Annotated in this window: 79 protein-coding genes and 2 tRNA genes (2 of these 81 only partly in view); 51 read left to right on the top strand and 30 right to left on the bottom strand. The window is 60.2% G+C overall.

All coding sequences use genetic code 11. The features are described from left to right. Nucleotides 1-497, bottom strand: partial view of a class II aldolase/adducin family protein gene (locus LG047_RS15700; protein WP_227967676.1) — the 5' portion only. Its footprint begins 154 nt before the window's first position; the window shows 497 of its 651 coding nt (coding positions 1-497); it begins with the start codon at nt 495-497; its stop codon lies off the left edge, out of view. A gap of 133 nt (nt 498-630) precedes the next feature. Here LG047_RS15700 and LG047_RS15695 point away from each other — a divergent pair. Next, nucleotides 631-706 (top strand) — tRNA-Ile (locus LG047_RS15695). Between the two features lie 30 nt (nt 707-736). On the opposite strand, the gene LG047_RS15690 is transcribed toward LG047_RS15695, so the two are convergent. Both LG047_RS15690 and LG047_RS15685 read right to left on the bottom strand, forming a co-directional pair. Next, nucleotides 737-901, bottom strand: a complete 165-nt coding sequence (locus tag LG047_RS15690; protein ID WP_227967675.1) for a hypothetical protein — start codon at nt 899-901, stop codon at nt 737-739. A 232-nt stretch (nt 902-1133) separates the two neighbouring features. After that, nucleotides 1134-2018, bottom strand: a complete 885-nt coding sequence (locus LG047_RS15685; protein ID WP_227965711.1) for a helix-turn-helix domain-containing protein — start codon at nt 2016-2018, stop codon at nt 1134-1136. A gap of 109 nt (nt 2019-2127) precedes the next feature. Here LG047_RS15685 and LG047_RS15680 point away from each other — a divergent pair, with 109 nt between their 5' ends. Genes LG047_RS15680 through LG047_RS15670 form a run of 3 tightly spaced genes read left to right on the top strand, consistent with a single transcriptional unit; the run spans nt 2128 to nt 4093 of the window. After that, complete coding sequence (locus LG047_RS15680; RefSeq protein ID WP_227965712.1) at nt 2128-2424, top strand: type II toxin-antitoxin system RelE/ParE family toxin; 297 nt, start codon at nt 2128-2130, stop codon at nt 2422-2424. Then, nucleotides 2424-3569, top strand: coding sequence for a HigA family addiction module antitoxin (locus tag LG047_RS15675; RefSeq protein ID WP_227965713.1), 1146 nt, complete (start codon nt 2424-2426; stop codon nt 3567-3569). Before LG047_RS15680 ends, LG047_RS15675 begins: the two co-directional genes overlap by 1 nt. 8 nt (nt 3570-3577) lie before the next feature. Further along, nucleotides 3578-4093, top strand: a complete 516-nt coding sequence (locus tag LG047_RS15670) for a hypothetical protein (RefSeq protein WP_227965714.1) — start codon at nt 3578-3580, stop codon at nt 4091-4093. 277 nt (nt 4094-4370) lie between these two features. Here LG047_RS15670 and LG047_RS15665 read toward each other — a convergent pair whose 3' ends face one another. From LG047_RS15665 to LG047_RS15560, 23 genes are all read right to left on the bottom strand, one after another. Next, nucleotides 4371-4949, bottom strand: a complete 579-nt coding sequence (locus tag LG047_RS15665; protein ID WP_227967674.1) for a tyrosine-type recombinase/integrase — start codon at nt 4947-4949, stop codon at nt 4371-4373. Nucleotides 4950-5671: 722 nt separating this feature from the next. Then, entirely contained in the window at nt 5672-5956 is a 285-nt protein-coding gene (locus LG047_RS15660) for a hypothetical protein (RefSeq protein WP_227967673.1), read from the bottom strand. Next, nucleotides 5925-6137 carry a hypothetical protein gene (locus tag LG047_RS15655; RefSeq protein WP_227967672.1) on the bottom strand — a complete coding sequence of 71 codons (213 nt, stop codon included), beginning with the start codon at nt 6135-6137 and terminating at the stop codon, nt 5925-5927. The genes LG047_RS15660 and LG047_RS15655 overlap by 32 nt, the downstream gene beginning before the upstream one ends. Before the next feature lie 4 nt (nt 6138-6141). Further along, nucleotides 6142-6558, bottom strand: coding sequence for a hypothetical protein (locus tag LG047_RS15650; protein WP_227967671.1), 417 nt, complete (start codon nt 6556-6558; stop codon nt 6142-6144). Between the two features lie 102 nt (nt 6559-6660). After that, nucleotides 6661-6948: a hypothetical protein gene (locus LG047_RS15645; RefSeq protein WP_227967670.1), complete on the bottom strand. Its 288-nt coding sequence runs from the start codon at nt 6946-6948 to the stop codon at nt 6661-6663. A 4-nt stretch (nt 6949-6952) separates the two neighbouring features. Further along, nucleotides 6953-7237 (bottom strand): hypothetical protein, encoded by a 285-nt coding sequence (locus tag LG047_RS15640; protein ID WP_227967669.1) that lies wholly within the window; start codon nt 7235-7237, stop codon nt 6953-6955. Beyond that, the gene (locus tag LG047_RS15635; RefSeq protein WP_227967668.1) at nt 7234-7506 is read right to left on the bottom strand and encodes a hypothetical protein; all 273 of its coding nucleotides are present in this window, start codon (nt 7504-7506) and stop codon (nt 7234-7236) included. The genes LG047_RS15640 and LG047_RS15635 overlap by 4 nt, the downstream gene beginning before the upstream one ends. Then, nucleotides 7503-7826, bottom strand: coding sequence for a hypothetical protein (locus LG047_RS15630; RefSeq protein ID WP_227967667.1), 324 nt, complete (start codon nt 7824-7826; stop codon nt 7503-7505). The genes LG047_RS15635 and LG047_RS15630 overlap by 4 nt, the downstream gene beginning before the upstream one ends. Beyond that, nucleotides 7823-8302: a hypothetical protein gene (locus tag LG047_RS15625; RefSeq protein ID WP_227967666.1), complete on the bottom strand. Its 480-nt coding sequence runs from the start codon at nt 8300-8302 to the stop codon at nt 7823-7825. Before LG047_RS15625 ends, LG047_RS15630 begins: the two co-directional genes overlap by 4 nt. After that, on the bottom strand, nt 8299-8673 hold the full coding sequence (locus LG047_RS15620; RefSeq protein WP_227967665.1) for a hypothetical protein: 375 nt from the start codon (nt 8671-8673) through the stop codon (nt 8299-8301). The genes LG047_RS15625 and LG047_RS15620 overlap by 4 nt, the downstream gene beginning before the upstream one ends. A 43-nt stretch (nt 8674-8716) precedes the next feature. Beyond that, nucleotides 8717-9082, bottom strand: coding sequence for an HNH endonuclease (locus LG047_RS15615; protein ID WP_227967664.1), 366 nt, complete (start codon nt 9080-9082; stop codon nt 8717-8719). Nucleotides 9083-9086: 4 nt separating this feature from the next. After that, on the bottom strand, nt 9087-10022 hold the full coding sequence (locus tag LG047_RS15610) for a recombinase RecT (protein WP_227967663.1): 936 nt from the start codon (nt 10020-10022) through the stop codon (nt 9087-9089). Further along, complete coding sequence (locus LG047_RS15605; protein ID WP_227967662.1) at nt 10022-11023, bottom strand: PD-(D/E)XK nuclease-like domain-containing protein; 1002 nt, start codon at nt 11021-11023, stop codon at nt 10022-10024. Before LG047_RS15605 ends, LG047_RS15610 begins: the two co-directional genes overlap by 1 nt. A 61-nt stretch (nt 11024-11084) precedes the next feature. Beyond that, nucleotides 11085-11330 carry a hypothetical protein gene (locus LG047_RS15600; RefSeq protein WP_227967661.1) on the bottom strand — a complete coding sequence of 82 codons (246 nt, stop codon included), beginning with the start codon at nt 11328-11330 and terminating at the stop codon, nt 11085-11087. A gap of 92 nt (nt 11331-11422) precedes the next feature. Then, complete coding sequence (locus LG047_RS15595; RefSeq protein WP_227967660.1) at nt 11423-11773, bottom strand: hypothetical protein; 351 nt, start codon at nt 11771-11773, stop codon at nt 11423-11425. Nucleotides 11774-11786: 13 nt separating this feature from the next. Next, the gene (locus tag LG047_RS15590) at nt 11787-12119 is read right to left on the bottom strand and encodes a hypothetical protein (protein ID WP_227967659.1); all 333 of its coding nucleotides are present in this window, start codon (nt 12117-12119) and stop codon (nt 11787-11789) included. After that, on the bottom strand, nt 12116-12490 hold the full coding sequence (locus LG047_RS15585) for a hypothetical protein (RefSeq protein WP_227967658.1): 375 nt from the start codon (nt 12488-12490) through the stop codon (nt 12116-12118). Before LG047_RS15585 ends, LG047_RS15590 begins: the two co-directional genes overlap by 4 nt. A gap of 96 nt (nt 12491-12586) precedes the next feature. Further along, nucleotides 12587-13165, bottom strand: coding sequence for a hypothetical protein (locus LG047_RS15580; protein WP_227967657.1), 579 nt, complete (start codon nt 13163-13165; stop codon nt 12587-12589). Beyond that, the gene (locus tag LG047_RS15575; protein WP_227967656.1) at nt 13166-13513 is read right to left on the bottom strand and encodes a hypothetical protein; all 348 of its coding nucleotides are present in this window, start codon (nt 13511-13513) and stop codon (nt 13166-13168) included. Nucleotides 13514-13515: 2 nt separating this feature from the next. Further along, on the bottom strand, nt 13516-14805 hold the full coding sequence (locus tag LG047_RS15570) for a hypothetical protein (protein WP_227967655.1): 1290 nt from the start codon (nt 14803-14805) through the stop codon (nt 13516-13518). A gap of 18 nt (nt 14806-14823) precedes the next feature. After that, the gene (locus LG047_RS15565; protein ID WP_227967654.1) at nt 14824-15042 is read right to left on the bottom strand and encodes a hypothetical protein; all 219 of its coding nucleotides are present in this window, start codon (nt 15040-15042) and stop codon (nt 14824-14826) included. Next, nucleotides 15042-15164 carry a hypothetical protein gene (locus tag LG047_RS19625; protein WP_255679580.1) on the bottom strand — a complete coding sequence of 41 codons (123 nt, stop codon included), beginning with the start codon at nt 15162-15164 and terminating at the stop codon, nt 15042-15044. Before LG047_RS19625 ends, LG047_RS15565 begins: the two co-directional genes overlap by 1 nt. Before the next feature lie 1252 nt (nt 15165-16416). Beyond that, complete coding sequence (locus tag LG047_RS15560) at nt 16417-16752, bottom strand: helix-turn-helix transcriptional regulator (RefSeq protein WP_227967653.1); 336 nt, start codon at nt 16750-16752, stop codon at nt 16417-16419. Nucleotides 16753-16845: 93 nt separating this feature from the next. Between LG047_RS15560 and LG047_RS15555 the strand changes: the two genes are divergently transcribed. The 24 genes from LG047_RS15555 (at nt 16846) to LG047_RS19820 (ending at nt 30624) form a co-directional block, all read left to right on the top strand. Then, nucleotides 16846-17097: a helix-turn-helix transcriptional regulator gene (locus LG047_RS15555; protein WP_227967652.1), complete on the top strand. Its 252-nt coding sequence runs from the start codon at nt 16846-16848 to the stop codon at nt 17095-17097. Next, entirely contained in the window at nt 17094-17330 is a 237-nt protein-coding gene (locus tag LG047_RS15550; RefSeq protein ID WP_227967651.1) for a hypothetical protein, read from the top strand. The genes LG047_RS15555 and LG047_RS15550 overlap by 4 nt, the downstream gene beginning before the upstream one ends. Before the next feature lie 38 nt (nt 17331-17368). Then, entirely contained in the window at nt 17369-17536 is a 168-nt protein-coding gene (locus LG047_RS15545; RefSeq protein ID WP_227967650.1) for a hypothetical protein, read from the top strand. Continuing rightward, nucleotides 17533-17721 (top strand): hypothetical protein, encoded by a 189-nt coding sequence (locus LG047_RS15540; RefSeq protein WP_227967649.1) that lies wholly within the window; start codon nt 17533-17535, stop codon nt 17719-17721. The genes LG047_RS15545 and LG047_RS15540 overlap by 4 nt, the downstream gene beginning before the upstream one ends. A gap of 129 nt (nt 17722-17850) precedes the next feature. Next, entirely contained in the window at nt 17851-18090 is a 240-nt protein-coding gene (locus LG047_RS15535) for a hypothetical protein (protein WP_227967648.1), read from the top strand. Between the two features lie 342 nt (nt 18091-18432). Beyond that, on the top strand, nt 18433-18789 hold the full coding sequence (locus LG047_RS15530; RefSeq protein WP_227967647.1) for a hypothetical protein: 357 nt from the start codon (nt 18433-18435) through the stop codon (nt 18787-18789). Nucleotides 18790-18791: 2 nt separating this feature from the next. After that, the gene (locus LG047_RS15525; RefSeq protein WP_227967646.1) at nt 18792-19979 is read left to right on the top strand and encodes a transposase; all 1188 of its coding nucleotides are present in this window, start codon (nt 18792-18794) and stop codon (nt 19977-19979) included. A 73-nt stretch (nt 19980-20052) separates the two neighbouring features. Beyond that, nucleotides 20053-20502 (top strand): hypothetical protein, encoded by a 450-nt coding sequence (locus LG047_RS15520; protein ID WP_227967645.1) that lies wholly within the window; start codon nt 20053-20055, stop codon nt 20500-20502. Nucleotides 20503-20519: 17 nt separating this feature from the next. Next, nucleotides 20520-21056, top strand: a complete 537-nt coding sequence (locus LG047_RS15515) for a hypothetical protein (RefSeq protein ID WP_227967644.1) — start codon at nt 20520-20522, stop codon at nt 21054-21056. Then, the gene (locus LG047_RS15510) at nt 21053-21541 is read left to right on the top strand and encodes a hypothetical protein (protein ID WP_227967643.1); all 489 of its coding nucleotides are present in this window, start codon (nt 21053-21055) and stop codon (nt 21539-21541) included. The genes LG047_RS15515 and LG047_RS15510 overlap by 4 nt, the downstream gene beginning before the upstream one ends. Further along, nucleotides 21538-21735 (top strand): hypothetical protein, encoded by a 198-nt coding sequence (locus LG047_RS15505; protein ID WP_227967642.1) that lies wholly within the window; start codon nt 21538-21540, stop codon nt 21733-21735. Before LG047_RS15510 ends, LG047_RS15505 begins: the two co-directional genes overlap by 4 nt. A gap of 45 nt (nt 21736-21780) precedes the next feature. Further along, on the top strand, nt 21781-22128 hold the full coding sequence (locus LG047_RS15500; RefSeq protein WP_227967641.1) for a helix-turn-helix domain-containing protein: 348 nt from the start codon (nt 21781-21783) through the stop codon (nt 22126-22128). An 11-nt stretch (nt 22129-22139) separates the two neighbouring features. Beyond that, on the top strand, nt 22140-23531 hold the full coding sequence (locus tag LG047_RS15495; RefSeq protein WP_227967640.1) for a helicase: 1392 nt from the start codon (nt 22140-22142) through the stop codon (nt 23529-23531). After that, complete coding sequence (locus LG047_RS15490) at nt 23528-24553, top strand: site-specific DNA-methyltransferase (protein ID WP_227967639.1); 1026 nt, start codon at nt 23528-23530, stop codon at nt 24551-24553. Before LG047_RS15495 ends, LG047_RS15490 begins: the two co-directional genes overlap by 4 nt. Nucleotides 24554-24922: 369 nt before the next feature. After that, nucleotides 24923-25390 carry a GcrA family cell cycle regulator gene (locus LG047_RS15485; RefSeq protein ID WP_227967638.1) on the top strand — a complete coding sequence of 156 codons (468 nt, stop codon included), beginning with the start codon at nt 24923-24925 and terminating at the stop codon, nt 25388-25390. Nucleotides 25391-25547: 157 nt separating this feature from the next. Then, a complete protein-coding gene (locus LG047_RS15480; RefSeq protein ID WP_227967637.1) occupies nt 25548-26474 on the top strand; it encodes a DNA cytosine methyltransferase in 927 nt (308 codons plus the stop codon). After that, nucleotides 26471-26803 carry a hypothetical protein gene (locus tag LG047_RS15475; protein ID WP_227967636.1) on the top strand — a complete coding sequence of 111 codons (333 nt, stop codon included), beginning with the start codon at nt 26471-26473 and terminating at the stop codon, nt 26801-26803. The genes LG047_RS15480 and LG047_RS15475 overlap by 4 nt, the downstream gene beginning before the upstream one ends. After that, entirely contained in the window at nt 26793-27005 is a 213-nt protein-coding gene (locus LG047_RS15470) for a hypothetical protein (RefSeq protein ID WP_227967635.1), read from the top strand. The genes LG047_RS15475 and LG047_RS15470 overlap by 11 nt, the downstream gene beginning before the upstream one ends. After that, nucleotides 27002-28195 carry a primase-helicase zinc-binding domain-containing protein gene (locus LG047_RS15465; RefSeq protein WP_227967634.1) on the top strand — a complete coding sequence of 398 codons (1194 nt, stop codon included), beginning with the start codon at nt 27002-27004 and terminating at the stop codon, nt 28193-28195. Before LG047_RS15470 ends, LG047_RS15465 begins: the two co-directional genes overlap by 4 nt. Continuing rightward, nucleotides 28195-29502: an AAA family ATPase gene (locus tag LG047_RS15460; RefSeq protein WP_227967633.1), complete on the top strand. Its 1308-nt coding sequence runs from the start codon at nt 28195-28197 to the stop codon at nt 29500-29502. The genes LG047_RS15465 and LG047_RS15460 overlap by 1 nt, the downstream gene beginning before the upstream one ends. 14 nt (nt 29503-29516) lie before the next feature. Then, nucleotides 29517-30017 (top strand): DUF6362 family protein, encoded by a 501-nt coding sequence (locus LG047_RS15455; RefSeq protein WP_227967632.1) that lies wholly within the window; start codon nt 29517-29519, stop codon nt 30015-30017. Nucleotides 30018-30085: 68 nt separating this feature from the next. Next, a tRNA-Thr gene (locus LG047_RS15450) sits at nt 30086-30161 on the top strand. Continuing rightward, nucleotides 30161-30337, top strand: a complete 177-nt coding sequence (locus LG047_RS15445; protein WP_227967631.1) for a hypothetical protein — start codon at nt 30161-30163, stop codon at nt 30335-30337. The genes LG047_RS15450 and LG047_RS15445 overlap by 1 nt, the downstream gene beginning before the upstream one ends. Nucleotides 30338-30435: 98 nt before the next feature. Continuing rightward, nucleotides 30436-30624 carry a DUF3310 domain-containing protein gene (locus LG047_RS19820; RefSeq protein ID WP_227968514.1) on the top strand — a complete coding sequence of 63 codons (189 nt, stop codon included), beginning with the start codon at nt 30436-30438 and terminating at the stop codon, nt 30622-30624. 7 nt (nt 30625-30631) lie between these two features. On the opposite strand, the gene LG047_RS15435 is transcribed toward LG047_RS19820, so the two are convergent. Together LG047_RS15435 and LG047_RS15430 are read right to left on the bottom strand one after the other, a co-directional pair. Then, nucleotides 30632-30853, bottom strand: a complete 222-nt coding sequence (locus LG047_RS15435) for a helix-turn-helix transcriptional regulator (RefSeq protein WP_227967630.1) — start codon at nt 30851-30853, stop codon at nt 30632-30634. After that, nucleotides 30850-31059 carry a hypothetical protein gene (locus LG047_RS15430; RefSeq protein ID WP_227967629.1) on the bottom strand — a complete coding sequence of 70 codons (210 nt, stop codon included), beginning with the start codon at nt 31057-31059 and terminating at the stop codon, nt 30850-30852. Before LG047_RS15430 ends, LG047_RS15435 begins: the two co-directional genes overlap by 4 nt. A gap of 113 nt (nt 31060-31172) precedes the next feature. Here LG047_RS15430 and LG047_RS19815 point away from each other — a divergent pair, with 113 nt between their 5' ends. The 13 genes from LG047_RS19815 to LG047_RS15365 all read left to right on the top strand — a co-directional run bounded on the left by LG047_RS19815 (nt 31173) and on the right by LG047_RS15365 (nt 42047). Then, a complete protein-coding gene (locus tag LG047_RS19815; RefSeq protein WP_227967628.1) occupies nt 31173-31637 on the top strand; it encodes a helix-turn-helix domain-containing protein in 465 nt (154 codons plus the stop codon). Nucleotides 31638-31851: 214 nt separating this feature from the next. Next, nucleotides 31852-32334 (top strand): terminase small subunit, encoded by a 483-nt coding sequence (locus tag LG047_RS15420; RefSeq protein WP_227967627.1) that lies wholly within the window; start codon nt 31852-31854, stop codon nt 32332-32334. After that, the gene (locus tag LG047_RS15415) at nt 32255-33550 is read left to right on the top strand and encodes a terminase large subunit domain-containing protein (protein WP_370635059.1); all 1296 of its coding nucleotides are present in this window, start codon (nt 32255-32257) and stop codon (nt 33548-33550) included. The genes LG047_RS15420 and LG047_RS15415 overlap by 80 nt, the downstream gene beginning before the upstream one ends. 371 nt (nt 33551-33921) lie before the next feature. Beyond that, entirely contained in the window at nt 33922-34998 is a 1077-nt protein-coding gene (locus tag LG047_RS15410) for a DUF4055 domain-containing protein (protein ID WP_227967625.1), read from the top strand. 114 nt (nt 34999-35112) lie between these two features. Further along, a complete protein-coding gene (locus LG047_RS15405; RefSeq protein ID WP_227967624.1) occupies nt 35113-35901 on the top strand; it encodes a DUF6651 domain-containing protein in 789 nt (262 codons plus the stop codon). 112 nt (nt 35902-36013) lie between these two features. Then, nucleotides 36014-37138: a P22 phage major capsid protein family protein gene (locus LG047_RS15400; RefSeq protein ID WP_227967623.1), complete on the top strand. Its 1125-nt coding sequence runs from the start codon at nt 36014-36016 to the stop codon at nt 37136-37138. Nucleotides 37139-37229: 91 nt separating this feature from the next. After that, complete coding sequence (locus LG047_RS15395; protein WP_227967622.1) at nt 37230-37415, top strand: hypothetical protein; 186 nt, start codon at nt 37230-37232, stop codon at nt 37413-37415. A 14-nt stretch (nt 37416-37429) separates the two neighbouring features. Further along, complete coding sequence (locus tag LG047_RS15390; protein ID WP_227967621.1) at nt 37430-37846, top strand: hypothetical protein; 417 nt, start codon at nt 37430-37432, stop codon at nt 37844-37846. A gap of 2 nt (nt 37847-37848) precedes the next feature. Continuing rightward, nucleotides 37849-38505: a hypothetical protein gene (locus LG047_RS15385; protein WP_227967620.1), complete on the top strand. Its 657-nt coding sequence runs from the start codon at nt 37849-37851 to the stop codon at nt 38503-38505. 3 nt (nt 38506-38508) lie between these two features. After that, entirely contained in the window at nt 38509-39396 is an 888-nt protein-coding gene (locus tag LG047_RS15380) for a hypothetical protein (protein ID WP_227967619.1), read from the top strand. A gap of 8 nt (nt 39397-39404) precedes the next feature. Continuing rightward, nucleotides 39405-39671, top strand: a complete 267-nt coding sequence (locus LG047_RS15375; protein WP_227967618.1) for a hypothetical protein — start codon at nt 39405-39407, stop codon at nt 39669-39671. Nucleotides 39672-39687: 16 nt separating this feature from the next. After that, nucleotides 39688-39876, top strand: coding sequence for a hypothetical protein (locus tag LG047_RS15370; RefSeq protein ID WP_227967617.1), 189 nt, complete (start codon nt 39688-39690; stop codon nt 39874-39876). Nucleotides 39877-40031: 155 nt separating this feature from the next. Next, on the top strand, nt 40032-42047 hold the full coding sequence (locus LG047_RS15365) for a hypothetical protein (RefSeq protein ID WP_227967616.1): 2016 nt from the start codon (nt 40032-40034) through the stop codon (nt 42045-42047). Here the strand turns inward: LG047_RS15365 and LG047_RS15360 are convergent. Beyond that, on the bottom strand, nt 42044-42565 hold the full coding sequence (locus tag LG047_RS15360; protein WP_227967615.1) for an HNH endonuclease: 522 nt from the start codon (nt 42563-42565) through the stop codon (nt 42044-42046). The two genes, LG047_RS15365 and LG047_RS15360, sit on opposite strands and share 4 nt — an antisense overlap. Nucleotides 42566-42771: 206 nt before the next feature. Between LG047_RS15360 and LG047_RS15355 the strand changes: the two genes are divergently transcribed. The 3 genes from LG047_RS15355 to LG047_RS15345 all read left to right on the top strand — a co-directional run bounded on the left by LG047_RS15355 (nt 42772) and on the right by LG047_RS15345 (nt 44239). Beyond that, a complete protein-coding gene (locus LG047_RS15355) occupies nt 42772-43209 on the top strand; it encodes a hypothetical protein (protein WP_227967614.1) in 438 nt (145 codons plus the stop codon). A gap of 1 nt (nt 43210) precedes the next feature. Beyond that, nucleotides 43211-43699 carry a hypothetical protein gene (locus LG047_RS15350; protein WP_227967613.1) on the top strand — a complete coding sequence of 163 codons (489 nt, stop codon included), beginning with the start codon at nt 43211-43213 and terminating at the stop codon, nt 43697-43699. Between the two features lie 78 nt (nt 43700-43777). Beyond that, nucleotides 43778-44239, top strand: a complete 462-nt coding sequence (locus LG047_RS15345) for a hypothetical protein (RefSeq protein WP_227967612.1) — start codon at nt 43778-43780, stop codon at nt 44237-44239. Here LG047_RS15345 and LG047_RS15340 read toward each other — a convergent pair. Further along, entirely contained in the window at nt 44236-45015 is a 780-nt protein-coding gene (locus tag LG047_RS15340) for a GIY-YIG nuclease family protein (RefSeq protein WP_227967611.1), read from the bottom strand. The two genes, LG047_RS15345 and LG047_RS15340, sit on opposite strands and share 4 nt — an antisense overlap. On the opposite strand from LG047_RS15340, the gene LG047_RS15335 reads away from it, so the two are divergent. The 7 genes in view from LG047_RS15335 to LG047_RS15305 are tightly spaced (at most 59 nt apart) and all read left to right on the top strand, a layout consistent with a single transcriptional unit that may run on beyond the window. After that, a complete protein-coding gene (locus LG047_RS15335; protein WP_227967610.1) occupies nt 44969-47173 on the top strand; it encodes a hypothetical protein in 2205 nt (734 codons plus the stop codon). The genes LG047_RS15340 and LG047_RS15335 overlap by 47 nt on opposite strands. Before the next feature lie 59 nt (nt 47174-47232). After that, nucleotides 47233-47451 carry a hypothetical protein gene (locus LG047_RS15330; protein ID WP_227967609.1) on the top strand — a complete coding sequence of 73 codons (219 nt, stop codon included), beginning with the start codon at nt 47233-47235 and terminating at the stop codon, nt 47449-47451. Nucleotides 47452-47454: 3 nt separating this feature from the next. Next, entirely contained in the window at nt 47455-48051 is a 597-nt protein-coding gene (locus LG047_RS15325; RefSeq protein ID WP_227967608.1) for a hypothetical protein, read from the top strand. Next, entirely contained in the window at nt 48048-48413 is a 366-nt protein-coding gene (locus LG047_RS15320; RefSeq protein WP_227967607.1) for a hypothetical protein, read from the top strand. Before LG047_RS15325 ends, LG047_RS15320 begins: the two co-directional genes overlap by 4 nt. A gap of 23 nt (nt 48414-48436) precedes the next feature. Then, nucleotides 48437-48631, top strand: coding sequence for a hypothetical protein (locus tag LG047_RS15315; RefSeq protein WP_227967606.1), 195 nt, complete (start codon nt 48437-48439; stop codon nt 48629-48631). 18 nt (nt 48632-48649) lie between these two features. Next, nucleotides 48650-49054, top strand: coding sequence for a hypothetical protein (locus tag LG047_RS15310; RefSeq protein WP_227967605.1), 405 nt, complete (start codon nt 48650-48652; stop codon nt 49052-49054). Continuing rightward, nucleotides 49051-51215: the 5' portion of a hypothetical protein gene (locus tag LG047_RS15305; protein ID WP_227967604.1), read on the top strand. The gene runs 373 nt beyond the window's last position; only the first 2165 of its 2538 coding nucleotides appear in the window; it begins with the start codon at nt 49051-49053; its stop codon lies beyond the right edge, outside the window. The genes LG047_RS15310 and LG047_RS15305 overlap by 4 nt, the downstream gene beginning before the upstream one ends.

Below are 51215 nucleotides of genomic sequence, written 5' to 3'. Positions count from 1 at the left end.
TCGGCGCCGGTGACGATGGCGCCATGATTGGCGAGCAGCACGCCGTCCCGGTCCTTCAGCCCCGCGACGACAAGGCGCGACAGCTTCTCCGTTCCATAGGGCGCATAGTCGACGCATCGCACGACCGGCCCGCCGAAAGCCGCGATCATGTAATGCACGGCGGGAATCTCGCGCCGCAGCGTCGCGAGGGTCGTCGCATAGGTCGAATGCATGTGCACGACGGCGTTCACATCCGGTCGGGCGCGATAGATGTCGAGATGAAAGCGCCATTCGCTCGATGGCGGCAGCGGCCCGTCATAGGCGCCATCATGGCTGTCGAACTTCATGCAAGCGATCGACCCGGGGGCGAGTTCGCGACTGGGCACGCCGCTCGGCGTGACCAGCGCCGAATCGCCGTCGCGCATCGAGAGATTGCCGGCAGAACCATGGTTCAGCCCGAGCCGCTCGAGCTCCTGCGCCGCGGCCACGATCGTCGCACGCTTGTCGCTTTCCCTCATCCCCGTTCCCTCGCCCGTCGCAATTTGTCCGCAACCGCCCGCGATGCGCGCCGCCAGCGCGGCGGCCCCGCACGCAATGATATTGCCCCCGGCGGCGATTGCGGTATAGGACGGTTCGTCCCCCGCGACGGCGGGGCCGGTAGCTCAATGGTTAGAGCCGGCCGCTCATAACGGTCTGGTTGCAGGTTCGAGTCCTGCCCGGCCCACCACTTCGCATTTCAGCCTCGCAAGTTGTTGATTTACTTGTCTATTTTTTTCGGTTTTTGGACGGTTTCGCCCGATCGGGCATAGGATTGCCGGGCCGCATTGATCAGCGTGACCCGCGCCCAATCCGACATTGACCGCTGGTCAGCTTCCGCCGCCGCGCGAATTGCCTCCCTTTCCTCGTCCGAGAGGCGCACCATGAAGGGTTTTCGTGCCATCCTTGGATTCTATACGCCGTATAGCGCTCGTCAATCGCTTTCCTTCGGTGGTAGTGGGTCAGTTTGAAATTAACTTGAGCGAAAGAGATTTGTCGCTAATTATTCGTCGCCCGGAGAACCGGGTAACCCGCAAGGGTTATACAGTAGTAGCTCAGCTGGATAGAGCGCTTGCCTGCTAAGCGAGAGGTCGCGGGTTCGAGTCCCGCCTACTCGCTCAGGTAGCCTGTTTTTTATAGGGGCCACGCTTGGCGGGAGTGGCCTTCGCTTCCTCTGCCTCAACAAGCGCGACGATATCAGCGACCTCCCAAAGCCGATCGGAAACGCCAGCGGCCATTGCCGGCGGCATGCGCAGCTTCGAATGAACGCGGACGAAGTTGTAATACATCACGTGAAGAGCGACCGCGTATGCGTGGTTTTCAACCTTCTTTGAAAATCCGTTGGTCAGGCGCGTGAAGCGGCGCATGTGCATCCGCATCGTGAGGTTCTGGCGCTCGACATACGAGGTCGAAACGTGCGCCGGATCGGGTTTGCCTTCAATGCGCTCTTTCTTCGCGCCAAGGCACACGGCGGGGCTGTAGCGACCCTTAGCGGCATCAGGGACGGTCCCATAAATTTTGTTCAGGATCGCGTAGTCGATATCGCATCCGAATGCGCCTTCAACGGCCTCCAGATAAGCCTTGTGGCCGTCGCTGGTCAGTTGAACACGGTTGGCGAGGCGAGAGGCCAGATCGTCCATGAACACCTTCGCGCATTCGCCGTCGCGACCGCCGACGAAATAGGAGACGATGAGCTTGGAGTCTGCGTCGATCGCGGTCCAAGTCCACGTATCGCCAGCCCATTCCGGCGCCGCTTTGGCCGCCGCCACATTCTTCTGCTTGGCGTAGGTAAAGCTCCAAATCTCATCCACTTGAATGCGCTTGGCCTCGACGTTCCGCACATTGGCATCGTGATAGGCCAAGCACGCCTTACCAGCATCCGCCAAGAGCTTCGCGACCGTGTTCTTTGAAGCGCCAGTAAGACGTGTAATCGCGCGGATCGACTGGCCTTCGCAGAGAAGATGGAGGATTTTGGCGCGGTCTTCGGTCGAGAGCTTGTTCATGACAGGAAATGTAAGCTGGCCGCCCGCTTAAGTCAAGCATAAAGGTCAGTTTGACTGCTCTAGTCAATTTGATATTGCTTTTTGGCCTCATGAGTGATACGAGGGATCAATGAGAGTCGTGTTTGCCGACGAAAAGCTTTCTTTGATTGAAACAGACGAGGCCGGCGAAACCAGGCTTCCGATCGGTGTCATCAAGTCAGCCAGACGGAAGCTCACGGTTCTTCGTGCGGCGATCGATGATCGCTCTCTTCGGAATTGGAAGAGCCTGCACTACGAAAAACTGAAAGGGGATCGAGAAGGTCAGCGGTCCATTCGGGTAAACGACCAGTATCGAATGGTGTTCGAGTTGGACGAGGAAACCGAACCGCAAACAGTGACGATCTTATCGATCGAGGACTATCATTAATGTCAAAGTCTGCGCCATTCCCGGTGGATCACCCCGGCACATTTATCGCTGAGGAGCTTGACGCTCGTGGCTGGGCGCAGGCGGACCTTGCCTATATCCTTGGGGTCGATGTTAGCCAGCTCAATCGACTGATAAAGGGCTCTACAGACGTTACTCCTGACTCCGCGGTAGCGCTTGGCGACGCGTTCGACATGCCCGCTGAGTTTTTTCTGAACTTGCAGAAGATGTATGATCTGCATCGCGCGAAAAAATCTGACCCCGGTGTTCGGACACGCGCATCTTGGCTTTCGGTCTTCCCTGTCCGAGAGATGATTAAGCGCGGTTGGATTGAGGATGCTGAGCCTGCCCTTCTCCATCTTCAGATGCTGCGTTTCTTTGGGAAGAATCGAGTCGAAGATATCCCGTTTGTCAGCGACGCTGAGATAATCGCGCACGCGCCGAAGAAGACTGGATATGAAGAAACGACACCAATCCAATATGTGTGGCTGCATAGAGTCCGGAAAATAGCTGAAGGTGTTACGGATTGCCCAGCTTATTCGGCTGATGGGCTGCGCAAGGCGCTCCCGTCGATAAGAGCGCATATGCTTGACAAAGACGACCTTATAAAAATTCCAAGCATCTTGTGGGCTTGCGGTGTGAGGTTGGTCTTCGTCGAGGCGCTGCCGGGGTCGAAAATCGACGGTGTGTGTGTGTGGCTTGGCGACCAGCCTGTTATTGGCATGACGCTTCGTCTCGACCGCCTTGATAACTTCTGTTTCGTGCTTCGGCATGAAATTGAGCACATCTTGCGCGGAGATGGCCACGCCGAATCTTTCACGCCGGTCGATGAAATAGGTGCAGACGCAGATTCTAATTCGAGCCTTCCTGCTTGCGAGATAATAGCAAATCGGGAGGCGGGAGAATTTTGTGTGCCCCGAGACTTACTGAATTCTTTCATTGAAAGGAAAAGCCCGTTTATTTCTGAAAGGGATATGCTGGCTTTTGCCGCGAGAGTTAAGATAAACCCCTGCGTAGTCGTCGGCCAGATACAGAAGAAGACGAAGAACTATGCTTGGCTGAGAAAGTATCAGACTAGCATAAGGGAGCACATCCTCGATTGGCGTCTGAAAGACGGATGGGGATACCCTGCACCAACCGGTCTATAGAGGGTACTATGGCGGACTATCACGAACAGGTTCTGCGCCTTTGGGATGAATGGGTTGCAGAAACCGGCCAGCCTTCCGGCGCCGGCAACCCTGCCGACTTCATTGACTGGGCGGTGGCGGCGAAAAAGCTTGCCCCGCGCCCGCAGGACATCAAACGTATCCTGCGAGAGCAAGTGACACGTGAACTTAGGAAAGCGCGTCGATTTGATATCGAAGGTGGCTTTACCTATCGAGCGAAGCAATGCGTCACCCTGTTCGACGGCGGGGTGGCAACAAAGCACTACTTCGACACAGATACGGGAGGAACGCCCACGCTGAGGCAAAAGGCAACGAAGCAACGGCGAGATGCGATTGCTCACTCAGTTTATCGGGGGGCTTGCGACGTTGAGAGGATGAACAAAGTCTTCCCTGACGACCCGCAACTGAATTTCTTTACAGATTTCACTGATGACGTTGCGGAATTGCGAGCGGCAGAAATGCGCTCAGACGACGAAGAAGATGATGATGACGATTGCGTCGCCTAACTCTTTTTCCACCTAGCGGCAGCAGCTAAGCTCGCGATTTCTGATCGCTGCGCGGGCGTAAGAGCCTTGGCTCGCGCCGGACCACCTTTAGTCCCGCCCTTCCTTGCCCGCGCCTCTTTTGGCGTCTCTGGTAGCGTCTCCGTTTCTCCGGTCGCCATGTCCACGATGAACTTGGCGAGCTGGTTGGGGTCGCGGGGGCGTTTCGGCTGTTTCGTCATAAGCCTAGTGTGGGGATTGCGGATGCTCCGTCAACCCCGCCCGATTTCAAACTGACCCACTACCCCTTCGGTTTGACGACTTTTCCAATGGCTTGTTTGGCGAGCCGCTCCCGGTCTGCGGCGCGGGTGTAATGAGCGGCCATTTTCCCGCCGTGCCATCCGAAAATGGCTTCTAGCTCTCTCTCGGTCGCGCCGTTGTTCGCCGCTCGCGTCGCGCCCGCCTTGCGCAGCCCATGCGCCCGTCCAGGCACGCCAGCCGCCATGCACGCCTCCCTGAAGAGGTTTCCAAGGCTTTCCTTCGTCAATGGCTTCCCGCCGTGCGTCGAGATAAGCGTCGTCTCTCCTTTCGGGCTGGCGTCTATGACCGCTTGCAACTCGGGGAGGATCGGGATTGCGAGTTGCGCCTTGTTCTTTTCCGCCCGCATCAGGATCACGCCGTTTTTTATCTGATCATGTCGCAGGCTGGCGGCGTCGCCGCGTCGCAACCCTGTGTATAGGAAGACGGCGAGCCATAGGCGCTCCCGCGTCCCTATCGGCCAGTGCGCTTCGTATTTCTCGATTTCTTCTTCTGACCAGACGTGGAAGCCATCGCCGGTCGTCGCCGCCCGGTCAACACCTTGCGTCGGGTCCGACCGCAAGATTTCCGTATCAACCGCCCATTTGAAAAGAGCGCGAACGGTTTTGAGATAATTGTTTGCCGCTGCTGGCGTGGCGGCGCGTCGCTCGCGCCCGTCGATAATATCCCGGCGCGTGATACTGGCGGCTGGATAATCTCCCGCCCCTGCGATGATATGCGAAAAGATGTTGTCTCTCTGGCGCTTCGTCGCGGGGCTAAGCCGCCTCCAATCGGACGATTCACGGTAGAGGTCTATGAGCCACGCGAGAGAGCCGACGCCGCTCTTCTTGCGCCGTGGCGGTGGCGTCTCGCCTCCTACAGCCGCATGATATGCGGCCCTGAACTCTGGCGAGCCATAATCGCCCCTAATGCGTATTCGAGGGCCGTGGCCTATCCGCACATACCAGAACGTCTCGCCGTTCCGGCCTGTCTCTCGGTGAAGGTAAGGCGGTCTTTTCCGGGCCATGCGGCCTTCAAAGGACCGGCCTTCCCTTCCCCGCAACCCGCGATGTCGCCGCTGATGGGACTTCCCATGAGTAATCCCCGCTGTTCCCGCTATCCACTGTCGGGTCATAAGGGACGATCTTGCAGCTTCCGTCCGGGCGTGCCTCTATCACATGCGGGCGGCCTGTGACCTTTTCGGCCGCGCGCAGCATCCGCTCATAGTCGGATTGAGTGTGCGCCGCCTTACGCCGCTGGCGCGTCTCGCCTTGCTTAGCTTTGGCGGGAGGGGCTGGCATCACGTCACCTTTTCAGCGGCTTCTTTTTGTCTGTTCGGGAATTGACGCCGAGCGCGAAATACTGCGCCCTGTCATTCTCGATCTCCAAGGCGTTAATCAGCCTTGCAAGCCTTTTGTCCCTATCGTCGCTGTGAGGCTCTTTCATCAGAGCCTCAGCTAACTTGATGTAAATCATCACGATATTTGTCAGCGCGACGAATTGCTTGCGTTCGGGCTTCTTGAGAGCTTGCGTCATGTTGGCGGGGGTGCGTGGCATGTCAGTCATCCGCCGCCGCGAGCGCTGCGCCAAAAATTGCGCCGATCAAACAGATTGCCTCTGTGAATGTGGCGAACAACTTGTATCGTTCGCCGAAAATGTAAGCGTTAACCTCCGGTGCTGTGTCGAGAAACAAAACAACCAGAGGCAGCGATACCGCAAGCATGAAGCCGATCACTGCTCCGACAAGAATGTTCTTTGTGCGCGGGCTCATCTCTCTACCTCTCCCCAACTATTTCGAGGAACCTCTTGGTTTGCGCGGCCCTCGCGGCTTCCCACGCGGCGGCCCACACGGCTTCCCTCTTGGCTCCCCTCGCGGCGGCCAATTCCTCGTCAGTCGCCTCGCCAATTGCGTGACGCTCGGCAACATCCAAAGCAGCGCGAGACCGTTCATCCGTCATCAGATGCTCGACCTGACGAGCACACCAAACTGCGTAAAGCCGCCACTCTTTTGCATATTGCGGTTCTGCGCGGCAGGCCCAAAGAGCGTCATCAACCCCGCATATTTCGACAATCCGCGCGTAAGGCAGCGGCTCGTCATCTGCGGCCGTCTTGCCGAGCCCAGCGAGCAACACCGGCCATTGGTCTTGGCATGGCCTGTGTTCGCGAATACGGTTGAGCGTGGTGCAGATCATAGGTCTACATCTCCCCTACTTTACCTTCCTCCCCCTATCGGGGTTTGCTCTCACGAGCCGGCGCGGAATCCGCCGCTTTGGTCGCTGTGCGTGATATTTTGCTCACGCCTTCCCTCTCGTCTCGGGCTGGCCTTCAAAGCGCGCGATCATCTCTTTCATCAGGCAAACGACATCACGCCGATCTGCACCGTTCGAGATAAAGTTGCATCGACTATTCGGGGCTTCCCCAAACGGGAAAACAAGCAGCACGAATCCGACCTCGCGCGGCCGCTTCACTTCTCCATCTACGCCGCCGTTAAAAAATTCGTCCAGCGTGGCAGCGACGGCGTTCATCTGTGCATTAAATTTCGGCTCAATAGGCGCATCGCCAAGGCGCTTAGAATTGTTCATCGTCTCACTTCTCCCCTGCTTTGCGGATAGCGGCGACGAAGGCGGCTCGGAGCGTCTTGAAACAGTGCCTTTCGTAATCGTCTAGGTCGCCATCGTCCGGATGGTGGAAATATAGGCCACCGTCGCTCATCACGGCGCACAATGCCTTTTCCATCTCCGGCGTCGGATGGGACAGAGCGTCTAGAACTGCGTCAATGAACGCATCAACTTCGAAATCTAATGCGTCCGGGTAGCACGATTCGCGATGGAACTTTCGCGCCGCCTGAGCGATCTTTTCTCGCATAGTCATTTTGATCCTCCCAAGGCGGCGATCACGGATTCCGCATCGCGGATGTTCTGCGATCGCATGCACGACCCAAACTCCCGTTCGATCCCCTCCGCATGTTCGCGCACCGCTTTCGCCGCATCTTCCAGCCCGCGCCGGTAATCGTCTGATGGCGGAGCGGCGGATATTGCAACGGAAATCATATGTCGGATCATGTCGTTCATCATCGCCCCGACTTCCGCCGATAAATAGACTTCCCGCGCCGCCGTAACCATCTCATCAGTGACTTTCATCGCATCCCCCTTGCTTTCTCAATCAGCCGCATAGACGCCACGTCCGCCATGTGACCGGGCGCGAACTCGATCATGCCGCCGTCACGCGGCCCCGGCGAAAAATCGCGCCTGCTGTTTATCAAGCCGCATCTGATCTTCTGGCGCTGGTGTTGAACGATGTCGTAAGCGTGGTGATAGGTGTGGCCGTGTGCGATAAGCTCGGCGACGACATCGCTGAAATCTCGCCCGCTCTGCAATTCGCGGAAGATGTATTCCCGCATCCGCTTACGGCCCGGGGAGCCTCTGTGGTGTAGCGGCGAGAGAAGGGGAAGCTCAGTCATGCCGCTTCCCTCTCGAATATGACGCCAGCGAAATATCCCTCACGTTGCAACTGCGCCAACATCTTCGCCGCGTGCTTCCGCGCGCTGGCGTCAAGGCGCGATTCCGAAAAGGCGTCGCCAAGACCTTCGATAATCGCGCCGATCGCAACAGACAGCCGCGAGCCTTCTTCAAGCACCAGATAATCAGCGGCCAAGACGGCTTGCAGGACATAGACGACCATCAGCCCGACCTTATCGACGCGCGCCTCGTGCTCGCGATATTCCTCCGTCAAAGCGTCATGAAGGCGCACAACTCGGCGCATCAACTGGCGCCGTCGCTTGTCATCGCAGCCTCGCAGGGTTTCTTCGTTCGCCTCTATCAAATAGGCGCGACACCGCTTGAAGTCTTCCGCTTCCTGATCCGTCACACCGCAGTCAATGATGTTTAGTAACATCGTTGGGAAGAATAGTGCCTCAGTTCGCTGGCGATCGTTCATTTTTCCCTCTGGTAGTTGATGATCGCCGCTTTCACTGCGTCGCGCTCGGCGCCGTTCTCGATTGCGAGGCGCACTGCCTCAAACAAATGATGGTGTTCCGCCAGCCTAACTTTCGTCTCGCTGCCATACTGGATATGGACGCCGCAAAGATCGATCGCCGCTACCCAAAAGCTGATCTTGCCGCCGTCCGTAATTTGGAACTCGATGACGGCCGAGCCTTTCAAAGCGCAATCAATGCGCACGCCGTTGACGGCGAAGGGGCGGAGGTTATTGAAGTGATATTCGATCTGATCAGGAGCCATGATACGCCTCGTAAATTCTGATTTGATTATTGATTCATCTCGTATCTGCGATGGGTGTTCGAGCATCATGACGACATCCTGAGTTTCGTAGTTGTGGGCGCACGGATATGTTTCACGCATCAACATAAATCCCCCTCCGCGCCGGCAGTGGCAGCTTGTCGGACCTCGGCTTCTCTTCCCTCGCGCGCCGCGTAATCTTCCCCTTCGGCCTCGCGGCGCCCTTGTGCTTCGCTTCCCGCCGCTTCGCCTTCGCAATCGCTGGGACATCCTCTTTGGCAGTCAGATCCCGGTGACAGCGATAATGCGCAGGGCGCGTGTTGCTCGCATCATCAGCGCCGCCCATCTCGATCGGGATCAGGTGCGAAACCTCCCACCGCTCGCCAACGGTGATCTTGCCGGCGCAGATATGACAAACGCCGTCGGCCGCCGTGAAAATGGACAGCCGCTCTTTCGTCGATATGCGCCGGCGCTTCTTCATCGCCTCACACCATCTTGCGCGTCGCGCGTGAATTGTCGGCGGCGACGGGGTCCGCTACGCCATCATTGGCGCCCGTCGCCGCCTGAGACGCGCGGGAGGGGAGCCGCGCGTCTGTCTCTTGTGTCTGGGCGGCCGCAGTGGGTTCCGCTGACGTTTCGGGCGCCCCCGCATCAGCGCGCTCCGCTGCGGCCTGTGGCGCGGCTCCCGCGCCAGTCTCTTGCGCCGGATCGATAAACTCGCCGTCGATCGGCTCGATCTGCCCAGCAAGTTCAGAGGCGACGAACGCATGAGAAAAACCGTCTTCGCCTTTCGCTGCGCTGGCGAGCTTTTCGGCAAGGCGGTTTGCCGGCGGCGCCTGATATGCGCGTTCAGCGGCAAGTTCATCAGGCGTGTAGACGCCGAGTAGAACCTCGGGCGCATGTCGCCGCGCCCATGAACGGATCGAAAAATACCCGAGCTGTTGCTGCGGATCGGACTTCCAAAGCGGAGAGTTTTTCGTCGTTATCGCCGCGAACGGCGGGGATTCGTATTCTTTCACAGAGCCGTCAAGCATTTCGACGGAAACACGACAGCGCAGTGTCGGGCCTTCGCCTGTGAAAAAATAATCAGGGCGCCGCTTGATCGGCGCGCGCGTCACCACAACAGCCGCAATCAATTGCGCCTCGTAAGCAATGCGGTCGCTGACGAAATAGCTTTTGTTGGCGATTGCGAAAGGATCAAGCTCCCACCGTAGGGCTTGCATCGTCACCGCCATGCACGCGCCGGCATTGTTGCGCAGATGCTTGGGGATCGCGATATCAGATCGCGCCATCAGATCGGCAAACGCGACGACCTCCCCAAAGCTGCGCGGCGCGAGCATTCCGCCGCCGGCGCCTGTGTCGGAGATGGCGATTTCACGATAGCTGATCTTCGGTTCTGAATTGCTGATTTCGTTCGCCATTAGGCAACCTCCGGCAAAAGGCCGTTTTTGATTTCAGCCTCAAGATTTTCTGTCAGGAACTTCGGCAAGGAAGCGGTCAGGCCGTTGTCCTCGTATCCGGGCCATTCGCCCTTGTTCAGACATTCGGCAAACTTGCGAACTGCACGCCTGACCTGACACCGGCCGTAATAGATCGCGCTAGGATCGATCGGCTTGACGTTCACACAATACGGCCGCTTCGTCTCGACAAAGACAAGGACATAATCCTCGTCTGAGATGTTGTGACCGAGAACCTCGCGCATCAGCATCCCCGTCAATGCAAGCTGCATGTGATAGGCGTATTCTCGGATTGACTGGCGTGTGGCATAGGCCGTCGCGCTCGTGCATGTCTTCAGATCGACGACAAGATCGGCATTGACCGGCAATGCGTCCGGGCGGCTTTTCAGCCAGACGCCAGTTTCCTTGTCCTTGCAGATGATTGACCGCTCAACCTCTCCATTGAGCAATCCACTTTTGATCAAAGGATCACGGGCGAGCGAATGCGCAATCCCCTTGATCGTCTCGACATCCTCCGGGACCAGAACCGATTTCCCCGCGGCGATTTGCTCTGCACGCCATGCCTTCGCATCCTTGGTGCGCCAGGAATCAAATTCCTTCGGCCGAACCGCGAACTGGCGCGCGAAACCTTCCTCCCCCAGCAGCAGCACATGCGCCGCCCGCCCGAGAGAGAAGTGGCCCGGTTCCTTGTCCTGTTCGACCCTGTTCGAATTGAGATAGGAATCGTCCCAATAGTGAGCCGGCGACTTCGTTTCGATCGTGCGAAGGCCGCTTGATGAAATCGACGGCCCTACGCAACAGTCGTCGTGGTAAAATTCGATCGGCATGTCGTAAACGCCGTCAGTCGCGATCTTCGCGCCGCTCGCGATTTTCACCGCTTCGAATTTGCGCTTCGGCGCGATCTTCTCGACGACAGCAGCGGCGGCGGCGCCGAGCGTGGTGACGGGGAATGTTTCAATGCTCATTCGTGATTTCTCGCAACTTCATCCGTGGCGTCGATAGATTGAAGCCCAGCCTCGCGTTCATTTATGGGAGAGATGCAAGGAGCTTCCCCCATACTTCGATGGCTTGGAGGGAAGAGAAGACAAACGCCACGGTCATTGTCCGGCGGAAAACAGCTTCAGCTTCCGCCAGAACGTCGCGGGCCATGTTCAGCTTTTCGAATGTCCCGCTTGTGTCGAGGCGATAAGTGACAACCACCATGCGGCTGCGGAGCGCCTCGACAACGCGAGGCTCATTCATCGCGGCGATTAACTTTGAATAGATGCTCATTGCGGACCTTTGCAGAAAATGCGGGGCTCGACAGGAGGAGGAGCCGAGCCCCGCAAGTTGGCGCCGGTGAGGGAGAGACCGGCGCGGAGAACTCAGAACCGATACACGCCGTCTGCGCCCTTGCGCGCGTCAATGGCGCCGTCGAAATGAGGCAGGGCGGCAGGGGTAGCGGCGCGGCGGACAGCCTCACTGGCGACCCGTTTCACGGCTTCCACCGCCTTCGCCGCGAGGTCTGCGGCCATGTCCATGTCGACGCCATAGCGGCGCAGCGCTGCTCGAGCGCCAGAGGGCTGCGCCTTTGCGTAGATCGTCGCCGGGACATTCGCTTCCCGAGCCTCCGCCCATGCGGCGCGCATTGCGTCGCCCCATTGCAGGCCGTTTTTCTTCAGCTCATGTGCGCGCTTCGTGATCGCGCGGCGATCGTATTTGCAGTGCGTGTTCATGATCGTTCCCCTTTCAATAATCGTCTCGTGAAGGCGGGCCTTCAGCGATTTTTTCCATGATTGCTTCCGTCACCGCGTCGCATCCGGCGAGAACGTCGAACAAGGAGCCGGTTGCCTCGAACATCGGGCCGAGTGCAGGAGCGCGATCTTCGTGCAGAAAAATCGCGTCGACTTCATATTCCGGCGCTTCGGCGGGGAAGCATCGTTCCGGCGGCCCGTAAGTCTGCGCATCGCAGCCCCAATAGGTGACGCGGAAATCAATGTCCGCGATGAAATACGCGCCCATGAAATCTAGGCAGGCGCTCGCCGACATGCTGGTTCCGCGAAGGCGTCGATTGAGCATCATTCGCCCCCTGTGTCGTGTTTGATCACGTCAACAAGGCGGTTGTCATCGAAGATCAATTCGAGCAAAGCTACGCGCCCTTTCAACGCATTATTATCAGCGTTGATTCTTGACCAGTTGTAGCAACCGTCAGGATAAATATTGACCCACCGCGCCATGCGCTCTGGAATGTTCACGAGGTCGAGGACTTTTTTGCCGCATCCGGTATAGCTGCCATCAGCAAAATATTCGCGCGCGTCTTCAACGCCGGGCTGCAAATGCCGCTCAACTGCGGCAAGGATTGTCTCGCCATTCTCGCCGCGGAAATCTGTCGCCACGATCCGCGCCTTACGCCCGTCGCGCGTCTGAACTGGCTTTGTAGGATCGAACGTCATCACCAACCCCTTTTGAAAATGAAAGCGAGACCCGCCATCCATGCGGCAGTGAGAGCGAGGAAAGGCGCGGCCCCGAGAAGGGCGAGGATTTGAGAGTCAGTCATTCTCGCCCCCGACGATTTCTATGAACTTCGTGGTTTGAGCGCCCCTCGCGTCCCCCCACGCGGCGCCCCTCGCGGCGGCCCACGCGGCGGCCCTCGCGGCGGAACTCGCGGCGGCCCACGCGGCGGCACTCGCGGCGGCCCTCGCGGCGGAACTCGCGGCGGCCCTCGCGGCGGCCCACGCGGCGGCACTCGCGGCTTCCATCGCGGCGGAACTCGCGGCTTCCATCGCGGCGTCCCTCGCTGCGTCCTTCGCGGCGTCTAATTCCCCATCTGTCGCCAGCCCGTTTGCATATCGCTCAGCAACGTCGAGCGCGGCGCGCGACCGATCATCGGTCATTAGATGTTCGACTTGCCGCGCGCACCAGACCGCAAACAACCGCCATTCTTTTGCGTATTGCGGCTCGGCGCGGCAGGCCCATAGCGCGTCATCAATGCCGTTGATTTCGACAATCTTCGCGTATGGCAGCGGCTCGTCATCAGGCGCGGTCTTGCCTAGACCGGCGAGAAGCTTGCGCCAGCCATCTTCGCAGGGGCCGTGCTCGCGGATGCGATTGAGTGTGGTGGTGATCATTTACGCGACCTCCTCAACCTTAATCCCGCTATCCGCGACCATCGCCTGGAACGCATCGCCGAAATACCGGCGCGCAATCTCAACCCGCGACGCATGGTTGATGCCGAGCCAACTAGAACAGCATCCGGCGCGCCCGTAGCAGCCTCTCGGCGCGTGATTGGCGAGAAACACCGCCATCGGGCGGAAACCGGCGCAACTGTTGTCAGAAGCCCGCGCAATCGCGTCAATCAGATCGTTATCGACGAAGGCGCGCAGGAAACTCCCCGGCCGAACGCCATGAACCAGGTATCGCGCGAGGCCGGGGCGCAGATGCGTCGGGATCGCCAGCCATTCAGATTGTGCGGACATAACTAATCCTCCGCGGCTGATTTTGTTTCGTCAGACGTTGGCGGAATATGTGTTCCGAACGATATCGTTCCAGAACGAATTTCTGCGCGAATTTCCATTTCGTCCGGCGGTAGCAGTTTCCACGAGCACAAACCGGCGAAAATGCGCAAACGAACGCTGATCCATTTCGAAGCTATCGAAAGGCCCGCCTTGATGCCCCAGCCCGCCTTGATGCCGTCGCCCGCCTTGATGCCGGAGCCCGCCTCGATGCCGGAGCCCGCCTCGATGTCCAAGCCCGCCTCGATGCCCAAGCCCGCCTCGATGCCGTCGCCCGCCTTGATGCCCCAGCCCGCCTCGATGCCGTCGCCCGCCTTGATGCCCCAGCCCGCCTTGATGCCGTCGCCCGCCTCGATGCCGGAGCCCGCCTCGATGCCGGAGCCCGCCTCGATGTCCAAGCCCGCCTCGATGCCGGAGCCCGCCTCGATGCCGTCGCCCGCCTTGATGCCCCAGCCCGCCTTGATGCCGTCGCCCGCCTTGATGCCGGAGCCCGCCTCGATGCCGGAGCCCGCCTCGATGTCCAAGCCCGCCTTGATGCCCAAGCCCGCCTTGATGCCGTCGCCCGCCTTGATGCCCCAGCCCGCCTTGATGCCGTCGCCCGCCTTGATGCCGGAGCCCGCCTCGATGCCGGAGCCCGCCTCGATGTCCAAGCCCGCCTCGATGCCGGAGCCCGCCTCGATGCCGTCGCCCGCCTTGATGCCCCAGCCCGCCTTGATGCCGTCGCCCGCCTCGATGTCCAAGCCCGCCTCGATGCCGGAGCCCGCCTCGATGCCGTCGCCCGCCTTGATGCCCCAGCCCGCCTTGATGCCGTCGCCCGCCTTGATGCCGGAGCCCGCCTCGATGCCGGAGCCCGCCTCGATGTCCAAGCCCGCCTTGATGCCCCAGCCCGCCTTGATGCCGTCGCCCGCCTTGATGCCCCAGCCCGCCTTGATGCCGTCGCCCGCCTTGATGCCCCAGCCCGCCTTGATGCCGTCGCCCGCCTTGATGCCGGAGCCCGCCTCGATGCCGGAGCCCGCCTCGATGCCGGAGCCCGCCTCGATGTCCAAGCCCGCCTCGATGCCCAAGCCCGCCTTGATGCCGGAGCCCGCGAGCGCCCGGATGCGCCCCTTGGCGACGATGCTGCCTGTGAACCTCACCCGCCCGAGATCGGCGTCTATTTCGATGTGCCCGGCGTAATCCGAAACGTCTGTCGCGCCGGCGTATTCGTTGCGCTCGTTCAGATCGGAGCGCGTAATTTTGAGAGTTGGAATGTCCATGATTTATCCTTTCAGTAATTATTCAGCGGCTTGTTTGATTTCGCCTTGCGAGATGACTTCGTTGAAGGCGGCTACAGCTCGTTCGAGAACTTCCGGCGGGACTGCGCGTGCGAACACAACGGCGGCGTTCGTGTGCCAATCCATGCTGTCCCTGATTTCAACCCAATGAGCTTCTTCGCCGCGGGCGAACCGAAGGACCGGCTTCCCTTCGATGTGGATGTCGGCGGAGATGTGCATCACCTTCCTCCCTTGATGGTTTGCTCGCGAGCGGCGGCGCGCATTTCTTCGGCGCACGCATCCAGATGCGCCATGTCAACGGCGTGAGCTTCAGCATATTTCGCGCGATAGGCGCGCAGCACGCTATCGCGCCAGATTCCGCTAGCCTGAATTTCCCTGGCTTCCGCATAGAGCTCGAGCGCGCGAGCGCGGAGCGCGGATGATCGTTGTTGCGTCCCCATCTTCCCCTCCTCGCCTCAGTGGCGGTATGAGAGGATATTCGCCCACGGAATATTCCTAGTCAACAAAAAAATTCGCTTGCGGAATATTTTTTTTGGCGTAAAAAAAGAGCCGCTCGGGAAGCACCCCGGCGGCTCACCGTCACACACAGCTTTCGAGGAAGAATGTGACTTACGGCAAAATAACCACTCAGAAGATCAGACGCAATCCATATTTTTTGAAACAACCGCCATAAATGCGCGCAATCCCCGGCCAGGGGGGGGATGATGGTCTCCCTCGCATCAAACCCAGCTCGCCGGCCAATGCCGTCGGGCGCTCGCCGTAGCAATTCCGCCGATTGGACGAAGGCCGGGACAGCAAAGACCGGACCGGGCAACGCGAAGCGAGCAAAAGCCGAAGGGGCGCGCGACGCCCCCGGCAGGATGCGGGGCGCGAGCACCCGCACGGGGCGATGAAGTTGCTGGCGCGGCCCATTGCCCCCGCCGTTGGAATGAACCCGCAGGCATGGGCCGACCGGCCAACCCCGGCCTAACCCGAAAGGGAATCTGCTGCGCCAGTGCGTCTATGACCCACGCTCGGCTCAATCAGCCAAGTCTGGGCGGCGTGGTTCGCTCTCGACGGGCGAACTACGCCGTCCGAGCCCTTCTCTCTCAATAGCCAAGAACCGAGAGGCGAAATGTTCCTTATCCGAACGAAAAACCTGAGCGGGGCTCTTAGCCCCTGCGCAACGGGAGCTGCTCACCTGTGGGATGGGCGCGACACATTGTGTCGAATGTTCTCCACGGGGGGAATGAACCCAACGAAATACGAGGTTTCCGCTGATCAACGCGGAAGGCCACTTTGCACCCTTTGTCAAAACAAACATAAAGGCAAATCTGCACGATACGAACTCCGCGCCGCCACAGGCGGCGCGCCGGATTGATCCCGGGTGCTTCTATTTCCCGCCATTGCTGTGACGCTTGTGTTTTTTAGCGCCATGCGAAAACGATCCTGGGACATATTTCCGCCCGTGCGAGTTTACTGCCGTTTCGTCTGCGGTATGGCAGTGTCTTGGGTGTCCGTGGCAGCCATCTGCGGATAGCATTCCAGGTGTCGCGCCAGCTGGCGCGACGACCGCGATGACGCATAGGCTTATTGCAGCAAGTATGAGTTTCATCATCCTGCTTTAAGGAGCGCGTCGAGGATATCGAGTGCGCGCTTTTGCATCTGCGGCGACGCTTTCGAGAGCTTTGAATAAATTAGCTTTGGCGTGTCCGGCTTGAGCGGATTGTTCGCAAAGAAATCTTCGACATCGCAGCCATATGCGAGCGCGGCTTTTTCAAGGAAGTCCTGATTATACGGTAGTTCCCGGCGCTCGATTTTGCTCAGGGTTCCTTGCTTGATGCCGAGTCTGTCCGCCGCTTCCAATTGGGAAAGCTCGCGGAATTTCCGCCATTCGCGGAGGAATGTCGGTTTGCGCGTTGCCGCCAGCGGGTCTGTTGTTTTGGGCATGCGCCTATCGTCCATCAATCCCGGTGGCGCCTCAATTCCCAACGCGGAATATTATTCTTGACAAGATTTATTCTGTAGCGGAATATCCGCACCATGAAACTCGACGCATACATTCGGCAAACCGGAACCACAGAGCAGGCTATCGCTCGCTTGGTCGGGCGTTCACAGGGGACCATCAACAAGCTCCGCAACGGCAAGATCAATCCATCGCTTGACCTGCTGAACGCAGTGTTCCGGGCGACCAACGGCGCTGTGACACCGAACGATTTTCTGCCTGAAGCGGACGCGCTTACCGCTGATGCCGCTGACGATTTGGCGGAACAGCCGAGCGAGGCCGCCGGATGAGCCCAGCACTCACCCGCACCGATCGCAAGCTGATGGCCGCCGAGCCGGAAGCGTCATCGCGTGTCCTCCCGCAGTATCTCGCTGGCGAAATAAGTCGTGAAGATTTTCGCTGGTTGCTCGGCGCCGCCGATGAAGCGGAAGCGCCTCGAAATCAGCGCAAGACCTTCGGCGCTCGGACATCGCGCCGTCATCGCCGTTATTCCTACAATCCCGAGTTCTGGGGCGCAGAATGACAAATCCCGATCCTTTCAGCCTTTCCGGCCAAATGGCGATGGCGCTGCGCGACGTGAAAGACCCGCAACTCCCCGGCAATCGCCGCATTGCATACGCAAACGCGCGGATTGATTTCCGTTTCATCTCGCAGACCGAGCGCGACGAAGCCGACGCAGAAGCGCTTTCGTTCGAACTTTCCCGCCGCATCGATGGGGTTCAGCCATGACGAGAACATTCTCTTTCGACATCGGCCAGCATGTCCGTTTCGTGGCGTCAAATCTCACTGGCGAGATCGTCGGGCGCTATTCCAATAGCGACAGCAAGCACTCGTATCTCGTGCGCTACGTCGACGCCGCCGCCACCGAGGTTGAAACCTGGTGGACAGAAGAGTCTCTTTACGCGGCTCAGTGAACCCCCGCGCCGCAGGGGAAGTGCGGCAGCCCTCCTTGGGCGTTTCCTCCCTAGACTTGCCGCCCGGCGGTTCACGCCACTGGGCGGTCTTTCTGGGGCCACATGCAAGACATCCCTGAAGGTTGAAACATGACAATCGAGATCGAAGACAATGTTCCGGTTCCCGTCGTTTCTCGCCGCAGCGGTGTTGAATATCCGTTCGGCCAGCTCGCCGTCGGTCAGTCGTTTTTCGTCGCGGACGTGAAGCGCGGGACGCTCGCGAGCCGCGCGCATGCGTTCGGCAAGCATCAGACGCCGAAGTGGAAGTTCAAGGTCGCACCGGCTGAGAAGGACGGCGCGTCTGGCATGCGCTGCTGGCGCGTCGCGTGATTTGACGGCTTCGGTGCTTCACGAGGGCGCCGAGGAATCTCGCTGAACCAAAGCACGGCGAGGAATAACGACGAGAAAGCCGGTCGCGGCGGGAGGGCTGCGGCCGGCAAGCGGGATCGAGAAGGTAATGCGTCCGATCCCGCTCATGGTGGGCCTCTCGGTTGGTTATTCATTTTGTCCACCGTCACATTTGTTTCCGAGCACCGCGGCTGCAACCGCACGCTCAATGAATGGTTAGGGTTTGTGTTTGTCTGTCGTTCCCATGTTCTGAATTGAGCATGGAAAGACATGACGATGGGTCAAAAAGTTTCTGACGTTCCGTCAAATCGTGAGGGTAAGCGAATGAGTATCGCGGCTTTATCGGAAAGACTCGTCGAAGAGACGATGATCGAACAGGGCGTGAAGAAGCCGGAAGCGCGCCGAATTGTGGCGCGTGAAGCTGGAATCGCGCCCGGCGCGCTTGAGCGTCTTGCGTCCAACCGTCTTGTCCACGTCGAACGCATTGCAGATCGGATCAGCGCCTATGTCATCCGCCGAATTGAAAAGAAGATGGCGCAGCTTGAGTGCGAACTTGAAGCGGCTAAGCGCGCTGCTGCGCGTCCTGATGACGCTCGAATTTTCGCTGCGATGTCTGCGCTGGACGAAGCGAAAAGGCTGATGCGCGGTGAAGATAAACTGAAAGCCGCAACGGAAAACTGAACATGCTCCTCGCCCATAAAATTGCTCTCGACCCGAACAATGCGCAGCGCAAGTATTTTGCTCAAGCGAGCGGCGTTGCGCGGTTTGCCTACAACTGGGCTCTGGCGGAATGGCAGGCGCAATACAAGGCAGGGGGGAAGCCGTCCGACGCAGCTCTGCGCAAGCAGTTGAACGCCGTCAAGCGCGAGCAATTCCCGTGGATGTTCGATGTCACCAAATGCGCCGCCCAAGAGGCGATTATCGACCTCGGCGCGGCCTTCCGCGCCTTCTTCGAGAAACGCGGCAAATACCCCCGCTTCAAACGCAAAGACGACCGTGTGGGCTTTTGCGCTGCGAATGAGGCGGGGACTTTCCGCGCCGATGGAAAGCGCATCAAGCTTCCTGTCGTCGGATGGGTGCGGATGCGTGAGGCCGTGCGGTTCTCGGGACCGCTCAAACGCGCCACAGCTTCTCGCGAAGCTGACCGCTGGTTCATCTCTTTGCTGGTCGAGACCGACGACGTGAAGCCTGTCGTGCAGCCCCATGCGGAAGTCGGCGTCGACCTTGGCGTGAAGACGCTGGCGACACTCTCGACCGGAGAGTCGATCGAAGGTCCGAAGTCGCACAAGACGGCGCTGAAGCGGCTCCGTCGCGCAAACAAAGCGCTCTCCCGCAAACGGCGCGGCTCTGCCAATTTCAGGGAAGCCAAGCGCCGGCTCGCACAGCTTCACGCTCGCGTCGCCAATGTCCGCAAGGACGCGACGCACAAACTGACGACGCGGATCGTGAAGACCTATCGCGTCGTCGGCATTGAAGACATCAACGTGCGCGGCATGGCCGCCAATCGCAAGCTCGCGCGGTCCATCATGGATGGCGGCTTTTTCGAGTTTCGTCGGCAACTCGAATACAAGGCGAAGCTTTACGGCTCGCGCATCGTGGTTGTGGACAGATGGTTTCCTTCGAGCAAGACCTGTTCTTGCTGCGGCGTCGTGAAAGCGACGCTGTCCTTGTCGCAAAGGACGTTTGCTTGCGACGACTGTGAATTCGAGGCCGACCGCGATCACAACGCGGCATTGAACATCGCGAAAGTGGCCGCAAGCTCTGCGGCGACAGCCTGTGGAGAAGAACGCGCTGGCGCGGCTCGTAAGAGCCGCGTGAAACGGTCATCTGTGAAGCAGGAAGAAAACACTGCGCTCGAAAATGCTGCTTAGAAATGAGCAGTTTTACGAGATTTACGCAGACATTTCAGAGCGGAAGACGTGATGGCGCTGGCGGCAGCGCTCTATGCGGCAATGGAAAATAAGGAGGCCAAACATGACTGAGCAAACAACGAAGATCGTCAATAAAAAGCAGTTTCTCGCGCTGTTGAAGGACGCGAGCAACAAAAAGACAAAGGTCGCCAGCATCAACGGCGAGATTGGCGAGCGCATCAAATCTGCGGTCGACGATGGCCATCTGCATCGCCAGTTGTTCGGTTTGATGCTGAAACTCTCTCGCATGGATGAATTGAAGCGCAACGACTTCCTCGCGCAGTTTCCCATATACGTCGAGATGTGCCGCGAGGGCGGCGTTTTCGGAGATGAGCACGCGGGCGATTTGCTTTCGCAGCAGCAGGAGCCATCTCAGGAAGAAGCCGACGCTGAAGCGGCTGCGGCGAACGCGGCGGCAATCGAGCGCGGCATCACGCCCTTGCCCGAAGAAGATGAGAAGCCAGGCACTTACACACTTCAGTAACCACACAAGATGCGGCGGTGACGCGCGTGAACATTATGGCGCTGGACATAGCCACCGTTTGTGGATTTTGTATCGGACGCGCGGGAGAAATCCCACGGTCAGGATCCGTGCGGCTAAAGCGACCATGCGACGGGCCAGAGGTGGCAGCGTTCAACATGCGCGCGTTCCTTCGTGACCAATTCATCTTCGATCGTCCAGACATCATAATCTCAGAGCATTTCTTGAACCCTGTCGCGCAAAAGAGCGCTGATGCTGTGGTGTTGCAGCTCTATTGCCATGGCGTCATGCACGCCGAAGCGATGGCGCGAAACATACGCGTTCATGCGCCACATGCGGCGACGGTAAGAAAACATTTTATCGGCGCCGCAAACATGGGCGAGCGCAAGGCGACGAAGGACGCGGTTCTGAATCGCGCGAAACTTCTCGGCTACATTCCGGGAGATTGCAGGGATGATAATAGAGCCGACGCTGTCGCGTTGTTTGATTGGGCGAGCGCCACGATAGCGCGCGTCCCGCCCCGTAATCTCGTCCTGTTCAACGAGGACCGCCCATGACGGCAGACGCGGCGCCAACATCCCTGGAAATCTATCAGCTCTTTCATGCGCGCGTGAAGCGGCGCAATCGTCGCGCGCGGCGGTTGAAAAGGCTGCTTTCCAGCGTCGGCGTCTCGGTCCCGAAGCACCGCATCCATGGCGACATGTCATCGCAAACTTACGCCGTGGATACAATCCAGCGCTTGCTGGATTCCTACGGCGAGGCGCCTGTGATTTTGGCGCTGCGCCTGCTCAATGAGACAACGCCGCAGAACGCGCTGGAGATCCGCGCGTCGACTGTGACGGCGCTGACGATCCTGATGGCGCGCCATCCTGACTGGGGCGAGATCGGCTTGTCGCTGTTCGAGGCTTTCGACGCCGTTGATGTTGGCAAATGCCGTCATCTTGCCCGCCGATTGCGCGGCGGCTCGCCGATCCCCGAGCATGCGATCCTTCTCGGCATGTTCGCGGCGCAACTTTCCGCCGCGCTCGGAGACCTCGCATGAACCTCAAACTTATCGAGTGGATTTTGACCCGCCTTTACGAGCGCGTCGCCGAACTCGAACGCCAGAATGCCGCTCTGCAGGCGATGAACAGCGAGCTTCTGGGCCGCGCGCGGGAGGCGGAATGCAAGCTCGCGGCATATGCGCTGAAGAAGCGCCGCGTCGAAGAATTAATCATGGACATCGTGGAAAACTGAGGAGGCGCGAAGATGGAAACGCCCTGGTATCTGGATCCGAAGGCCATGGCGCCGAAGACGCGGTTTTCGGAGGCGATGGCGCGATACTGCGAAGAAGCGTGGGCAAGATACGGCGTCCCGAAAGGCGACATATTCGGGCCATCGCGAACCAGCCGCCATTATCACGCAAGACGTCACGTCTGGGCGAAGATGCGCGAAGAACTGGGGATGAGCTATCCGCAGATCGCGCGCGCCACAGGAAGCTATGACCACACGACGGTATTGCACGCGGTCCGGGCGCTTCGTGGCGACGCGGCGATAGACCGAAAGCGGGAAAGACAAGCTGCGTCATACAAGCGGATGCGCGTTGATCGGATTTCGGTTGAGCAGGTTCGTATCTCAATTGAAGGATGAAAGTGCGACAAATGCAATATCATGAATTTCTCGCAAAAAAGCGGAGGGCCGATCCATCGACAGGGATCACTGTTGTCGATGGCCTCCCACAATTCATGAAGGATCACCAGCGGGACATAACTGCATGGGCTATGCGCCGTGGGCGCGCTGCTATTTTTGCAGGGACTGGTCTCGGCAAGACGCTTATGGAGCTTGTCTGGGGGGGGCGCGTTGCCGAACATACAGGAAAGCCTGTCCTGTGTTTTGCCCCGCTTGCTGTTTCGGCACAACATATCCGCGAAGCGGAAAAATTCGGGATGCACGCGCAAATCGTCCGCGATGCGTCTGAAGTTGTTGGGCCGGGCGTTTTTGTCACGAACTATCAGAAGATCGGTCATTTCGACCTATCTAATTTTGGCGGCGTCATTCTCGATGAATCCAGCATCCTGAAATCAACAGAGGGGCATTATCGGACGCGTCTTATTGATGAGTGCGGGCATGTTCCGTTCCGTCTTGCTGCCACCGCTACGCCTGCGCCAAATGATTTTATGGAGCTTGGCAACCATGCGGAATTTCTTGGTGTCATGTCGTATACGGATATGCTGGCGACGTTCTTCACTCATGATGGCGGCGAGACACAAAAATGGCGCCTGAAAGGCCATGCAGAGAGTGTCTTTTGGGAATGGGTTGCATCATGGGCGGTAATGATCCGCAAGCCATCTGATCTTGGTTACTCAAATGATGGATATGACCCCCCGTCGCTAAATCAGCATCAGCACACGGTCGGCGTTGAGTATGCGCCAAGCCTTGAAACAGGTCTTCTGTTCCCGATGGAAGCACGATCTATGTCGGAGCGAATTGCGGCGCGGAGAGATACCGTCGCCGATCGCGTCGCCATGGCAGCAAGCATCACTCCTACGGATCGTCCTTTCGTTTGGTGGTGCAATCTAAATGCTGAAAGCGAAGCTCTTTGCAAGGCAATCCCCGGCGCTGTCGAAACGCGCGGATCAGACCCTGACGACATAAAAGAAAAGAAGCTGACTGATTTTAGCGAGGGACGCATTCGCGTTCTGGTCACAAAGGCCGGCGTCGCTGGGTTTGGAATGAACTGGCAACATTGTTGTGACACAGGATTTGTCGGGCTCAATGACAGCTTTGAGCAAGTCTATCAGGCAATCAGGCGCTTCTGGCGCTTTGGTCAGACGAAGCCGGTAAATGTTCACTTTATTGCGTCTGAGCTTGAAGGCGCTGTCGTCGCAAATCTCCGCAGAAAGGAGGTTGACGCCGAACGCATGGCTGCGGCGCTGGTAATGCATACCGCGTCAATTTCCGCACAAAACATTCGGGGACTTGAGCGCACAACACCAGATTACAAACCCACAAAGCCTGTAATCATTCCGAATTGGCTTGGAGTTGCAGCATGATGCAATCGGAAAACATCAAGGCCGTCGATCAGGTTATTACCGGTCGATATGCGATTTACCAAGGCGACGCCTGCGAACTTATTCGCGCAGTCCCTGGCGATAGCGTGCATTTCGGGATTCATAGTCCGCCGTTTGAGGGGCTCTATAAGTTTTCAAACTACGACCGCGACATTTCCAATAATGAAGGCGACGACTTCTGGATTCATTATTCATTCCTGATCCAAGAGCTTCTTCGCGTGACAATTCCGGGGCGCATCCACGCCGTCCACTGTATGCAACTTCCCACGAGCAAAACGCGCCATGGATTTATCGGTATGCGCGATTTCCGCGGGGAGATTGTGCGCGCGTATTGCGACGCAGGGTGGATTTTCCATTCTGAGATTTGCATATGGAAAGACCCGGTTATTGCGCAGCAGCGCACCAAGAATATCCGGCTACTTCACAAGCAAATAACGAAGGACAGTTGCATCAGCGGCCAAGGGCTCGCCGACTATGTGGTTGTTTTCCGAAAGCCGGGCGAAAACCCTGAGCCGGTAGATGGCATGTTCGACGAGTTTCGTGGCGAAGGGCTGGACATCTCGCGCGATGCTTATGAGCGCCACGCGGCGCGCACTCGCGCGGAAGGGCGCAAGCCATGGCCGTTTGATATGTGGGTGTCAGTTCTTGTCTGGCAACGATATGCGTCGCCTGTCTGGATGGATATTGACCAGACGCGGACCCTGCAAAACAGGCGATACAATCCATCGGCAAAAGATGAGCGCGATGAACGAGATGAACAACATATTTCGCCGCTGCAATTGGATGTCATCGAGCGGTGCATTGATCTTTGGAGCAACCCTGGCGACGTAGTTTTGACGCCGTTTCTCGGGATCGGAAGCGAGGTATGGGCAGCGATTAATATGGGCCGAAGGGGGATTGGTTTCGAACTGAAACCGACATATTTTTCCCAAGCGGCGCGCAATCTCCAGCAATTGAATGTTGCGGACAAAGGCTCGCTCTTTTCATTCGCAGAAACGGCATGATGGGCGCGCCATGATCGTGACCGCCCACGCCATGCTCCGCTATCTCGATCGCGTCGCCGGAATCGACGTGCGAGCGTTGCGCGCCGCATCCCATTGCGCTCACCCGGAAGTGACGGAAGAAGTCGGCGAAGCGCTGCTTATCTCATGGCTCGAAACGCGAGACGGCGGCGACTGTGCGCGATTGCGCAGGCATCTTGAGGAGATTTGCGCTGAAGCGTCGAGGCTTGGCGCTCACGCGCTTGTGCGCGATGGCGTTTCGTATGTTTTCAAGAGCGGCGCGCTGGTGACTATTTTGTCAAAAGACATGCGTCTGAAGGCTAAAGATGTTGCGCCGCGCGCGTGGCATTGGCGCGTGCGGAGGCACCATCAATGGCGATAGTGAATAGGCCATGGACGGAAAAAGAAATCGAGATTGTGCGCGACATGTGGGGAACCGCAGCGTCGGCGGCTGAAATTGGAAAGCTACTCGGGCGGACTAAAAATTCGGTCATCGGGAGGGCGCATCGCATGGGTCTCGCTAATGCTGCAAAACCACAACACGCACCGATTACCAAGCCGCCGCGCCCAGCAAAGGCGCGAAAGCCAAAAGAGCGGGAACTTTCTGTCCCTGAAATCATCCCGCCGCCGATCGATCATATCGAGATTCCAGAAGGCGTTTCGTTCGCCGATCTGCGCGCGAATGGTTGCCGCTGGGTTATCGGCAATCCTGAAGATTTGACGTGCTGTGGCGCGCCAGCAAGCCATGCCGGGAGCGCGTGGTGCAGCCATCATCGGGCGCTTGTTTATGTCCGGCCGCGCAAGCGCGATCGATCGAAACTGTCGAAATATTACCGGTGAGGCTTGTTCCGATGAAGCAGAAAGTCGGCGTCCGGATTGTGCGCGTTGAAGTGCGCACGCGGGAGAGAAGCCGGAAGACGGCGCGGAGAATGCGGGAGATGGGTTTCCCGGCGCATTACGTGGCGCAGGTGTTGAGATTGCCGCGGGAGGAAGTGCGATGAGCGGTCCGGCGATCATCGATCTGTTTTCCGGCGCATGTGGCGGGTGGTCGCTTGGCATGCACCGCGCCGGCTTTCGCACTGTAGCAGCGTGCGAGGCCGATCCATGGCGACGCGTGGTGTTCTCCTACAATTTCCCAGATGCGCGGATGTATGACGATGTTCGAACGCTCACGGCAAGCCGAATTGTTTCCGATCTCGGGCGCTTGCCAGACGCCATCGTCGGAAGTCCGCCATGCCAAGACGCGAGCCTCGCAAACTCCCGCGGCAAAGGCGTCAAAGGCGAAAAGACAGGGCTCTTCCGTGACGCCCTTCGGCTCGTCTCCGAATGCCGGCCTCGTTGGTGCTCTTTTGAAAACAGCCCTGGCCTCAGAACTCGCGGCGCAGACTGGATCATCGGCGAGCTGGAGGGAATGGGCTACGCCGTCTGGCCGTGCGTGGTCGGTGCTGATGATATCGGAGCGCCCCATAAACGCAGCCGGGTCTGGTTCATTGCTGCCGACACCGCGCAAATCGGACGGGGAGCGGGGCGGGCGTGGCGATCAGATCGCCACGCTTCGCGGGCGGCAGATGAAACACGGCGGCCGGCAGTTGGTTCCGACCGCAACGGCGACGGATTACGGATCGAATTGCGGAGGAGCAGCGGAGCGCACAGGGAAGGTGCGGCCGTCATTACGGACGATGATCGGGACGCCGCGCGCGAACAAATGGGGCGAGCCGGACTCGCATGGGCGGACGATTGGCGTGACTGGCACGGCGGCATTGCTGGCCACGTACGAGTGGATCATGGGCTACCCGCCTGGCTGGCTCGCGATTGCATCAGCGCATACGGCGACGCAATTCTCCCGCAAATCTCGGAAGTGATTGGGCGATCAATCTGGCGAGTAGAAGCGGCGCTCTCTGCATTGACGGGACCTCGCCCATGAAATTCGGCGACATACCCGCATCCGAACAAGTCACGGAACGTGAGCGCGCGTTACTCGCGGAAGCGCTGCATATCTTGCGCAGCCGCGATCTGACATGGGGCGGCGGGGGAAGGTCTGTCACCTGGTCCGACATGTTCGCGGCTATCGCGGCCAGCGCCTATCGCGCGCAACGGAAAGCGGTAATCGAGTTCGACACGAACGCGCTGCGCGAGAGCGAATGTCTCGACGCGGTGGGGAACATGCTTCTGTCGATATTTCTGCATCGGGATGACGTTGTTCCGATTTTGCAGGGTCATCCAAAGACGAAAGGGCGGCGCAATGCGAAGTGAAGCGAAGTTTCTCGGGATCGTGAAAAACGGGGCTGGGTTGCTGTCGTCTTTCCGCTTGCCTCCTGATGAGCGGGGCGCGGTTGCCGCGCATATTGAAGCTGGGAAAAGCCTCTACGCATGGGCGATGCTTTACCCATACGATGAAATCAGGATTGAGCCGCTTTCCCGCCGTGACGCGAAAGGCTGGGAGGTGGCGCGATGAATGACGCGGCTTTTGAAGCATGGGTTGAGAGCGCGAAAGCGGCGCGGATCGAGGATGTCGCTGCTACCGTGCTCAATCTGAAAGTCCAGGCGCGTGGAGAGCTGCAAACCGCCTGCCCGAACTGCGGCGGGTCGGATCGATTTTCGATCAACGCCGCGAAGGGCGTATGGAATTGCCGCGGCGCCAAGGGCGGACATGATGCAATCGGCATGATCATGCACGCGCGAGACTGCGACTTCATCGCCGCCTGCGAGCTGATCACCGGGGAAGCGCCGCCAAAGCGCGAGAGCACGTTCAAGCCGCGTGACCCGCAGATAGACAGGGAAAAGCGCGAGGAACGGAAGGATGAGGACCGCGACCGCGCCGCGCAAGAGGCGGCGGAACGCGAGCGACAGGCGAACCGAGCTGAAGCCCTTTTCGGACAGGCGCAGCCGATCGAAGGAACGCTTGCCGAACGCTATTACGCGCGGCGCGGGATCATTCTCGGGGCGTTTTCGACAACGGACCTCGGGTTTATTCCGGCGCTCGCCTATCGCGGGTTCACGGATCCCGACGCGGAAGAGGAGACCCATCTGGGCGACTTCCCGTGCATTCTTGCGGCCGCTCGAGATGCTCGAGGCGTCATCCGCGGCGTGCATCGGACCTATCTCGATTCAGAAGGAAGAAAGCTGCGCCCGCCCGGCGACGCGAACCGGAACCACGCCAAGAAAGGCACGTTCCGCATGGGTGGCGCCTCCATCATGCTTCAGCCGCCGGCGGATGGGGTCTTCGCAATCGGGGAAGGGATTGAAACCTGCCTTTCGTGGCTGGCGCTCGCGCAGCGTGGGGAGTTCGGCGACGAATACGCCGCCGCCGGGGCAGCGGCGGCCTACAGCCTCGGTAATCTCTGCGGGAGCGCCACGGGTAGCAAGCCGCATCCATGCCCGCCACGGGGCCGGAAAAACGCCACCATCTATAACGGAGAGCCTGACATGTCGTCGCAGGCGGTCTGGATACCGGAAGGCGTGCGGCGCGTGGTCATTCTCGGGGACGGCGACAGCGACCCGTCTGAAACCCGCGCGCGGCTTCAGACCGGCGCTGCGCGGTTCCGTCGGCTGGGTTTTGAGGTTCTGATCCATATGGCCGGGCCCGGGCCGATCGACTGGAATGACGCGATGCTTTCGACGATGGCCGAACAGAAAGCGGCGTAATGCTCGTGGACCTTCCCCTCCCCCAGACGCTGGAAGAGTTTGTCGAAAGCTCGCGGCCATATCTCACGCCGCCGCGGGAGAAGCGGCTTGGGCGCATATCGATCGGGGAGGTTGCAAAGCGCGATGTGCGCCCGCCGGATTTCGTCATTGACGGCTGGATGGTCGCGCGGGAGCAATCCTTCCTTGCCGGGGAATCCCAGTCTGGAAAATCGTTCCTCGCGCTTCACGCGGGCATGTGCATCGCCACCGGCGCCGATGTTCTCGGGCGCAAGACCAAGGCCGGTCTGGTCATCTATCAGGCGGGGGAGTCCGGGTTTGGCGTGCAGGGGCTGCGCATCCCCGCCTGGATACAGCACTTCGGCGAAGGCCGCGACTTCAGCGACGTGCCGTTCGAGATAATCCCCTCCCGCGTTAACCTTTTCCGCCCCGACGGCAATGCGGAAGAGTTCCACCAGGTGATAGCGGCGATACAGCGGGAATGGGCCGGCCGGGCGGAGCTGCGCGCGGTGATCATCGACACCATGTCGAAGTGCATGGCCGGCGCCAATGAGAACGACGGGCGCGACGTCGGGCGTGTTCTGGAGCATGGCGAGCGCATATCGCGTGAGACGGGCGCGCATGTGTGCTTTGTCCACCACTTGCCGAAGAACGGGAGCGGTATGCGCGGACACGGCAGCTTGAAGGGCGACACGGATTCCGTCGCCATGGTGTCGGTCAAAGACGGCGTGCGCACGGTCTATTTCGACAAGGTTAAGGACGGGGAAGCCGGCGGGAAGCTGTGTTTCGAGCTGTCGCAGGTGAAGATCGGCGTCCGTGACGATGGCGTCCCGATTACGAGCTGCGTGGTCATCCCGGTCGGCGAGAAGGAAGCGGCGAGGAAGGCCGATGCGGCCAAGGGCTTCATGATCCGCCCCAAGGAAGAGGTGATCTTCAGGGCGCTGCTGAATGCGCTGAAGGCGCGCGGCGTCTATGCGACGGCGGAAATGGAAGACGCGGGCGTCACGCCCGGCGTCATCGCGGTGCAATTCACGGACTGGCGGGAAGAGTTCAAGAAGGTCGCGGCGCCGGATTCCGAGGGCGAAGCGCCATCCAATGACGCGATCCGGAAATACTGGGAGCGCTGGTCAGGCGGGCTTCAGAAGTTCGGCGTCATCGGCTGGTCCCGACCATGGGTTTGGCACACGGGCAAGGTGATACGGGGTTTCCCGGAGACCCTGCCGGATTGGGACAATGAGCGGACGGAAGCCGGGCGCGCGCAGGGACAGAGCGCGGACACGTCGTCTTTCGACGCAACGCCGGGATTTTAGCGAAGGGGATGCGAATGGACGAATGGACCAAGGAAATCGTCTTTCACCGCTATCTCGAAGCGGCGGACGTGTTGCGACGCCTGCCGCCAGTGCGGTTCCCGAAAGAGTTCGGCAACGCATGGCCGGACGTGTTGCGGGACATGGACGATATTCGCGGACACGATCCGGACGAACGGGTGAGAGAGTTTGCGGCTGTCGCGCGCCGTGCGCCGCCGCCTGCCGCCGCCATTACGCGACAGGAAGAGGTAAACGATTGGACAAATCGCTATTTGCGCGCATGGCCGGGGCCAAGGCGCGTGTTGCTCGCTTACGCGCTGTGTGTCGTTGCAGGGCTTAGTTTTCGGGCGCTTTGCAGAAAAAGAGGCTGGGCGCGGACGACGGCCATGCGTCGAATTGACAAGGCATTGCTTATAGTTCGCGATGGTTTGTCCAAGGATAACATAGCCTTGCGCATGGCTGATGTTGACTTCGTGGGCCAAATGGAGCCAAATCCGCCCCATGAGATGGCACGTTAGGGATAGCGTGCTTATCCAAGAGATATCTCCGGCCCGGCTTAATGATGGCGGGGCCTATCCCATAAATCGCCGCAGTAGCTCAGTTGGTAGAGCAGCCGATTTGTAATCGGCCGGGCGCCGGTTCGATTCCGGCCGGCGGCTCCATGTCCGGAACGCGCATGGGCGAAATCAGCGACCCTTACCCGCATCTGCCACGCCGCGCACTATACGCCGACGTGAAGCCTCGCAACCGCGAGCCCCGCGCGAAGAAAGCGGACGATCTGGAAACCGCTCGCGCCGCGCTCACGAAGCGCAAACCCGCCAAGCGCGGGGATAAGTGACGCGAGCAAGTTTCGATGCTTCACAAGAGCGATGGGGCCAAATGAGCGCCGTTGACCACCCTGACCATTACGGCGGGGGATAATCCCCCTATGAGGCAATCAAGGTAATCGAGGCGTGGGAGCTCGGGTTCCATCTCGGCAACACGGTGAAATACATTTCCCGCGCCGGGAAGAAAAACCCCTCGAATGAAATCGAGGATTTGGAAAAGGCGGCGTGGTATCTGGCCCGCCGCATTGAGAAGCTGAAAGCTGCGCGCTCGCCAAGCGCCCGCGAATGCAACCCGTAAGTTCGCCTTACAGGTTGCCGCCCGTCATATCCGCCGGAACGCCAAAGCGCCGGAACATCTCGGCAAGGCGCGCGACCTGGGGAGTTATCGGCTTCCGCCCGCCTTCCATGTCGTTGATCTGCTGGCGGAGGTTCTTGCGGTCGGTTGAGCGATAGCCAAGAGCCATCGCCCAATCGGCTTGAGACAGGCCGCACGTTTCGCGCGCGGCCCGGAGTTCGGCGGGGGTCAATTGATCGTCTCGCCGCGCAGACGCTGGAGAGCCCAACGGCTCCATTCGGCGTCGGAGCAGTCGTCCGAATATGTATTCGTCACGGCGTCGCGGACGGATTTAATCGCCTGCTCGCGCTCGTCGAAATCCATGCCAAGGCCGTTATTTGTCCATGCCTCGAAAACGGCAATCACAACGGCGTCAAAGCGGGTCTCGTAATTAAACATCGTCTCTCTCCATCTCTGGGCTCGCCGCATTGGCGATAATCAATAGATAGCTGGCTATTGACGCTTTGTCAAGTTGACACTATATATTTTTTGCAGATTATTGGAGCGCCAACATGTCAACCGCTGAAAAGATTCGTGAGTTAGCTGATAATGGGCTTACGGCATCGCAGATATCTCGCGAATTAGGAATTAGCAGGCAGCGCGTTAGCCAAATAGCAAAGCGCGAAGGCATAAAAACTGTTCCTTGGGTTTATTCTGCCCCTCCCCGACCAAGAGTTAAAACGGGCGGAGTAGATATAGAGATCACCCGTAGGGCCGCGGGGTCAATCGCGGAGCTGCTTGTCGCGGCTGATCTAACTGCCAGAGGTCATCTGGTATATATGCCAATAAAGTGGTCTCGCGGGCACGATCTGATATCCCTAAAGAACGGGATATTGCGCACATTCGAAGTTAAATGCGGCACCCGGCTAACGTCCGGGCGCTTGTCATTTGACAAGAAAAACGCCGCCAATTCTGACCATTATGCGGTTGTCTTGACTGGCGAAGTTGTCAGCTATGACCCGCCTATTGACGAATAGGACAATGACGCAAACCCTATACGTCGTCGTCATGATCTGCGCCGCTAACGCGCCATGCACGCCGCAAACCGCCCCGCGCCTATCAATCCATGAGAGCGCCGCAAGGAGTCATCCTCTGCGGCCTCCCAGCAACCATAACCATCGCCCAAAGCCCAGCCGGGCCAGCGCCAAATGAATACATCCGCACCAGATGCGAGTTGAGACGTGACTGAAAATGACGGCCCTCAATAATCCGAAATGGGAGCGCTTCGCCCAAGAGCTCGCAGCCGGTAAAAGCTCAACCGACGCTTATACGACAGCGGGGTATAAAACAGACCGCAAAAACGCCCATAAGCTACGACACCACCCGGACATTATACGGCGGTTGTCCGAATTGCTCGCCGAGCGCGATAAAATGAACGCAGAGGCCACTAAGAGGGCCACTGATGCGCTTTCTATCGACGCCGCATGGGTGCTAGCCGAACTGGTCGACAACGCACGTGCGGCCAAATCCAAGGGCGATTTCGGGCCGGCGAATAAAGCCCTCGAATTGATCGGCCGCCATCTCGGCATGTTCATCGAGCGCCACGAACTGACCGGCGCCAATGGCGGCCCTGTCCAGCACACAATCACGGCAGATGACGCTTTCAGAGACATTATCGCGGCACTGGACGCAGTTGGACGCGCCAAGGCAGGCGATGGTCGAGCGCCGGGCTAAGTGGCTGCATACCGCCCGGCCAGCTCAACTCCCCCCGCCGCATGATGATTGGATGTTTTGGCTGCTATTGGCTGGGCGCGGCTTCGGAAAGACTCGAACAGCAATGGAAGACGCCGCATGGTATGGCGCGACGCATCCACGTGAACGAATTGCCCTGATCGCGCCGACATATGCGGATGGGCGCGATACGATGGTAGAGGGCGACAGCGGTCTGTTGTCGCTACTCCCGTCGTCAATGCTGAAGACATGGAACCGCTCGCTTGGCGAGATGATCCTCGTCAACGAAACGAGATACAAGCTTTTCGCCGCTACGGAGCCGGAAAGGCTCCGCGGGCCACAACATTTTCGGGCGTATGCGGATGAATTGGCGGCTTGGGAAAAGCCTGAAACCTGGGACCAGATGCTTTTCGGGTTGCGCCTCGGAACGCGGCCAAAGGTCATCATCGCGACCACGCCGAAGCCGACGCCGCTTATAAAGCGCATCGCTACAGATCCTCGCACGGTGGTCACGCGCGGTTCCACATTTGAAAATTCCGCCAATCTGGCGGCTACCACGCTCGAACAGCTCAAGGCCAAATACGAAGGCACGCGCCTTGGCCGGCAAGAGCTAAACGCGGAAATTCTCGACGACCTGCCAGGAGCCTTGTGGACGCGGGAAATGATCGATTCCGCGCGGGATATGCGAGAGGCGCCGGCAATGGCCCGCGTCGTTGTCGCAATTGACCCGTCTGGCGCGCGCAGTTCGAGCGATGAAGGCGCGGATTCGATCGGCATTGTTGTGGCCGGCAAGGGTGTCGACGGCCGGGCGTATGTGCTTGCGGACAGGACATGCAAACTGTCGCCGGCCGGATGGGGAAGGCGCGCGGTCGACGCCTACCACGAGTTCAAGGCTGATCGCATCGTTGCCGAGAGAAACTTCGGCGGCGCGATGGTTGAGCACGTCATTCGCACGACAGATCAGAGAGTTTCATTCCGGGAGGTTGTCGCGTCGCGCGGGAAGGTTGTTCGCGCGGAACCGGTGGCCGCTCTGTATGAGCAAAAGCGCGTCTCTCATATCGGCGCACTGTCCGACCTCGAGGACCAAATGTGCCAGATGGCGAGCGACGGTTATCTCGGAGACGGCTCGCCTGACAGGGTAGACGCTCTCGTTTGGGCGCTGTCGGAACTTATGCTTTCGGACGCCGGCCCTGCGGTCGTCTCCCCGCTGCGGATTTAGGATCGATGGAAGAAACACCCGACACACGTTCCGCAGCCGTCGAGAGCATGGCCGTGCATTGGCCGATGATCGATGCTCTTGTCGGCGGGACGCGCGCCATGCGCGCCGCGGGAGAGCTCTTCCTCCCCAAATGGCCGGCGGAAACATCTGACAGCTATGCAAGTCGCCTGAAGACAGCGACGCTGTTCCCGGCATTTGCGCGCACAGCGTCCGTAATGGCCGCGAAGCCCTTCGCGCGCCCGCTGACGATCGAAGGCATTATTCCGCCCGACGTGGAAGAATTGCTTGAAGACGTCGACATGCTCGGGACGGGGCTTCAGCCTTACGCCGCGCAGTTGATGCTCGATTGCCTCCAGACCGGCCTTGTCGGCGTGCTTGTCGACTTCCCCACGGCTGAGGGCGTTCGCACGCTCGCCGATGAGCGCGCGACGGGCGCTCGGCCATATTTCACGCGCTACCCGGCCGGCTCGATCCTCGGTTGGCGCACCACGCGCGGCGAATCCGGCCTCGAGCTGTCGCAGCTCCGGCTTATGGAGTGCGTCACCGAAGATGTCGGCGAGTGGAGCGAAAAGGAAGTCCACCAGGTCCGCGTTCTCTATCCGGGCCGGTGGGAGGTATGGCGCAAGATCGAAAGCGGCGCGAATGCGGGCAATTGGGCGCTCTACAAAGAGGGCCTGACTTCAATCCGCAGGATCCCGTTCGTGTTCTTTTACGGGCTGCGTCATGGCTTTGGCGTCGGCATGTCGCCGCTGCTGGACCTCGCGCACCTGAACGTCGAACACTGGCAATCTGCGTCCGATCAACAGAACATCTTGCACGTCGCGCGCGTGCCGATCCTGTTCGCCAAAGGCTTCACGGAAGGTGATCAGATCGTCGTCGGCGCGGCGTCGGCTGTCCGCGCAATGAGCACGGAGGCGAGCCTCTCCTATGTGGAGCATTCCGGCAAGGCCATCGAAGCCGGCCGCCAGTCGCTCTTGGATATCGAGGACCGGATGCGCCAGGCCGGCGCCGAGCTTCTTGTCCAGCGCCCGTTGATAACCACCGCCACGCAAGTCTCATCAGAGGCGGAAGGCGGGCGTTCGATCCTGCAATCGATCGCCGAAGGGTTCGAGGAGTCGCTCGAGGAGTGCGTCCGGCTGATGGCCGAATGGCTCAACCAGAGCGCCGATCCTGAAATCGAGCTCTACAAAGACTTTGGCTCGTCAAACATGGCGGAAAAGACCGGAGACTTGCTGCTGCGCGCCGCTGACGGCGGGATTGTCTCGAAAGAGACGGCGTTCAAAGAGCTTCAGCGCATCGACGTCATTTCGCCAGAAGTCGAATGGGAAAAAGAAATGGCGCGTCTCGCCGCTCTTGATGCGGCCGAAGAAGACGAAGGCGAACAAGACACAGAGGAAGACGACACGGAAGGCGACGGCGAAGATATGGAAGACCCGCCGGCGCAGTAGCGCGCACCATCTTTGAGCGAATGAAGCCGCCTCTCGGGCGGCTTTTTTTATTGCCTGAAGCCGGACGGCGACGGGCGCAAGGCCGGGAACGGTCATTAACGGTTGGAAAGCCGCATGAAACTGAAGATTGACGAAAATGGCCATGTCGTCGTTGCCGACGGGAAACCCGTCTATGTCCACGATGACGGCAAGGAAATCCCCTTTGACGCTCCCGCGGCGGTCGCAAAGATTGGCCAACTGAACGGCGAAGCGAAGGGCCATCGCGAGGCGAAGGAAGAGGCTTTCGAAAAGCTGAAGGCGTTTGAGGGCATCGAAGACGCTGCGGCCGCGCGCAAGGCGCTCGAAATCGTCGCCAATCTCGACGCCAAGAAGCTTGTTGACGCTGGCGAAATGGAGCGCGTCACCGAGCGCGTCAAATCCGAAGCGGTCAAGGCATACGAGGAAAAGCTCGCTGCTCTCGACAAGAAATACGCGCCCATCGTCAAGGAACGCGATCAGCTTCATCAGCGGCTGGTGCAGGAGAAGATCGGCGGCGCCTTCTCGCGATCGAAGCTCATCGCCGACAAGCTCGCCATTCCGCCCGACATGGTGGAGGCGCGCTTCGGCTCCGCCTTCAAGCTCGAGGGTGATCAGATCGTCGCCTATGACGCGAGGGGCGAAAAGATTTTCTCCCGCATCGAGCCGGGCGCCGTCGCTGGCTTTGACGAAGCGCTCGAAATCCTCGTGGACGCCTATCCCTACCGCGACAACATCCTGAAGGGTTCTGGCGCCCACGGCGGCGGCGCTTCTGGCGGCGCTTCAGGCGGCGCCGGAAAGCAGATGAGCCGCGCGCAGTTCGCAACGCTCTCGCCAGAGGCGCAGATGGCGCACATCCGCGGCGGCGGAACACTGTCTGACGGCTGATTAGCAGCCTGATTTCCTAGCCCGACCTCGGATGAGGGAGGGCGCAAGGGCTGGATAGCCCATCCCCTCAGAAACCTCCCTCATCCCCGGAGAACCCCCCATGGCGAATACTTTGACCGGGCTCGTGCCCGACCTTTACGAAGCTATCGACATCGTTTCGCGCGAGCTCGTCGGCTTCATTCCTGCCGTCACTATGGACGCCAATGCGGCGCGCGCTGCGGTCAACGAAGAAGTCCGCGTGCCGATCGCTCCCGCTGCGGCCGCCGCCGACGTCACGCCCGGCCAGCTCCCGCCCGACACCGGAGACCAGACGATCGGTTACACGCCGATCAAGATCACCAAGTCGCGCGTGGTTCCGTTCCGCTGGACCGGCGAAGAGCAGCAGGGCGTCAACAACGGCGTCGGCTATCGCAATATCCGCCGCGACCAGATCGCGCAGGCTGTCCGCACGCTCGTGAATGAAGTCGAGAACGACCTTGGCGGCCTCTATATCCGGGCTTCCCGCGCCTATGGCACGGCCGGAACCACGCCGTTCGCGTCGGACCTGTCCGACCCGGCCCAGGTGCGCAAGATCCTCGCCGACAACGGCGCGCCCATGTCCGACCTGCAGATGATCATCAACACCACGGCCGGCGCCAAGCTGCGCTCGCTCGCCCAGCTCAACAAGGCGAACGAAGCCGGCACCACCGAGTTGCGCTCGCAGGGCATGTTGCTCGATCTGCACGGCTTCATAATCCGCGAGTCCAATGGCGTCGCTTCCGTGACCAAGGGCACGGGCGCCAGCTATCTGGTCAACAATGCGTCCGGCTATGCCGCCGGCGACACCACGATCGCGCTGGACACTGGTTCCGGCACGGTTCTCGCGGGCGACGTCGTGACCTTCGGCAGCGATACGAACAAGTATGTCGTCGGCACGGCGCTTTCCGCGGGCAGCCTCGTGCTGAACGCCCCCGGTATGCGCCAGACGCTCGCCGACAACACCGCGATGACCGTCGGCAACAACTACACCGCCAACATGGCGTTCTCCCGTTCGGCCATGGTGCTTGTCGCTCGCGCGCCGGCCCTTCCGGAGGAGGGCGACATGGCGGACGATCGTATGACCATCACCGACCCGCGCTCGGGCATGTCGTTCGAGTTCGCGATGTATCGCCAGTATCGCCGCGTTCGTTACGAGGTGTCGCTGGCGTGGGGCGTGGCCAACATTAAGCCCCAGCATACCGCGTTGCTCTTGGGGTGATTTTCGCTTTGCTTTCAATAGCTTAGCGATAGCAATAAACGCCTTCGCGACGTTCCTGCAATGGTCGCGAAGGCGCAACACGAGAAAGACAATGGAAATCCAGATCGAAGACGCCGCGCCCAAGGCGCCCGCGAAGCCCGCCGCAGAGAAGCCCGCTGCGAAGCCGCGCCTGATCAAGATGAAGCGCAACCCGGAAACCTTCGCCGCTCCGCATGAAGCGGAAGTCCATATCAGCGAAGTTGAGAATTACATCCGCGGCGGCTGGGTGGTCGCGTAAGAAGGATCGTGGGAATGGCGTTGACGGATGCACAGAAGACCGACGTTCGGCGCTTCGCCGGCTATTCGCTGCGCGCCAACTTCCCCGCGACGGAAAATTCCGATGAGGCGGACATCATCATCGGCGGCGGCAACTTCACGACGCTGGTGCATGTTCTCGACTATCTTTCGCCCGCTGAAGAAGCGACGATCGTCAACGTCTACCTGACCAATCTGACCGCTTTGGAAGCGGCTATTCCCGCGGCGAGCGACAATCTCGACACCGACAAGGCGGCGGTGTGGGAGCACAACCGCGATGAGGTCGCTCATCGAACGGCGCTCTTTGACCAGTGGCGGCGCCGCATGTGCGGGTTTCTGGGTGTGAAGCCCGGGCCGGCGCTTGGCGGCTCGGTTTCTGGCGGCGGAATGAATATCTCGCTTACGAGGGGCTGAAGATGGACGGCGCGAAGGCGCAGGCAAAAATCTGGCGCGGCTACGGAAAGGCCGCGCTGCGCCTCGGAACGTCGTTTTCCGTCTATCGCGCAACGAACTGGATAAACCCGATTCAGGCGCTCAATCTGCGGACGACGATCCTCGCTTCGTTCACGCCGTCGTCAACTGATCAGTTCGGATACGGGAAATCGCTGAAGCCTGAAGACTATCTCCGCAACGGGCTCTTTGACGCGACAGACCTGCTCCCCCGCGATATTCTCAAGGGCGACAAGGGGACGTTCTACATCGCCGCTCTTGAGCCGCTGTTGCCGCCGACATGCGTTCGCTGTGACCGCACGATTTCACTGCGAAGGCAGGCCGCTCAGACGCCGCAGATAGGCGAAGCGCCCTATGGCGGCGTTTCGATAGCGGGAGAGACAGCGCTCGCTTCTGGCGTTCCCGCGGCGATCCTGAAGGCGTCGGCGTCGACCCGGCCCAAGGGGCTGTTGCCGTCCGACGCGCCCGGCCCGACCGGATTTCAAATCTTCGTCCCGCTCCCGAAAGGCGCCGTGCGCGACCGCGACGTTATCGCCGACGATGAGGGCTACCGCTACCATGTGTCCGACGCGCAATGGACGCTCAACGGCTACCGGCTTGAAGCCATCAGATTGCAGGCGTGACGCATGGCGGACTTGTCAGATGTGACCGCGGCGATTCTCGATCTTGCCGTCGCCGCCGTCTATCCGAACGGAACGGGCCAGCCGTCCGTTTCGTCGACGCCTGTCCGGCTGTTCGAGGGGTGGCCGATCGCGGACCAACTTGACCTCGATTTGCAGGGCAAGCAGCTCGACGCTTCCGGAGCGGTCGTCAGCAACGGCGTCGGGCCGATCGCGAATGTCTCTGTGTTCCCGATGCAGGGGACATCGCAAACCTTCCAGATACTCGACAAGCCCTATCAGATTGTCCCGCCGGCCTATGGGCTGACATCTTCCGTCGCCAGCGGCGTCATGACCATTACGGGAACGCCGACACAGGGGGAGTTCGTCACGATCGTTGTCGACGGTCGCTATGGCTACTCCCGCGGCGGCGCGACGGCGGCTGAAATCTGCGCTGCGCTGCTGGCCGATGTTCAGGTTGATTTCCCGTCGGCTTCCGCCAGCGGCAACACCCTGACCATCCCCGGCGTCGAGTCGATCGAAGTCAGGCATGGCGCGCCGGCGACGATGGGGCAGGTCACGCACCGCCAGCGCCATACGATAATCGTCACTGTCTGGGCGCCGTCGAACGATCTTCGGAAGGCGCTCGGCGCCGCGATCGATCAAAAGATCAAGGCCAATCTGCGGTTGACGCTTCCCGACACGTCGCAGGCGATATGCGTCTACGATCGCACGATTCAAACCGACAATTTCGAGACGATGCAGGTCTATCGGCGCGACCTCTACTACGCCGTCGAATATGCGACGCTCGAAACCTGGACCGCTCATGTCGTCACGCTCGTTACGACGCGGTGGACGGCGCAAGATGGCGTGACCGGCTCACAAATCGGCGAAACCATAACCACGATCAACTGAGGGCCGCTATGAGCGAAGTCGTATCGATCAGGGGCGGTGCCATCCCGTCGCCGGCCGATGGCCCGTGCGAAGACGTTATCGAGTTGCTCGAACGGGCGCTTGAAGACGCGAAGGCGGGGCGCGTGCGCAGCGTCGGGATTGCCTACACAGTGGAAGATGGCGATCCCCAGCCGCTCATTCATACCGCATGGCATGTGGAGCCGCGATACTTCCCGCATCTGTTTATGGCGGTTTCGCGGTTGACGATGCGCCTTCAAGACGCATTCGACGAATAATCACAAGAGGCGCGAGATGTATCAGCTTTCCGTCAACACGGCTTTTGGCCGCTACAATGTCGGCGACATCATCGCCGATCCGGTCGAAGTGGAAGCGCACATGCACTCGCCCTTCGTTGTGCGTGTCTGGGTTGATGACCCGCCGGAAGCGCATCCATCGTCGCATCATCACCGCAAGCGCGGGAAGGATGCGTCGGAACAGTAACGAGCCTTGGGCAAGCTCTCCGCCCGCGCTGTGAAGCGCCGGCCGTCCCGTTGATGGAGCCCGCAAGTTTCGCGGCATGAGCCGCCCCGCCAGCCCCGCCATGTGCGGGGCTTTTTGTTGCCCGCCGTGATGGCGCGCATGTCCCACGAAGGAAAATGAACATGCCCACCTTCCTCGAAGGTCAGCAAAATTTGAGCGCGCTCCAGGTTCCGGGCGTCTACACTGCGATCGTTCCGCCGCAGCCTCTCCTTACCGGCGTTCCGACCAACATGATGGGCGTCGTCGGCGTCGCATCGTGGGGGCCGGTCAATTCGCCGCTCGCGTTCTCCGGCCCCGATAGCTGCTCCACGCTGTTCGGCGTTCCGCAGGTGCGCAGCCACGATATGCCGTCCTATGTCTGGGCGGCGTCTCAGGTCGGCTCTGCGATCGGCTATTACGGTGTCCGCGTCACTGACGGGACCGACACCGCCGCTCAGGCGACGATCCAATCGAACTGCCTCACGCTGACGGCGAAATACACCGGCACGCTCGGCAACAAAATCCGCTTCCAGATCGTCAGCGGGTCGAAGGCCGGCTCCTATATGGCCGTCGTCTCCTTCCCGGGCCGCCCTCCGGAGCAGTTCAACAATATCGGCGTCGGCGTCGGATCGATCGCGGTCACGTCCGGCACGGGCTATACCAGTGTTCCCGCCGCATCGGTCACGGCGGCGCCCGCCGGCGGCATCAATGCGGTCATCAACCCGACCCTTAAGGTGGTGACGGCGACGGTCAGCGCCGGCGGCTCGGGCTATGTCGTCGGCGACACGATCACTTTGACCAACGGCGTGGTTCTGACCGTCGCCACGGTCACGACCGGCGCGGTTGCGACGGTCACGATCACCAACGCAGGCCAGATCACCGGCGGCGCCGCGCCGACGAACCCCGTCACGCCGTCGTCGACCTCCGGCTCCGGAACGGGAGCGACCTTCACTCTCGCATGGGGACTCGGAACCCCGATCATCGTCACCCCGGGCGAAGGCTATCTCACGGCCCCGACCGTCTCTTTCACGGGCGGCGGCGGCTCTGGCGGATCCTACACGGTTACGCTGTCAATCTGGCGCAATCTCGCCAATGCGATCAACCTCGGGTCCAATCAGCGCCCGGCGTCTTCCTTCGTCACGGCTTCCCCCGGCGCGGGGACGGCGGCCCCGACGCTTTCTTCGGTCGTCACCCTCTCCGGCGGTTCTGACGGCGCCGCTGGCGTGACGGATGCGACCCTTGTCGGCGTCGACACCTATCCGCGAACCGGCATGTATGCGCTTCGTCGCACCGGCATCGACGGCTTCACGCTCTGCGATCATTCCACGTCCAGCCAGTGGGCGGCGATGGATGTTTTCGCCATGCAGGAAAGCTGCTTCAACGCCGTTTCGACGGTATCCGGCGACACCATTTCCAATGCCGTTGCGACGCGCAAAAACGCCGCTCTCGACGATTTCTTCACCTGGATCTCGGTTGGCGACTGGCCTTCGTTCTATGACTCCCAGAACGGCCTTGTTCGGCAAATCTCTCCCACCGCTTTCATGATCGGTTGGGCCGGCAATTCGTCGCCGGAACTGAGCCCGCTCAACAAGCAGCTTCGCGGCGTCGTCTCGACGCAGCGAACGCAGGCGGGCCAGACCTATTCCGATGCTGAGCTCGAACTGGCGGAAACCGGCGGCGTCGATTTGATCGTCGGGCCGCCGACAACGCCCGGCGGCGACTATTTCACCTTCATCTGTGGCCGCAACGCATCCTCGAACACCGCCGCGAACGGCATCGAATGGACGCGCCTCACCAACTATCTGGCCCGGTCCTTCCAGTCGAAAGCGGCTGGCTCGATTGTTGGCCGGCTGCAGTCGAACCGCCCAGATGACCGCACCCGCGCCGACGCGAAAGCGCTCATCGACGGCTTCCTCGGGTCGCTGAAAGACCCGGCTGTCGGGTCGAACGGCAACGGCATCATCGAAGACTTCGCGACGGTTTGCGATCTCAGCAACAACCCGCTGATCCTGCAGGCGCGCGGCTTCCTGTTCCTGTATGCCGCGGTGAAATATTTCAACACGGTCAGATATTTTATCATAAAGCTGGCCAGCGGCGGGACGGTCGATGTTACATCGCAGTCCACCCCGCCGCAAATACAGCAATTCTTCTAGTAAAGGCGTGAAAACTCACCGTATATCCGGGCGCTTGCGTCTTCTCTGGCTTTCGCGGCTTCTTCTTTTGTTGCGAACATCCCAAGATGCAGGCGTTTCCGGTTTACGGTGATGTATGCGACCCACCTGCCGCAGTCCTTTTGCAAATGAACGCCTTTTATGCCGCTTTTGTTGCGCTTGTGGCATGGGACGTTCGATTGGTTTTGGCTGCGCGTCGCCAATCGTAGATTTCTCCATCTGTTATCTGACTTGTTCAGATTGATGTGGTCAACGTCTCCAACCGGCTGTTCTCCGGTCATTATGATGTAGGCGAGCCGGTGCGCCGCCCAATGTCTGTGGTCAATCGAGATGTATCGGTAGCCGGTTGGGCGCAGCGTTCCCGCCTCTTTACCGGCGTCGCGATAATTGCAGACATTTGGCAAGCCATCGCGCCAGCGCCATGTGAAAACTCCCGTCTCAGGGTCGTAATCGAGAATCGACTTCAGATATTCTTGGGTGATAGTCTTACGCTCAGCCATCGGCCCGGCTCCTACGGGTTGGTGGTTAGAGGCCGCCGACCTTTCGCAGAGGTCCGGCGGCTTCGCTGTTTATAGCGTAATTCCATCACTACTTGAATCGTCAAACCGCCAAAGCCCCGCCAACGCGGGGCTTTTTCTTTGCCAGCGTCGCGAGGCGCCGGCGCCGGCCAGTCGTGAGACGCGCCTGTCATTGGATGGAGGCAATCTTGCCAATAAATGGAATGAACGTCGGGCGCGATTACACGTTCGGCTATTACGATTCGAACACCGGCCAGATGGTCGACTTCGGCGACATCCAGAGCGTCAGCATCACCGCGGATTATACAGACGTTGTATCGCGTCCCTACAACGGCCCGCCGCGTTTCGGTTATATCCCGAACGGATTTTCAATTTCGTTCACCATCACCCGCACGGGCAAGGATCTGGAAGAATTTCAGTTGCTCGCCGCGCAGCGGTTCGACGAAGGTCAGATCGATAGGCCGGGCTATCTCTCCGAAACTGTGACCAATCAGGATGGCACGGTGTCGCGCTATCAATACACCGGCTTCGTGTTCAAGCTCACGAACCTTGGTGAAATCTCGCGCGATACTGTGATCCGACAATCAGGCGTCGGCAAGGCGTCGAAAAAAGTGAAGATTCCGTAACATGAAAGCATCGGATGAAATTCTCTCGCGCTACAATCGCATTGAGCGCGAGCTTGATGGGCTTGGTCGAACGATCGGCGTAAGGCGGCTGAAGCCTTCGCAACAGATAAAGGTGCAGGGCCTCACGCCCGACCTCGAGGGCTCGGGGAAGCAAATCAACCCCGAGACAGGCGAGGAAATGCTGATCCCGCATCGTGCGCCGGCCATTCTCGCCGCTTCCGTGGTGGAAATCGACGGCGTTCCGATCCCGTTTCCGAAGACGCGGGGCGAACTCGACTCGGTTCTTGACCATCTCGATTCAGAAGGGCTCACCGCCGCCGGCGCCGCGATGATGCGGCTTATGGTTGGCGACGAAGACGGCGGGATTGACGCCGCAAAAAACTCAGCAAGGACGCCGACCTCCGACAGCGCCTCTGGCTCGTCAGAAACGGCGTCCCTTTCGACGTCGCCTTCGCCCTCTACGACCACGAACTTGCCGCCTACGGCGTAATCTTCGGGGAGTTCGAGGGCCAGCGCTGGAATTGGGAAGCCGGCCGCTGGGAAGACCCGCCGCCATCGTGAGGGGCATATGCGCACGCTCGCCGACTTCGCCAAAGACCTCGCGCGCGCCGATGTAATGTTCGAGTTCGCCCGTCACGAGGCGCTTGAGAAAGCCTGTCAGATCGTCGAAGACGAGGCAAAGCGCGTCATCGGAACGTATGACTACGGTTGGAAGCAACTGGCGCCGGCGACGCAGCGCGAGCGCGTGAGGCTCGGCTTTACGCCGAATGACCCACTGCTACGCTCGGGCGAATTGCGGGACTCGATTACGCACCATGTCGTCACGGGCCTGACCGGGACGGGCGCTATGCGCGAGGATGCGGGCTATGTCGGCTCGCCGTCGAAGATCGCGCTCTACCAGGAGCTCGGGACGGCACGTATCCCGCCCCGATCATTCCTTGGTGGGGCTGCGCGGGCCAAGGAAGGCGAAATCCACCGCATAGGCGCAACTGCCTTTCATGCGGTGCTAACGCGCGCGCTGGCCCCTTAATAGCGGCCGGCGGCGCGGCGGCGCTTCGTGTCAGAATAAGCCGGCCACAGCATCAGGAACGGCAAGACGGCGCCGGCGGTTCCCAGCCAATCGGGCACAGACCCTGACATGACGGCGATGACGGCGAGCATGACGAAGGTCATGACCGAATAGACAGCCGTGCGAAAGGCGACCATCAGCGCCCCGGCTATCCCAAGCGGCGGGGCCGGCGGTAGCGTGACAGGTTGAGCGGGTGCGGAGCCTATCTCAAGGCTCGCCGGGGCCATCGCGCGCCCCAGCTTCCCGGCTGCGCCCATAACAGCGGAAATCGCCAGTTCGGGGGAGACGTCGAACCACTCGCCGTTGACGCGATGGGGCGCAAGCATGGCGTGCGCCGCTTGCTCAATGTCATAGCCATTCCCCGGCGTCGCGCCGATGAAGGCATATTCGATCGGGAACGGGGAGCCTGTCCGCAGTTGCGCGAGGCGAGCGGCTGGATTGGTGGTCACGCCGATCTTGATCATGTTGTGGTCGCCACGCACCACGTAAACGAATGACCCGTCAACGCGGGGGGCGGTTTGGCGCTGGGTTGATTGCCCGGCGTCGAAAGAAACGCCCGGCCGAATGCCGAAAAAGCTCGGCCCGCTGAACCATAATTTCATCTGATGGCCTCCAAAGCCCGCGAATTCGGGTTGTATACCCGTTGCCGGGGGAGGCTCAATGCGGCGCGCTGGGCTGGGGAGATAGCTGATGTCCGGTTCCGCATACGAGGTTTTCACCAAAATCTCGATGATCAACAACGTCAGCGGTGTCCTCGCTGTCGTTGCGAAAGACGTTCTGGCCCTTGAGGGCGGCGTCAACCGGCTTCAGAAGGCGTTTTCCGAGATCAACCGCGTTTCCCTCGCCGTCGGCGGCGGGCTGGCCCTGTTCGGCGGGACGGCGGCGCTCGCCGGCCTCAACAAGATGGTTGAGCACGGCGAGAAGCTGGTCCACGTCAAGCAACAGCTTATTGCCGCCGACGTGAAGGGCGCCGAGCTCGCGGAGGCGACGGCGAAGGCGTGGGAAACCGCCTCCCGCTACGGCATGTCCGTGACCGGCGTGCTCAATGATATCAAGGAGCTGCGCACAACATTCGGCTCCACGAAAGCGGCGATGCAGTTCCTCGACCCGCTCGAACAGATGCGGATCGTGCTCAACACGGTTACGGAGGGCAAGGGCGACGCCGCGCGTTCAGCGGTCTATGAGATGGGCCGCGCTGGCGAGCTGAAGGGGCTCCAGAAGCCAGAAGATTTCGTCAGCTATTTCAACTCGATGACGAAGGCGATTTCCGCCTCTGGCGGGCTTGTCGACCCGAAAGCGTTTGTTCAGGCGACGCAATATGGCCGCCTCGCAACCAAGGGGTGGGACGAGGCTTTCTACACGCAATATCTGCCGTCGCTCATTCAGGAAATGAAGCCAAGCGGCGCCGGCACGGCGCTTATGTCGCTTTTCGGCACTATCGCGCAGGGCAAGGCGTCAAAGCGCGCGACGGAAGCGATGATCGATGCGGGGCTTATCACCGACCCGTCAAAGATCGTCTACAACAAGGTCGGGCCAGCCGGTTTCCGCTACGGCGCGGTTGAGCAGTCTGATTTGTTCGTCCTCAACCCGGCGGTCTGGGCGCGCGACGTTCTGGGGCCGATCCTTGAAAAGAAGTTCGGCGAGCTATCCGTCGACAACCCGAAATTGATAGGCGGGCTTGGCGACATGTTCGGCAACCGCATGTCGGCGCAAGCAATCGCGTCGCTTGTCGCGGAATCCCGCCGCATCGAAAAGGACGCTGGCCAAGCGCGCCAAGCGCGCGGGCTCGACTTCGCCGGCCAAGCGATGGCGCACGATCCGACAATTGCCATGGGGCGCTTCAAAACAGCTTGGGACAATCTGCTCACCGCTTTCTCGGAGCCGCTTGTGCAGCCGAAAATCGACATCATGAACAAGCTTTCCGGCGCCATGAACAAGCTGGCCGAATGGGCGACGAAGAACCCGGCAAGCGTCGAAATGCTCGGCAAGGGCCTTGTTGGTCTCGCCGTCGGGCTCACCGCGCTCGGCGCCACAGCGATTGTCGCCTCTCTGGCGCTACTCGCCGGCCCGGCTGGCCTCATTGCCGGCTTCGCGTCGGCTATGGCCGCGGTCATCGCGCTCAATTGGAACTCTCTCAACCCGAATTTGCGGGACTTCTTCACCGGGATGAGCCGGCTTGTCGGCATCGGCTGGGACGTCCTGAAGGTCGGGCTTGATGGTTTCGTAAAGGTGCTTGGGATCATCCCCGGCGTCATCGTCGACGTCGCCAAGTCAATCATGAGCGCCCTCGGATGGGTAAAGAGCGCGATCGGCGGCTTTTTCTCAAAGACCGGCTTTGATGGCGGCGGAATGGGCGGCGGCGGCATCGTCAACGCCTCCTATGGCGGCGCGGCCGGCGGCGGCGGCGGCGGCGGCGGGAGCATCGTCTCCCTTGGTCACAAGCTGCAGGCCATGGGGTATCGCGTGTCGGAACATCCGTCCTTTGGCGGCGTGCATCCGGTCCACCATGGGCGCGGTCATTACGAAGGCCGGGCGATCGACGTCAACATCGGCAACGGCGTATTCGAGGCCGGAAACCCGGCGGCGGCTGCGAAGTTCGACGCTCTGGCGTCGTCTCTGCGCGGACAGGGCTACAAGGTCATCTGGCGGGCGCCGGGCCACTACAACCACATGCACGTTGAAGCGCCGCGCGGCGGGCGGGTGAATTTCTCGCCGCCTGTGAAGCGATCGACGGGCGGCGGCGGTGGCGACGTGGTGCTGAAGGTGGACGGTCGGGAGCTGGGGCGCGTGGCGTCGCACCAAATCGCCCGCGTTCACGAACACTCGCGCCAGGCGCCGTATTTCAACGGGCGTGGCATGTTCGCCGGACCTGACACGCAATTCGCGGTCGGTTAACGGATTGCTCTTGGCGGCGATAGCGCCAAAATATGACCCGTCTCACAAAGAGGTGGATCATGCGTTTTTTTGTTATCGCCGCTGTCGCGCTCGTCTTCTCCGCTCCGGCTGTCGCCGGATCATGCCGCTACTATAGCTACGGGTCGCACGGCGCGACTTCCTGCACGGGCGGATTTCATGAGCTGCGCGGCCATGGCCATACGCAGCGCTGGGGCATCCGAAACGGCGGGATCTCGCGCTATCCGGGCTCGGATTGGCCGATCTATCGAACGAGGTAACCCGTGGCGCGCGACATCTTGACGCTCGGAGGGATCGTCTTTGACGATTTCTCCACGCCTGAACGAATGCCATTCGGCGGCGAGCAAACGATGGTCGTCCATAAGCTCCCGGGCGGCTCGCGCGTCATTGACACAATGGGGCCGGACGACGCGGACATTCATTGGAGTGGCCGGCTGTTCGGCGACAACGCCTATGAGACGGCGCTGGCCTTGGACGCCATGCGCCGCTCTGGCGTCACTCTCCCGCTGACCTTCGCCGGGCAGGCGTTCACCGTCGTCATAAGCGAGTTCAGCGCCAATATCGAGCGCCTCCCGGTCAGCGTGGCCTATGACATCACCTGCGTCATCTCGCCGGCCGGCGCCTTCTCTGGCGTGTCGTCTCTGGGCGGGACGTTGCTCGCTTCAGCAGATCTTGCCGCGGCCGTGGCGCTCAATGGCGGCGCCCTCGCAACCGTAGCGCCGCCAGATGACGGGCTCACCTTCGTCAACGTCCCCGTTCCGACCGGCCAAATCCCTGAGTTCGTGCGGCGCCTTCCGACGCGCCTCCCCGGCAGGCCGGGCGTGCTTTGGAGCAACGGAGGGGTGATCAGCGTATCATGAGCCTTCCCGTCTCCATTCAGGCGAAACTCGCCGCCGTGCAGGCCGCCTATGCAGCGGCAAGCCCGATCGAAACCGCCCCGCCTCTCGTCTTTGCTGATCTTGACCAGAAGGCGGTCGCGCTAATCGCCGCGGTTGACGCGCAAGTTTTGGCCGTTGGCGCGAAGATTGACGCTTTCGCCGCTGCGCCACCGCCAGTTGCGATGGTCGCGGCGATCGAGGCGCTCACGCAAGACGCGATCGATGAACTCGACGCCTTCGAACTGCGCTCCTACATCGGCCGATTCACCGCCGGGATCGAGCTCATCGAAGGCTGGGGCAAATACTTCGCTCCCGCGAAGCCCGTCACCGTCACCACGTTGTAAAACATCTCTCGCGAGCTCCAAAAATGAACCTGTCGGCGATTACCAAGCTCGCGGTCGAACGCGCAGACGACCTCGAGCCAGAGTCCGCGTTCCGCATTCTTCTAGCGGCATTCGCACCAAGCCTCTCAGAAGAAGACAAATCGAATTTTGTCTCCGCGCTGGCACAGGTTGCAGACGCATACGCTCAGGCGGTGGTCAGTTCGGCGGCCTACGACTAATACCGCGAGGTTGTCATTGTGAGCCACATCGCCATTGGCGTGCCGGCGCGGATCGTGCGCGTCTCCAACACCACGCTCTACCGCGTCGCCGCCGACTATCTCGGGGACGCGCTTTGGTGGACCCGCATCGCCATTCTCAACGGCATCGAAGACCCGTGGATTGGCGCGCTGACAGAACTGAAAATCCCCACGCCGGCCAAAGAGGGAACGCCCGACGGCATTCTCGGCGTGTGGATAGACCCTGACCTCGAGGTTGTGCAGAGCGCGGCGTCGGACGTCGCCCAGACCGCGGCGACGCTGCGCCATGTGCAACTGCCGCTCACCTACGAACAGATTTACGCCCTGCTGCCGACGCTGCCGACAACGCTTCCGTCGCAGCCGGGCGCCCTGTGGAATAACGGCGGAGAAATAGCGATCTCATGAAGAAACTTCTCATCGCCCTGCTGTCGATTGTCGCGCTCCCCGCTTTCGGCCAGTCCCTGCCGTCGCCGAAATATCAGGACGTCACCATCAATGGCTCGCTGATCTTCAAGCCCTGCACGGGCTATCTCTACGCGGGCGCAGACGGCTCGACGACATGCGTCGCCGCCAACGGGCTGGCGCCGGATACGCCGTCGCTCTCGGGCGCGAATAGCTGGCTGTCGCCGCAGACCTTCGGCTCCAATGGCGCGGTGACGGGGGAGGCGCGCTTCGCCAATGGCGCGGGAACCGGCGCGAGCGTGGTTGTCCGCAACAATGCCGCGGAAGCCGCCTATTATTTCAACCTCCCGTCCACTGCGGGAACTGACGGCTATGTGCTGACCAGCGGCGGCGGCGGCACGGAGCCGATGCGGTGGTCGCCGCTGGCGGCGGTCGCGGCTTCCGGTTCTGCAAGCGATCTTGTTTCGGGCACGCTCGCAGCGGCGCGCGGCGGCGCCGGAACCATCAACGGCGCACTGAAAGGCAATGGTTCCGGCGTCGTATCGAAGGCGGCTTCAACGGACCTGTCGGATTCGGCGAATATCGGTCGGCTGAACACGGAAAATACCTGGACGGCGGCGCAGACGATAAATTCTCTCACCTCAAATTCTATCCTCTCAACTCAATTGCCGGGGCTGTCGTCGAATGTGCAAAGCGCCGGTCAGGGACCGGGCCTCGATGGCGGCACATGGTTCATCTGGCAGCGCCCGGACGCTTACACATCCGTCGGTCCATTCCGCACGGATCGGCACATGTGGATTGGCTGCCCCGGCGACAGCACCGGCGCGACCTGCGGGTCAAGCAGCACCGGGTTCCAGTCAATCCGCAATAACTACACTCTCAACGCCTCAACCAACCCTGACAATGCTCAGTGGGAATGGGGCGAGAGTGCAACATTTTACAACTCCGCCCGGCCCGGCATGGCGGCGCAAAACGGCGCTGGTGGATTTCAAAACCACAAGGTTCGCGCGGTCAATAGCACGACTGCGGCGAGCGGGACTGGCGGCACAGCCACAATCACATTCAACACAAGCAGCTTGGTTGGCTCGCCCTATGTGTTCCCCGTCGGATACGACATCTTTGTGAATGGTGTTACGCCGAGCGGCTACAACGGCCAGCACACCGTCACCGCATCCAGTCCCGGATCGGTCAGCTTCGCGTCAGCCACAACCGGGTCACAGACCGTGGCGGGCGAACTCGGCCACGCCCTGACCGGATGCACCGCGATTGGCGGGAACTTGGCGAAGCTGGAATACTCGCATCCTGGGGTGCTCATCCCCTTTGCATCCGCTTCCGGCACTGGCGCGACCGCGACGCTCACATTCGACAGCAAATATAAGTTCAGTGTGAATGACGAAATTGTCGTAACCGGTGCGGGGGCATATAACGGAACTCATACCATTACGGCAGTCGGAACCGGCACGCTCAGCTTCGCTTCAGCCGCAACCGGCACCACCACCGGCACCATTGCCGCGTCGCAGTGGAGGCCACAAGAAACAGTTCGTATCGCCGGCGTAACCGGCGCTACCGGTTTTAACGGAAACTGGAAAATTTACGGGACAGCCGCAACAACAAATCACCCCGGTCCCGGCTGGGTGGTGATTGACTACGGATCGCCCCCGAGCTGCACGGGGTTCGCAGGCGGGTTTATTAACAACATCAGCGTCGGCCCGTCATGGGGAAGCTATGCGACATGCACGGACAAGACTGGCGTGAATGATCCAGGAGCTAACAGCTCCACGTCAGCTTTTGGTGCAACAACAGAAGGCTGCACCGGGCAGGAACTCGATGTGATTGTTGATGCACAGGATAGCACTACAGGGCTGACCGACGCAAACGAGCAGCGCATTATCAGTCATCTTGTCGCGATTGGGCGGGGGTTCAGCACTCTCCCGCATGTCGGCATTGGCCAAAGCATTGTGGCGAGCGCTGCGATTATCGACAAGGGATGGAGATTTAAGTCCGCGACTGGTGCAGCGACATTTGGTATTGGAATTGATTTTACGGACGCCACGATTGACGGCACAGGCACATCTCAACCGGCAATCAATATGGCCGATGGTCAGGAGATCATTTTCTCCGGCGGTACTGCCGACGCGACGCGGCGTTCTCTGCGGTCATCAAG

Source organism: Methylocystis sp. WRRC1, from assembly GCF_020733155.1.
GTDB lineage: Bacteria > Pseudomonadota > Alphaproteobacteria > Rhizobiales > Beijerinckiaceae > Methylocystis.
Note: the sequence above shows the minus strand (reverse complement) of the source record. Positions and strands in the feature narration are given on the sequence as shown.

What these genes read in the sequence shown, in the direction of transcription:
- LG047_RS15540 (WP_227967649.1), top strand. Translation starts at nt 17,533, where the DNA reads ATGACGAGAACATTCTCTTTCGACATCGGCCAGCATGTCCGTTTCGTG.
- LG047_RS15570 (WP_227967655.1), bottom strand. Translation starts at nt 14,805, where the DNA reads ATGGACATTCCAACTCTCAAAATTACGCGCTCCGATCTGAACGAGCGC.
- LG047_RS15680 (WP_227965712.1), top strand. Translation starts at nt 2,128, where the DNA reads ATGAGAGTCGTGTTTGCCGACGAAAAGCTTTCTTTGATTGAAACAGAC.
- LG047_RS15580 (WP_227967657.1), bottom strand. Translation starts at nt 13,165, where the DNA reads ATGATCACCACCACACTCAATCGCATCCGCGAGCACGGCCCCTGCGAA.
- LG047_RS15670 (WP_227965714.1), top strand. Translation starts at nt 3,578, where the DNA reads ATGGCGGACTATCACGAACAGGTTCTGCGCCTTTGGGATGAATGGGTT.
- LG047_RS19815 (WP_227967628.1), top strand. Translation starts at nt 31,173, where the DNA reads ATGTCAACCGCTGAAAAGATTCGTGAGTTAGCTGATAATGGGCTTACG.
- LG047_RS15415 (WP_370635059.1), top strand. Translation starts at nt 32,255, where the DNA reads ATGACGCTTTCAGAGACATTATCGCGGCACTGGACGCAGTTGGACGCG.
- LG047_RS15405 (WP_227967624.1), top strand. Translation starts at nt 35,113, where the DNA reads ATGAAACTGAAGATTGACGAAAATGGCCATGTCGTCGTTGCCGACGGG.
- LG047_RS15430 (WP_227967629.1), bottom strand. Translation starts at nt 31,059, where the DNA reads ATGTTTAATTACGAGACCCGCTTTGACGCCGTTGTGATTGCCGTTTTC.
- LG047_RS15335 (WP_227967610.1), top strand. Translation starts at nt 44,969, where the DNA reads ATGTCCGGTTCCGCATACGAGGTTTTCACCAAAATCTCGATGATCAAC.
- LG047_RS15535 (WP_227967648.1), top strand. Translation starts at nt 17,851, where the DNA reads ATGACAATCGAGATCGAAGACAATGTTCCGGTTCCCGTCGTTTCTCGC.
- LG047_RS15485 (WP_227967638.1), top strand. Translation starts at nt 24,923, where the DNA reads ATGGCGATAGTGAATAGGCCATGGACGGAAAAAGAAATCGAGATTGTG.
- LG047_RS15640 (WP_227967669.1), bottom strand. Translation starts at nt 7,237, where the DNA reads ATGACTATGCGAGAAAAGATCGCTCAGGCGGCGCGAAAGTTCCATCGC.
- LG047_RS15550 (WP_227967651.1), top strand. Translation starts at nt 17,094, where the DNA reads ATGAGCCCAGCACTCACCCGCACCGATCGCAAGCTGATGGCCGCCGAG.
- LG047_RS15350 (WP_227967613.1), top strand. Translation starts at nt 43,211, where the DNA reads ATGAAAGCATCGGATGAAATTCTCTCGCGCTACAATCGCATTGAGCGC.
- LG047_RS15520 (WP_227967645.1), top strand. Translation starts at nt 20,053, where the DNA reads ATGCGGCAATGGAAAATAAGGAGGCCAAACATGACTGAGCAAACAACG.
- LG047_RS15525 (WP_227967646.1), top strand. Translation starts at nt 18,792, where the DNA reads ATGCTCCTCGCCCATAAAATTGCTCTCGACCCGAACAATGCGCAGCGC.
- LG047_RS15635 (WP_227967668.1), bottom strand. Translation starts at nt 7,506, where the DNA reads ATGAAAGTCACTGATGAGATGGTTACGGCGGCGCGGGAAGTCTATTTA.
- LG047_RS15560 (WP_227967653.1), bottom strand. Translation starts at nt 16,752, where the DNA reads ATGCCCAAAACAACAGACCCGCTGGCGGCAACGCGCAAACCGACATTC.
- LG047_RS15455 (WP_227967632.1), top strand. Translation starts at nt 29,517, where the DNA reads ATGGACGAATGGACCAAGGAAATCGTCTTTCACCGCTATCTCGAAGCG.
- LG047_RS15630 (WP_227967667.1), bottom strand. Translation starts at nt 7,826, where the DNA reads ATGACTGAGCTTCCCCTTCTCTCGCCGCTACACCACAGAGGCTCCCCG.
- LG047_RS15675 (WP_227965713.1), top strand. Translation starts at nt 2,424, where the DNA reads ATGTCAAAGTCTGCGCCATTCCCGGTGGATCACCCCGGCACATTTATC.
- LG047_RS15590 (WP_227967659.1), bottom strand. Translation starts at nt 12,119, where the DNA reads ATGATGCTCAATCGACGCCTTCGCGGAACCAGCATGTCGGCGAGCGCC.
- LG047_RS15390 (WP_227967621.1), top strand. Translation starts at nt 37,430, where the DNA reads ATGGCGTTGACGGATGCACAGAAGACCGACGTTCGGCGCTTCGCCGGC.
- LG047_RS15480 (WP_227967637.1), top strand. Translation starts at nt 25,548, where the DNA reads ATGAGCGGTCCGGCGATCATCGATCTGTTTTCCGGCGCATGTGGCGGG.
- LG047_RS15465 (WP_227967634.1), top strand. Translation starts at nt 27,002, where the DNA reads ATGAATGACGCGGCTTTTGAAGCATGGGTTGAGAGCGCGAAAGCGGCG.
- LG047_RS15645 (WP_227967670.1), bottom strand. Translation starts at nt 6,948, where the DNA reads ATGAACAATTCTAAGCGCCTTGGCGATGCGCCTATTGAGCCGAAATTT.
- LG047_RS15650 (WP_227967671.1), bottom strand. Translation starts at nt 6,558, where the DNA reads ATGATCTGCACCACGCTCAACCGTATTCGCGAACACAGGCCATGCCAA.
- LG047_RS15530 (WP_227967647.1), top strand. Translation starts at nt 18,433, where the DNA reads ATGAGTATCGCGGCTTTATCGGAAAGACTCGTCGAAGAGACGATGATC.
- LG047_RS15470 (WP_227967635.1), top strand. Translation starts at nt 26,793, where the DNA reads ATGCGAAGTGAAGCGAAGTTTCTCGGGATCGTGAAAAACGGGGCTGGG.
- LG047_RS15490 (WP_227967639.1), top strand. Translation starts at nt 23,528, where the DNA reads ATGATGCAATCGGAAAACATCAAGGCCGTCGATCAGGTTATTACCGGT.
- LG047_RS15585 (WP_227967658.1), bottom strand. Translation starts at nt 12,490, where the DNA reads ATGACGTTCGATCCTACAAAGCCAGTTCAGACGCGCGACGGGCGTAAG.
- LG047_RS15495 (WP_227967640.1), top strand. Translation starts at nt 22,140, where the DNA reads ATGCAATATCATGAATTTCTCGCAAAAAAGCGGAGGGCCGATCCATCG.
- LG047_RS15460 (WP_227967633.1), top strand. Translation starts at nt 28,195, where the DNA reads ATGCTCGTGGACCTTCCCCTCCCCCAGACGCTGGAAGAGTTTGTCGAA.
- LG047_RS15555 (WP_227967652.1), top strand. Translation starts at nt 16,846, where the DNA reads ATGAAACTCGACGCATACATTCGGCAAACCGGAACCACAGAGCAGGCT.
- LG047_RS15690 (WP_227967675.1), bottom strand. Translation starts at nt 901, where the DNA reads ATGGTGCGCCTCTCGGACGAGGAAAGGGAGGCAATTCGCGCGGCGGCG.
- LG047_RS15330 (WP_227967609.1), top strand. Translation starts at nt 47,233, where the DNA reads ATGCGTTTTTTTGTTATCGCCGCTGTCGCGCTCGTCTTCTCCGCTCCG.
- LG047_RS15370 (WP_227967617.1), top strand. Translation starts at nt 39,688, where the DNA reads ATGTATCAGCTTTCCGTCAACACGGCTTTTGGCCGCTACAATGTCGGC.
- LG047_RS15595 (WP_227967660.1), bottom strand. Translation starts at nt 11,773, where the DNA reads ATGAACACGCACTGCAAATACGATCGCCGCGCGATCACGAAGCGCGCA.
- LG047_RS15380 (WP_227967619.1), top strand. Translation starts at nt 38,509, where the DNA reads ATGGCGGACTTGTCAGATGTGACCGCGGCGATTCTCGATCTTGCCGTC.
- LG047_RS15445 (WP_227967631.1), top strand. Translation starts at nt 30,161, where the DNA reads ATGTCCGGAACGCGCATGGGCGAAATCAGCGACCCTTACCCGCATCTG.
- LG047_RS15315 (WP_227967606.1), top strand. Translation starts at nt 48,437, where the DNA reads ATGAACCTGTCGGCGATTACCAAGCTCGCGGTCGAACGCGCAGACGAC.
- LG047_RS15420 (WP_227967627.1), top strand. Translation starts at nt 31,852, where the DNA reads ATGACGGCCCTCAATAATCCGAAATGGGAGCGCTTCGCCCAAGAGCTC.
- LG047_RS15600 (WP_227967661.1), bottom strand. Translation starts at nt 11,330, where the DNA reads ATGAGCATCTATTCAAAGTTAATCGCCGCGATGAATGAGCCTCGCGTT.
- LG047_RS15345 (WP_227967612.1), top strand. Translation starts at nt 43,778, where the DNA reads ATGCGCACGCTCGCCGACTTCGCCAAAGACCTCGCGCGCGCCGATGTA.
- LG047_RS15685 (WP_227965711.1), bottom strand. Translation starts at nt 2,018, where the DNA reads ATGAACAAGCTCTCGACCGAAGACCGCGCCAAAATCCTCCATCTTCTC.
- LG047_RS15615 (WP_227967664.1), bottom strand. Translation starts at nt 9,082, where the DNA reads ATGAAGAAGCGCCGGCGCATATCGACGAAAGAGCGGCTGTCCATTTTC.
- LG047_RS15565 (WP_227967654.1), bottom strand. Translation starts at nt 15,042, where the DNA reads ATGCACATCTCCGCCGACATCCACATCGAAGGGAAGCCGGTCCTTCGG.
- LG047_RS15575 (WP_227967656.1), bottom strand. Translation starts at nt 13,513, where the DNA reads ATGTCCGCACAATCTGAATGGCTGGCGATCCCGACGCATCTGCGCCCC.
- LG047_RS15320 (WP_227967607.1), top strand. Translation starts at nt 48,048, where the DNA reads ATGAGCCTTCCCGTCTCCATTCAGGCGAAACTCGCCGCCGTGCAGGCC.
- LG047_RS15500 (WP_227967641.1), top strand. Translation starts at nt 21,781, where the DNA reads ATGGCGCCGAAGACGCGGTTTTCGGAGGCGATGGCGCGATACTGCGAA.
- LG047_RS15610 (WP_227967663.1), bottom strand. Translation starts at nt 10,022, where the DNA reads ATGGCGAACGAAATCAGCAATTCAGAACCGAAGATCAGCTATCGTGAA.
- LG047_RS15625 (WP_227967666.1), bottom strand. Translation starts at nt 8,302, where the DNA reads ATGAACGATCGCCAGCGAACTGAGGCACTATTCTTCCCAACGATGTTA.
- LG047_RS15545 (WP_227967650.1), top strand. Translation starts at nt 17,369, where the DNA reads ATGGCGCTGCGCGACGTGAAAGACCCGCAACTCCCCGGCAATCGCCGC.
- LG047_RS15385 (WP_227967620.1), top strand. Translation starts at nt 37,849, where the DNA reads ATGGACGGCGCGAAGGCGCAGGCAAAAATCTGGCGCGGCTACGGAAAG.
- LG047_RS15375 (WP_227967618.1), top strand. Translation starts at nt 39,405, where the DNA reads ATGAGCGAAGTCGTATCGATCAGGGGCGGTGCCATCCCGTCGCCGGCC.
- LG047_RS15620 (WP_227967665.1), bottom strand. Translation starts at nt 8,673, where the DNA reads ATGATGCTCGAACACCCATCGCAGATACGAGATGAATCAATAATCAAA.
- LG047_RS15655 (WP_227967672.1), bottom strand. Translation starts at nt 6,137, where the DNA reads ATGAGCCCGCGCACAAAGAACATTCTTGTCGGAGCAGTGATCGGCTTC.
- LG047_RS15365 (WP_227967616.1), top strand. Translation starts at nt 40,032, where the DNA reads ATGAACATGCCCACCTTCCTCGAAGGTCAGCAAAATTTGAGCGCGCTC.
- LG047_RS15505 (WP_227967642.1), top strand. Translation starts at nt 21,538, where the DNA reads ATGAACCTCAAACTTATCGAGTGGATTTTGACCCGCCTTTACGAGCGC.
- LG047_RS15360 (WP_227967615.1), bottom strand. Translation starts at nt 42,565, where the DNA reads ATGGCTGAGCGTAAGACTATCACCCAAGAATATCTGAAGTCGATTCTC.
- LG047_RS15395 (WP_227967622.1), top strand. Translation starts at nt 37,230, where the DNA reads ATGGAAATCCAGATCGAAGACGCCGCGCCCAAGGCGCCCGCGAAGCCC.
- LG047_RS15475 (WP_227967636.1), top strand. Translation starts at nt 26,471, where the DNA reads ATGAAATTCGGCGACATACCCGCATCCGAACAAGTCACGGAACGTGAG.
- LG047_RS15510 (WP_227967643.1), top strand. Translation starts at nt 21,053, where the DNA reads ATGACGGCAGACGCGGCGCCAACATCCCTGGAAATCTATCAGCTCTTT.
- LG047_RS15605 (WP_227967662.1), bottom strand. Translation starts at nt 11,023, where the DNA reads ATGAGCATTGAAACATTCCCCGTCACCACGCTCGGCGCCGCCGCCGCT.